Source organism: Vibrio sp. D404a (assembly GCF_030248535.1).
In the GTDB taxonomy this organism is placed as follows: domain Bacteria; phylum Pseudomonadota; class Gammaproteobacteria; order Enterobacterales; family Vibrionaceae; genus Vibrio.
On the sequence record NZ_JAHGAJ010000003.1, the window covers coordinates 1 to 57,671 of the forward strand.

Sequence of the window (57,671 nt, forward strand, 5' to 3'; positions counted from 1 at the left end):
CCCAATTCTTACGAATCCCCTCATAATTTCTATATAAAACAATGGGTAGACGCCCATCGCTCATTCTGATCTAATGAATTGGGCGTTATGCCTCTTATTGGTATGGCGCAATATGGTAAGCTCTACAGTTGTATGTTTTATAGACTTTCCTCATTTGAGATGTTTGAGGTTTGGTTTATGGAACATGACGGTTTTTCTCGTTGGAAGAAAGAAGCTGATAATTTTTATGTAGCTTATTCTTCAACATTAAATGTAATAAAGTTTGGTGTATCTAAAAACCCATCGAAGCGTATGAGTCTTTTTAACTATCGAAAACCAGGTAATACTAATGATTTTATTCTAATTGGTGAAACTTCATTAGGTTCAGCTGCTGCTGGAGAGTTTGAGACCTTGGTCTCTCGTCGGCTCAGTCATTTGAATAGGTATTATAACTACCATGATGATAGAGGCGGATTAGGAAACTAATCCCTCAAAATTACCAATCGACCCCTTGCAGAGCCTTTACACCACTCTCGAAGGCATGTTTGACATTCTTAACTTCTGAAACAGTATCTGCCATTTCAATCAAAGTACGATGCGCGCCGCGCCCGGTAATAATCACAGACTGCATTTTCGGACGATTATTCAGAGCTTCAACAACCTCGTCCAACTCAATATAGCCGTAGCTAACCATGTATGTAAGCTCATCAAACAGTAGAACATCAATCGACTCGTCAGTAAGTAATCGCTTACATTCTTGCCATACAATCTGTGCCGCTTCGGTATCAGCCGTTTTATTTTGAGTTTCCCAAGTGAAGCCAGTTGCCATAACGTGAAACTCAACGCCTAATTTCTCTAAAAGATTGCGCTCGCCATTTGCCCACGTTCCTTTAATGAACTGCGCGACGGCTGCCTTTTTTTCATGACCTACTGCGCGAGCAATGGTACCAAAGCCCGATGTAGATTTTCCTTTACCGTTACCAGTAATGATCAGCAATAAACCTTTCTCTTCCTGAGCGGCCGCTACTCTAGCATCGACTTGTTCTTTCACTTTTTGCTGACGGGCTTTATGGCGGGTTTCTTTATTGTCTTCTACTGACATTGGGGTTTCCTTGCTCAAGAGATGTAACTAGAATGTTTAAATAGTGGAAGTACTTTATATCAATTTATTCACGGGTAAAACCATAATAAAAACACTAAGAAGTACCCCACTATTCACTTGGTCGAACCCTACCCACCAATATCTTACACACCAATAATTAGACTTCGGAAGTTTGCGATTGTCGCTAGCTTTTCTGATGCTAGTGGATTTAAGAGTATGGCGAGCGCTGCGGACGCAGGCTCGCTGGAGAGAGGTATGTATTACACTCTTGAATTGAGCTTACTGCTCTGCGAGTGATTTAGCTGCAGCGCGCATTAATGCAGGACCTTTGTTTTCGCCATGACCCGAGTGATAAGGGTTAGTCGAGAACATCACACCAACAAAATCGCGATTTGGGTCAATGTAGATCAACTGGCCTAGGTTGCCACTTTTCGCCATGGCACCATCATCGAAAATATAATCGAAATGATAAGACTGGGATACCGTCATTTCGTTAAACGCAGAGACAGAGCTGGCTTGTTTTGTTGAGCCTTCATGGCTTTCAGGGTTGCCGCTTTCTTTAATAAGATTAAGCACTTCATCTGATACTACTTGTTCTGTCGCTACAGATTTCCAACTTGGAGTGAACAAAGTGCCAAAGCGTGCTTTATCTTCTAGTGTCGACAACACCAAACCTAGTGCGATAGCTTCACCTGTTGGAGTTTGGTTAAAGAACATTGGTTGACGAGCTGTCGTTTTGCTCCAGACCCTGTCTTCAAATGCGCGAGTAAATGTTGCATCTTCGATACGCTCTACCAGTTCAGTTAGAATCATAGTGTTTATTGATGCATAACGGAAACGCTCTCCAGCCTTTTCGCCATCAATTTGTTCGGCATCTTGTGCAACATCAAGCCAAGTCTCAACCTTACCCGTTGATTGACGAGGAGAGCCAAAATTAGTTGCATAAAAGCGAACCGCAGGAGAATCAGGATCTAGGATAGACTCCAGCTTTTCTTCATTGTCTAGGCCAGTAGTGTGATTGATCACATCTAATACAGAAACATCATCCCATACTGTGCCCGCAAGTTCCGGCAAGTAAGCGGTAATTGATTTGTCCGTATCAATCTTATCTTCAGCAACTAACTGAGCAATGATAAGGCCTACAGTGGTTTTGGCTGAAGACGCCCAAATATGACGATCTGTTGGGTTCATGCCCGGATAAGCTTCATAAACTACCTCACCTTTGTGAATTAGCATAAAGCCTTGCGTGCGGAATTGAGGATCAGCCAAGTAATCCTTCATCGTCATTTCGCCTTTCGTTTGAGTTTGAACTTTTAGGTTGTCCAGTTCCTTAACAATATTACGACGGAGCTCTTTGTACTCTGCGTTAGGCGAGGCAATAGCAGTTGTAAGGAACTCATTCATATTGGCGTTGTAGTAGAGAGCATGATCGCCGCCCATTTGCCAGTGCCAATTGCCAAAGCTTGCGCGGGCCGCATCTACAAACTCTGGCGTGAATGGGTCTTTAGTGGCATCTACCGTAAGGTTAATCTGTGCGCCGTCTATTTTTAACGCAGCTTCAATAGGGTTGTCGGTATGTTTGTCGCTTGCAAATACAGGTGAAGCAATCAGTGATGTTAGGAATGCAATTGTTTTTAGTTTCATTATAAATCTCGCTTTTTAACTACTTGGTACACGCAAATTATGAATTAAACTAAAAACAAATAGCGGGTCATTTCACGACACTTGTTTCGCTCCTGCGTATTTGTATACTTAACCGCAATCAAAAATCCGACACCTCGGAATGGATATGAAAGCAAACCACAATACCGGCCGAATACTTGTAACATCCAGTAGTAGTATTATGCCGTTCATAAAATACTGTGAGCGGCACAGGTTGGAGTGGCGGTCTTGCGCTGAATATTGTGGCCTGCCACTTACATTGCTTTCATCAAACCACTGGCTTCCGACCAATGATGTGATGAAGTTTTTCTACAAACTTGACTCGTTGCATGGTGATAAATTTCGAATTCAGGCAGGAAAACAAGCTGCGATATCTTTATTATCCCTTGGCTTAGAAAAGCGAGCGAAAGGAGCAAAAACATTAGCCGAAGCTGTCACCCTACTGACTGATGAGTTAGTCAGCCTTTCAAATCATGTCACGATCTGGGTTGAACGGAAGGATGACGCTTGGTGGCTATGTCATAGAAGCTCTTACCGACAAAACAACCTTGGCTTTGAGATTTCAGAGTGGCTTAGAACACTCGCGTTAGTGAATTTCTGCCAAATCCTGCTAGGTCGTGATTGGTATCCTGAGAAAGCTGATCTTGCCTCAACAAACCCATATAACCGCAAGTCACCTCTACCAAAAACAGAAATAAAGCTTGGTTGTGAGTATGGAGCGATTAGCATCCCTCTTGATGAAAGCTATTCCCCTTTTTCTATTTCTTCGGCACAACCCAATTGGTTCGAGGCGGTTGACCGATTAATTACATCTTATGCATGCCTACCTTGGTTCAACATTGATTGGTTCGCTAAACTGCTAGGTATGACCCCTCGTACCCTGCAAAGGAACTTGAAAACGAAGGGACTGATATTCAAAGAAATGAAAGAGGCTGCGAGACTTGCAAAAGCTAAAGAGCTTCTTGAAGGCTCTGAGCAATCCGTGCCAGAGATTTGCTGGCAGGTTGGCTATAGCGATAGAAGTAACTTTAATCGCGCATTCAAGAAAAGGGTGGAAATGACACCTGCAAACTATCGAAAACTCATCCGTCAATCGGACTTAACAAGGCTTACCAACCGCGAGAAAACAAGCATTTAGAGTTAGAATGGAAGTCACCATTTAAAACACAAAGCTCATTTGTGCTAATCGCTCAGCGTCCAGTCTTGTCAATTAAATGATTGCCTTGGTTGCCAAGTATGCGTAACTTTTTGCAAGAAATAGGGTAGTGGCGGTCGTCCAGTCGAACTAGGCGCCAAAGGCATCACTTGGGCCGCAACACTGCCAAATAATTGGCCGACAGGACGATTCTTCCGTGATGGTAAAGAAATCGCATTTTAGCTGCGATTTCTTCATCTTAAACTATTCGTGAGCTAACCAAGCTACCAGAACTTGAATTAGTTAAACGTCACCTTATGAAGCCCTGCCGGATTTGTACCACCAAACAGCAATCCGCCGTCGTTGGTGATGTAAAACACGCCTGCTTCCTTGTTACTCATTTGAATAGCTGTGTTGCCCTCAATACCGTGGTTAACTAACACAGATTGTTTGCCGTCGTGAGTAAACTTAATTACTTCGTGGTGGTGCGTAGTAATAAACCAATCGCCTAGATCATCAATGATGAAATCATCCGCTTGAATGCCTTTGTGCACGATGGCTAGCTCATCTGCTTTGCCGTCTTTGATCGTGATTTTGCCAAGTAATTGCTGCGCAGAGTTAGTGAAGTAAAGGTCACCTTTGTAAAGTTGGATGCCATTCACACCAGGTAATCCTGGGCGTTCTTGCATCGCTTGCAGTTTGTCATCTTCCAGCCAGATAGAGAGTTTGGATGTGTTCATATCGAAGTGGAAGATCTTTCCATTCGCAGCATCTGCAATCAGGTATTGCTGCTCACCAAGATAAGCCATACCGTTCAAGAATGCGCTTTGGTCTAACCCGATGAGGCGTGTTAGTTGACCGTCTTGCGTCACTTTATACAGCGCCATGCTTTCGAGAAAGCTCGCACCCTGCATGATTGAGGTTTCATGAACACTCAAAAGACCGATGCCGTTTTCATCAAAGCGAATGGATACTGGATGACCGTCTACCTTAGCCAGTAGTTTCGCAGCACCATCTTCGCGGTATTGATAGAGCGACATTCCCGTGTAGTCCGTGGCAACCAGTTCTTTATCATTCTTGTAAGTCAGGTTTTCAAAAAAGTGACCCGCAGGCATTGAGATTACTGGCTCTATCATAGCGTCAGTTGCAGTGTTTGACTGAGCTAAAGCAGTAAATGGCACCGAAAGCGATGCAGAAAGTAATAGGGCATTAGTAAGTTGCTTAAACATAGTGAAATCTCGTTCATCAATTGCGTTGATATAAATGTTAGATGAGATCTCTTGAACCATCTATAATACAACAATTACACTATCTTTAACTAAAAGTTTATGAAATCACTGCCGAGTCAACTCCCAATACTGATAGAGGTTGCGAAAGAGAAGAGCTTTTCCGCCGCTGCGCGAAACTTAGGTATCTCAACCCCTGCGGTCAGCAAGGCAATCAACAAGCTCGAAGATGAATGGAAGCTCAAGCTGTTTCATCGCTCGTCACACTCATTAAGCCTTACCTCGGTAGGGCGAGAGTTGGTTGAACAACTCTCTCCTGCGGTAGATTCAATTTTTTCCGCCATCTCAAGCAGTCAGAGTGTCAATAATGAGCTGTCAGGAACCATCAAGATCAACCTGCCAAGCACATCACTAGGGGTTGATACGCTATTGCCTCATCTAATGCGCTTTGCAGAAACTCACCAAAATATTGAGCTGGATTTGCACTTTAGCGATGCCAGTGTTGACCTTATCTCGCATGGTTTCGACCTTGGGATTGGTACCTATCTGAATCAAGACTCACGCTTGATCGCCAAGCGAATCATGACAGGGCGCATTGGTTTATTTGCCTCTGCGGCTTACGCTAAAGAAAAAGGCCTGCCAAGCACCATAGATGAGCTTGCTACGCACCAATGTATTCCAATTCGTTCATTAGAGAGCGGTAAGGTACGCAGCATGAGCTTGTTTGATGGTGAAACAGAGCATAGCTTTTTGCCGAAAGGGCGAATCGTGGTTGACAGCTTTAGCGCAGGTAAAGCGATGCTGTGTCAGAGCTGGGGGATCATCGGGCTTGCCGATTGGGTGCTGAGTGAAGAGCTCAAGCAAGGGAACGTCGTGCCAGTATTAGAAGCATATTGGCCGCCAGAGTTGTCGGTTTATCTCTATTTTACCTCGCGTGAGTATATGCCTCATGCGGTGAGAGCCTTGGTTGATTATCTCAGTGAGGTCGAGCTGACTTAGCCAAAGCCATATATAAATAAGCCCTGCGTGAAAGCAGGGCTATGTAATTATTGCTGTTTAGTTAAGCGTTAAGATTACACTATCAAGACCTTGCAGCGATTTCGCTGCTTCAATGCCATCGTCAATCTCACTTAGTGAGAACTGTTTTAGCGAAATTAGGCTTAAATCAACCAAACCTGACTTCACCATCGCAATCAACGCAAGGTAATCCTGTTTGGTGTACATGAAGTTGCCCTTGATTTCCCAGTTGTTGAGAAGCATTTGGTTGTAATCAATATTGAGTGGCGCCGACGTGCTGCCCATCATCACCAGTTGACCACCAAACTTCAGTGCATTGAGAGTGACTAGCGTGCTGTGTGAATCACGAGCTTGGCCAACCATACACAGTGCCTTGTGTGCGCCGTTACCAAAGGCGGCTTTTAGTGCGGCTACGTCAGCATCAAAGTCACCAGATTGCGCGACAACGCGGTAACGATTTGCGGGAGCCTTGATCGCCGATGCGATCTTCTCAAGTTTCTCTTGGCTACGTCCGGTTAAAATAACATTCGCACCCATAGAAAGCGCTAATAGTGCGGCAGCTGAACCAAAGTAACCGCTAGAGCCGTTAATGATCACCGTTTCACCTGCTTTGAGGTTCATTCTACGCAGCCCACCAAATGGCACTATGAGCTTAGCAATGGCCGCAAGCGTTGCAGAATCTGTTGCTTCGGTGTTGTCTATAGGCATGACAACCGATGCAGGGAAATCACCGTATTCACGCCATGTGCCGTTCGGGTAGTCCTCTAGCATTGGCATACTGCCTGCCGTTATACCAGTTAAGCCGATCAGCACGCGCTGCTGGTCTTCTACGCCCTCATCTTTTACCCAGTTACAGTCAACGACCACACGCTGACCCAATTGGAGACCAACCACGTCTTCACCAACTTCATACACGGTACCAATGGCATTTGTACCTGGCGTAAATGGCATTGGCGGCAGCATATACGGCAGCTTGCCTTGGAGATAATCTTGCGTGTAACTCAGTAGTGGCGTTGCATCAATCTTAACGACGACACTGCCACGCTTGGCTTGTGGAATGTCACTTTCTACTGCTTTGATTGGTTGTGTTGTATCAAATAGTTTCACGTCTAACATGAGTCTCTCCTCGGTCTGTTCTCAGCGGACGATTGAATAATAGACAGTGAATAGGTATCTTTGAAATTGAAGTTTTTGATAATAGGTATCGTAAAATCCGATGGCTAATCTGACCGATAAACTAAGACGTGTCGATTTTAATCTGCTCACCACTTTAGATGTGCTTTTAGATGAAAACAACGTCACCAATGCCGCTAAGCGACTCAACCTAAGCCAGTCGTCAGTCTCGACTCAGCTTGCAAAGTTGCGAGACATTTTCTCCGATCCACTTCTAGTGCCGTCTACAAATGGGCGAGGGATGATTGCTTCATCCAAAGCCAAAGAGTTACATGGTTCAGTTAAGCGACTGTTACGCGATCTCGATAACTTGATTAGTGATGGCAAAGCGTTTGATCCCCAAACCGACGAACGTGTGTTTAATGTTGCGATCTCGGATTACCCATTGACCGTCATTAGTCATAGGCTTGCGAGCAAAGCGTTTGCAGAGCTTGGCGGTAAGGTGCAAATCGCTTTCCACAATAAGACCAGCGATCTAAGCGAGATGATGGACAAAGGGTTGGTGGATCTTGTGATTGCATCCGAAAGGGCAATTCCTCTTGATGCCAAAGCGGTGACGCTATTTGATGAAAGCTTTGTTATGGCGCAGCGAAAATCTCACCCAAGAGGAACTAAGCCTCTAACGCTTGATGAATATTGCGAGCTTAAACACCTGCTGGTTTCCACCTCTGGCGGCAGTTTCTTTGGCTACATGGACGAGCAGTTATTGAAGCTCGGCAAGCGACGAAGCATTGCAATGTCGGTCACGCAATTTACGTCGGTGTATGAGTTGCTTAAGCGCTCGGATTATGTATGTACGCTGCCCTCAAAGCTGGTGGACTTCTACGCGAATGACCTTGATAGTTTTGATCTGCCATTTGAGGCGAATGGTTTTAAGCTCTACATGGGTTGGCACACCGCTTACGATAATGATCCTGCAATTATCTGGCTTAAAAAGTTCATGTTGGAACTTTTTGAAGTCTAGCTGGAGTATCGGATCCCTGAAGTCTGCACCTTGCGATTATTTAGGTAGATAAGGTGACAAGAGGTTTGAGTAGTCAAATGGTTGTATCTCTAAACAGTAGACACCATGATCCTAAAATTGGAATAATGATTGAATGTGCAGTTTAAAGGTAAGCCGATGAAGCGTGTTCTTGATGATCTTAATATCTTTTGTAGTGTTGTCGAAACCGGCAGTTTAAAGCAGGCGGCTGAACGGCTGTCGATCCCTCATAGTACAGTCAGCCGTCGGATGGATGCGTTGGAAGAAAGCCTTGGCTTAACCTTGCTTCATCGCACAACTCGTGAGGTTAGAGTCTCTTCTCGTGGGCAAGAACTCTATGAGGATTGTGTGGGTCAGTTGAGTGCGATTCAGCGGTCAATCGATCTTGCGGTAGATGCGGAAGTGGCATTCAGAGGAAAACTTAATGTCTCAATGCCAGTGCGAGCTGGTATCGATTTTCTCGGTGCGTGGCTGATTGATTTTGCTAGTCAGCACGCTGAACTTACACTCGATGTGTCTCTCTCAAATAGCAATAAAAACCTGATCCAAGATGATATTGATCTCGCCTTTAGGGTTGGGCCGCTCGTTGATTCTTCGGCTATTGCTCAAAAGCTTTGGGATATTCCTTATTCAATCTATGCGCATCGTTCATTTCTGACAAAGCACGCTATTGAACATACAACTATCACTACGGAAGCACTGCTAGCTTTGCCTTGTGTTGTCGCGAGACCATCCTTGTCTTGGGTGTTCCTGAACCCTAATAAAGAAGAGATTCACATAGATGTAAAGCAAGAGTTGATTGTTGATGACCTTGGGCTTGCTTACCATGCGGCGATGAATGGTCAGTACATGGCAATGTTGCCAGACTCAATGGTGAAAACGGAAGAGCTGGTTGCGCTTCACGTCGAAGGATTAACGCCTAGAACGCGAGTGATGTATGCCTATTATCTAGGTCGCCGTCATGCCCAAAGTCAGATCAAACAAGTGGTCGATTACGTTAAAGACCGAAATGAGTCATTAAATTCGTAATTAGCTACAATCCCAAAAATGCAATTGTGTTGTCCCAGATTGCTTATTTCTAGTTGCTATAGTCAGGTCTACACTCTCTTACGTACTCAATAACACATTCAAACCGCGAATTGGATCGCCGAGGAGTAAGAGATGAAAGCAATCGTATTAGAGCAAACAGGTGGCAGCGACAAACTTCAATACAAAGATATTGAGAAACCACAGCTAAAAGCCGGTCAGGTTCTGCTAAAAGTTGCGGCGGCACCAGTCAACTTTATTGATACGGTGATCCGCGAGGGCAACATGCCTCCAGGTATGATGCCAGACCTACCTTTCATTTCTGGTGTTGAGGGAAGTGGTATCGTCGTCGATGCGAATGGTACCGATTTGGCAGAAGGACAAAAAGTAGCGTTTCTTGGTCCTATTGGCGCTGCAACTTACGCAGAATATACCGCCGTTGATGCCGACAAACTGGTTTTATTGTCTGATGACGCTAATTTGCAGCAAGCGGGCGCGATGCCAGTTACCTACTTTACGGCGTATCACATGCTTCACAATGTGGTTCGAGCACAACAAGACAAGTTTGCCCTTGTTTATGCCTCAACAGGCGGCGTTGGTACCGCTCTGATCCAATTGGCGAAAATCGCAGGGCTTAAAGTGATTACCCTTGACCGCAAGGACGAGAAAGTACAACAAGCGCTAGAGCTAGGGGCGGATTACGCGCTTAACTCAACTGGCGATTGGGTTGAAGAGGTGAAAAGAATCACCGATGGTAAAGGAGTTAACTACATCTTTAATCCGGTGGCAGGCGACACCATTACTCAAGACTTAGAGGTACTCGCAACGCTAGGTCACATCGTTATCTTTGGCTTTTTGGCTGGCGTTGGAGAGACAAACCTACAAGCAGAAGCGGTGAAGCATTTCGCGAAAGCACCGACTATCTCATATTCTGAGATCTACGCGACTTACTTCAGCAATTTTGAGCTTGTAAAAGAGTCAATGAATCAGGTTTACAAATTATTGGATGAAGGCAAGGTGAAACCTATCTATTCAGCGATGCCACTTTCAGAAGCAGCCAAAGCACATGATTTGCTAGAGAGCGGTAAAGTGATGGGCAAAATGCTGCTAACACCTCATGGTGATCTCTAGTTTCATTAACTAACGGTTACCTCCACCTTAACTGAAGTCTGTCTTTTGGTTAAGGTGGCGATGATGGATAATTGATTCCTACAATTTATACAGGGTGGATAAACTATGACGATGCCAGCACTTCATCAACTGATCATTAACGGTCAATTTGATCAATTTACACAAGCGATTGAGCAAGGTGCCGATGTTAACCAACTCGATCCATTGATGGGGAATGCGCCACTCCATATCGCGGCTCAGCAAAGCTCAGAGAAATGGGTGGAGGCTTTGGTTGAGGCCGGGGCATTCATCAACTTACAAACTCCAAAACATGGTGTGACGCCACTTATGGTTGCGGTTTGGCATCGTAAGCCTCAAGTTGTGGCTAAGCTGCTGACTTATGCCGATATCAATATTGAGATCATCTCTACATTTGGATTAAGAGCGGATCAACTTACGGAGTTCGGCGCATCCAATGACGATCAGTTTGGGTTAGCGCAATCTCGCGAGCTTAAACAGTTGTTCAGTGATTACACCAATCGCCGCGACAGCGAAGTAAATGCAATGTCTGCTTACCAGGTGGTGACGGACAGCAACCTAACCGACGAACAGGCTGCTGCTGCACTAGATGAACTTGACGATGTATTTTCAACACTCAACCAAACCTCGCCAATTACGTGCTCTGGAAACGACGAGCACACCGCTGTCATGGTCGCTGCTCGCGATGGAAAAGTGAAAGCGCTAGAGAAGCTAATGATGTTAGGTGGCGATCAAACGATTGTTGATCACTACATGAAAGCCGTTCCGCTGCATAAGGCGGCTTACAATGGTCAGGCTGATGTGATTGAGTGTTTAAAGGGGTTTGCTGGATTCCGAAAAACCTTAAATGCTCAAGGACCAAATAACGGTTATACGCCACTTCATGATGCGGTGTGGCATGGTCATGTGGACGCGGCAAAAGCGCTGATTAACGCTGGTGCGCTACAAACACTGAAAGGTTTTGATGGTAAGACGCCACTGGAGCTTGCTAAAGAATACCACTACCAAGAGTTGGTTGAATTACTTAAGTAGCAAGAGTGAATGTTCGGAGTCTTGATGAGAGCAATTTATCACTACCTTTGCTGTTGAATATCAAATGTTAACTACTGTCTATAATCGTCCATTGTTTTAGATAAAAAATCCAACTAGCCACTCTTCTAAAAGATCGATACACCATATGAAATGTTTTGATTACCGGGCTATTAGATGACATTAGAGGATTGACAAGCCAAAGAGTGGTTATAAAATACCATTCCATATAACTCTAGGTATAACGAAATTGTAATTGGTTTATGGGCTTAATAGTAACATTCATGTGTAGATCTTTATTTATGGCCGTGCTTTCTTTGCTAGCCGCTCTGAGCTGCCACGCCTCACTATTAAGCCAGACAGAACTTAAATTCATAGAACAAAACCCTGTAGTGACGTTAGCTGCAGGCAACGGATTTGAGCCCTTTATCTTCCGTGATGTAGATGGTGAGCCGATAGGCATTGATCACCAGGTTACTAAACTCATTGAAGAGAAGACGGGGTTAGAAATTAGATTTGCTTTTGATGACTGGATAAACATACAAAAAAAGCTCAAAGCCGGCACTTATCGTAGTGTAACGTCGATTTCGCGTTCAATTGAGCGTGAGTCATATTTGTCATTCACAGAGCCTTATTACACCTCGACCCCCACGGTGATCGTTAATCGTACCCGCACAAACGAGATATCTAGGATAGAAGATCTAGAAGGTAAGACAGTTGCCTTAGTCAATGGCACCATTGCATACAGAGATTTTTTGAGTCAAATTGATGATGTTAAGTACATGTATCTCGATACGCCTAGTGAGTTATTAAATGCGATTGCTCAAAATCGTGCTGATTTTGCGATAGTGAATGACTCATTGTTTTACGTCATTAATCAATTAGGGCTTGGGCGCCATATAGACACTAAGTTTTTTTTGCAAGATACACTGAATCTTAGGTTTGCATTTACACACAATAACCCAGAGCTTACATCGATTTTCAACAAAGCCTTACAAGAAATCGGTGACGTGAAGCTAAATGAAATAAAGAATCAATGGTTAGGTAAAAGACGCGACAATTCAATCGGTTTGACTACTCAAGAAAAAGCCTTCCTCTCTAAGAAAAAACACATCTCTTTTTGTGTGCACCCACATTGGTATCCTTCTGAAGAGATAGAGGATAATAAGGTTGGTGGCATGACGGATGACTTTATCGGGTATTTAAAGAGAGTTTTAAGTGTTCCTTTTTATGTTCACAGAACGTCAACTTGGGAGGAATCCCTTCAACACGCGAATGAAGGCAAATGTGATATTTTACCGCTGGTTATGGAAACGCCTGAGAGATCTAAAAAACTGAGTTTCACCTCCACCTACTTGTCCTTGCCGCTTGTCTTAGCGACAAGAGATGATGAATTATTCGTGGACAGTCTGTCGGATTTAGCAGGAAAATCGATTGGTATTTTTAAAAGTACCGCCTACGTTGAGCTTCTAAACAACAGTGACTTGGATCTAAATATTGTTCAAGTCAATGATGTCGAAGAAGGTTTAAAACTCGTTAGTAAGGGAGAGCTCTATGGGGTTATCGAAGCATTACCTGTACTGAACTACTATTTACAACACTACTCTTTTGGTAATTTGAAGATTTCTGGCCGTTTTGATGAGAGGTGGGATCTTTCAATCGCTACGGCTCACAGCAATAGCGAATTAATATCTATATTAGAAAAAGCTGTCAATTCCATGAGCAACGATTTTACAAGAGAAGTACTCAATAAATATATATCGGTGAAGTACGAAAGCTATTTGGATCTTCACGTTATATATAGGGTTATTTTCGGTGCCATTTTAATCTTATTACTTTTAGTGTTCTATACAACGAAAGTAAAGAAAGATAAAGCGCAGTTAGAGATAATGTATAAAGCCTTAGAGCAAAAAGATTTAGAGCTTAAGAAGGCAAATAAAGAACTTCAGTTAATCTCATATACCGATTCACTAACGGGAATTTCAAACCGTCGTATGTTAGACCGTTCATTGGTAACAGAGCTAAACCGCTGTAAAAGGTATGGTGGTACAGTTGGATTGATTCTGTTCGATATAGACCATTTTAAACAAGTGAACGATACCTACGGGCACCAAGTGGGAGATGAATTTCTAATGGAGTTAGCTAACATAGTAAATAAATGCTTACGCAGAGTTGATATCTTTGGTCGTTGGGGCGGTGAGGAGTTCTTAGCAATATTGCCTCAAACAGATATTAAAACAAGTTGTGCAAAAGCTGAAATGATTAGATGTTTGATTGAATCTACGATATTCGAAAAGGTAGGTCACCGCACATCCAGCTTTGGCGTGTCTATACTATCCGAAAACATCACGGTATATGAAGCGTTAGAGAAGGCAGACCGGGCTCTCTACTATGCAAAAGAGCAGGGTAGAAACCAAGTCCATGGTGCAAACGAATATAACTAATCGCAAGTTTCAGGAGTGCTGCTATTAGGTAGGTTCATAACTTGTCAAATTTAAAGTAATCCGCACCCTTACAATATTTGGTATTAATCTCGCAAGATTCGATCCACGGATGTTTTAGTTCATTGTGAGCGATTGTGCCTCAGGGAAAATTGAGCGGTATTAAAAGACCGCTCAATTTAGAAGAGGTTCAGAGCTAGCTAGTGCTTACACTTCGAATGGTTAATACAGCGAGAACTTAAGCATAAAGTCTACAAAAATCTTGGACAAATACGAGCGGTCTTTTAAAGGACGATAGTGGATAAAAAACTTTAGAGGCTCGATTTGATGATCTAGCTTAACCTCTATCAATCGTCCATCATTTAGCTCACTCTTACAAAAATGTTTTGGAAGAACTGATAAGCCAGCGCCCTTAATCGTTAATGACTTGATAAAAAAAGCATTGTCACTTTTTATCTTGGGCGTTATGGGTAGTGAGATGCTTCTACCTTGGTTATCGTTGAACACCCAAACATTACCGCCTATCGCATTAACGCTTGATATACAGGGAAACGCTTTTAAATCAGCGATTGTTTTTGGTTGCCCAAACTGCATTAGGCTATTTGGAGAGGCTAATACAGCACTATCCCAGCGGCAAAGCTCTTTGGATACCCAATCTTGATCATGCAAGTCACCTCTCTCCATACTGATAATGACATCAGGATCACGTTTAATGTCATTCTCAATATAGCTAGCACTGCCATTTGTAACGTTAATCTCTGGGTAGGCTAGAACAAAATCAGAAAGCGCATTACCAATAACAGGGGTATCTGGCGTTAAGATATTTAGCTTGCCAGCAGGTGTGTTGCTCATAGCATGGACAGAATCTAAAAAGCCGCTAAGTTCAAAGTAAAGCGTTTTAACTTTAGGGTAAATTGAATCGGCTAGCGGTGTGGGAGATATCTTTCGAGTAGTTCTATAAAACAGCTTTGCTTCAAAACGGGCTTCTAATTGGTTGATATAACGGCTGATATTGGTTGTCGGTACATTGAGAGTTTCAGCTGCAACCTTGAAACTCTTCCTCTCATAAACCGTAATGAATGCTTTAAGCCAAGCATTGTCTAGTTCTTCAAGCATTAGCCAATCCCATTAATTAATTTCTTATTATCCCATTTTTTGGGCTTAACTAAACCATTTTGTCCTGTTTATCAGTTTTATTCAAGGCGCTATTATTTCCGTCAATCAAGGTGAGGAACGTATATGAATAAAGAGATACTGGTGTTTAAGCAAGTAGGTGAAATCACACTAGATTGTGACCTTTACCAGCCTAAAAAACTTGGCAATGGAAAAGTAATCATGTGGCTGCATGGAGGTGGTTTGATGGCGGGAAGTAAAAATCATATTCCGTCTTACCAACTCCAAGCCTATCTGGATGCCGGCTTTTCAGTCGCTGCTTTTGACTATCGCTTAGCTCCCGAAACTAAGTTAACTGAAATCCTTAAGGATGTTAGCGATGCGTATGAGTGGCTGAGCAAAAAATTTAAAGATATCGCTGTCGTCGGGCATTCAGCAGGTGGTTACCTATCACTTTACTTAAGTACCAAGTACTCATCGATTAAAGCCGTTGTTTCTTTTTATGGTTACGGCAGTTTGATAGATACGTGGACGCATACACCAAGTGCGCACTACTTAGAGCAAGATTTGATTTCCCGTGAAGACGCAATAACAGCGGTTGGTCACAGAGAACTAGGCGATGCAGACGGGCAGTTTCAACGCTTCAAATTTTATGCACATACTCGCCAAACTGGCGGTTGGGCTGAAGCGGTAACAGGGAAAGCACCGAATGAATCGGCTCTCGAATTTGTTCAATGTTCACCTATATTCAGCCTTCACTCGTCAATGCCAACAACACTCCTATTTCACGCGAAGGATGATTGGGATGTGCCATATGAACAATCTCATGCTTTTTACCTAAAGTCGAAAGCACTAGGAAATGATTGCCAGCTTGAGCCTCTTGAAGAGGGTGGTCACATGTTCGATATGCCTGTTGACGGTGAACCATCGGAGCGTGCGGCTTCTTCCATCGAGCAGACAGTCGCGTTCCTTAAACAACAGTTCTAATCCATCAAATAGATATAAGTAATGATGACACCATGAATAAAATTAATAATAAAAACAATGTGATAACTTGGTTTGAAATCCCAGTAAATGACCTAGACCGAGCGCAAAAGTTTTATGAGCAAATTCTTTCTATCGAGATGATTCGCCGAAAAGATGGAATAAATGATGCCGCTTTTTTCCCTTTTAATCCAAATGTTGCCCAAGCAAACTCAAATAGGGTGACAGGCGTTCTCGCTAAATCACAAAACTTGCAACCATCTGGGCAAGGTACTGTTGTTTACATCAACGCTAACCCTGATATTCAAACGGTGCTAGATAAGGTAGAAGCCACAGGGGGAAAGATTATTGTTTCTAGAAGAAAAATCGAAACTGGTAACGACAAAGTTGAAGCTGGCTTTGTTGCCGTGATTGTAGATAGCGAAGGGAATCGAGTAGGCCTTTCTGCTGCGTTTTAAAGAGGGTTATTAGCCTAATGCTTGTTAGTGTGGGGAGGATAAAGCATCATAAATGGATGCAATGTAAAAAGCCTCGACGATAAGGTCAAGGCTTTGAAGATCGTTACAGGGCAACCATAAACGAATTATCGAGTGGAAGGCGAATGTCCTTACCCATCATCTCGTATACGTTGAATTGGACTGTGTTCCAATTGTCACCAAAGTTGTATTCAAACACAGTTTCGCCTGTTTCAAGGCTTTGCGTGATTGTCCATTCAGTCGCATAGCTTGAAACGCCTTGGCCATTTCCAAAGTCTTTGTAAGGCGCTTCAGCTGGGACACGGAAAGGAACAGTTGAAAGCTTCATCATCGCATTACGATCACTGGTCGGTGCGTGCAGTTTACTTACGAAGTAGCTTGCGTGAACGAAGCGACTTGGAGAATTACCGTTGCCAATTGAGCCATAGTCAGTATCACGCGTTGCATTTTCCCAAGTGTGTTTCACTTTATTGCGCGTCTCTAGCTGCTGTTTTAATGAAGGGTCATTTGTCATTACCATCGCGTCTTCACCACGATAAGTATTGAGTCCATCTTCATCCATCTCGATAACCAAGCGATCACCGCTTTTGTCTGTTACTGACCAGTGCAGCTTCATTTCTACAGGCATGCCATCCATCATGATTGACCCGTATTTTAGAGTCGGTAGTGCTTCAACCACCTCTTCTACCGAAGCGTAGTTCGCCAATAAGTACTCAGCCAGAGTAAACTGAGTTAGGTCAGAGTCGCTTTCGACTTTATCCATGGTCATATCTGGGTAGAACAGTGTGTCGACGCGCATCCCCTCGCTGTTGACGCCGTCTGCGACCAATTCACCGTAGGCCAGCACTGCAACCATGTCATATTTTACTGTGTAAGTATCACCTAGGCCGTTGCCTTGCATCGAGCGGATGTCGCCCTTATTGATATTTCCTAGAACAGGTTTGGTCGATTCCATCCAATCCATTGTTCTTGAGGTGTAAGTACCTAAATCAGTATTCCAAGCGACAGAGGTACACGCGTTTGCAAGTCCGGTTGTCAGTGAACCAGCAAGTAGAGCAATTGTAATAGCTTTTAGTTTCATGTTTATCTCCAAATTGATTAGGGAACAAGATGGAGTTTATGGTGGATCTGAGTATTCAATAACTCTCAAATGACGGATTGAATCCTGCATTTGAAAACGTATGGATACATAATTATTAGGTAGAACGCTGAAGTGGCAATAGTTTTTCATTTCCTTCTCATGAACGGATGAATTAACATTAGTGCATTGATTTTTAAAGGATTAATTATTCATGGTGATATTCCTTAATGGTACGTCGAGTTCAGGCAAAACGACACTGAGTCATGCTCTTCAGAATGCATTGGCAGATGTCTATATGCATGTCTCAGTGGATACCTACTTGTCTCAGATCGCACCGTGCGATTTGAATAACCCGAGTTTGATGGAGGAGAGGTTCCCCAAAATTGTCGCAGGTTTTCATGAATCTGCCGCAGCGATCGCGCGCGCGGGCAACAATGTAATTGTGGATTATGTATTACAGCAGCCAGAGTGGTTGAGTGATTGTATTAGAGCATTTTCTGGCTTGCCGGTGGTGTTTGTTGGTGTGCACTGCCCACTCGAAACCTTGGAAGAGCGAGAGGCGACAAGAGGTGATCGTAAAATTGGTGCAGCACGTTTTCAGTTGAGCCGGGTGCATCAACATGGGCTCTATGACCTTGAGTTAGACACGTCCCGTTTAAGCACTGAAGCCTGTGTTGAGAAAATTCAATGGTATTTAACATCAGGCGCACAACCCAGTGCATTTGATCGACTTAGCGACGATTTGTCTTTTCCACGATGAAGTCAATGAGCAGTCGGACTTGTGATGGCAGATATGCTCGAGATGAATAATAAAGCCAGATAGGAATCGACTCCCCCCAACAATGTTCTAATACCGGAATGATATTACCCTGCTTAAGTTCTTCTTCGAACATCCAGTTTCCCAAGCAAGTGATTCCAGCACCTAAAATCGTGGCTTCTTTAGCGGCAGAAAAGTTATTCACAACCAGGTTGCCTTTTGGCTCATGAAGTAGGGCATGCTCATTGAGTCTCAAGCGCCATTTGTGCATTTTCCCGGTCGTGATTGAGCGCACAGGTATGCATTTGTGACTCTTCAAGTCGTCTAGAGAACTAGGGGTACCAAATTTCTGGATGTAATCTCTTGAAGCATAAAGCCCAATTTCTGTATGTAAAATAGGTCTTCCAACTAAGCGAGAATCTTCATTGATCGCAGCTCCAACACCAAGGTCAAACCCTTCTTCTACTAGGCTTACATTCTTATCATCGAAGCTTAAGTCGCAAACCACATCAGGGTAAAGGTTCATAAAGTCAATGATGATAGGCAGGATGATGTCTTGGCCGATCGAACTTGCAGGCAGGTTAACTTTGATCTTACCTGATATGTGGGAAGGGTCATCTGTGAGTTGGCTAATGACGTTTTGAATCGAGCTTACCGAGGGAGATAGGCTGGCGTATAGTTGTTCTCCTGCAGGAGTCAGGCTTAAAGAGTGAGAAGAGCGCAGAAAAAGTTTGGTCTGCCATTCTTGCTCTAATTTACCAATGGCTTTACTGACTGCAGGTGCTGATATGCCGAGCTCTCGAGCTGCTTTAGCAAAGCTTCCAAGTTTGGCGACTTGAATGAAAACCGGCAGCTGTGTAGGAATCGATTTCATTAACTTTTGGTTATTTATAAAGTAATTAATGTCAGGCTACAGGTTATGACAAACCTCGTCAATAATGGACCTAGTTATGCAACGGAGTCCGCTTAAACTTTCTCATAGCGGGCTCTCTAATTCATCAGTTATTGATAGGGCTCGTCATCGCTATGTTAAAACAACTTACCACACTTATTTTTAGTTTTCTGATCGCAGTATCAGCCGCTCACGCCAACAATGATCTCAATTCACTTAGCACGACATACGATGCAAAAGCACGTTATGAGATGAGCGAAAATGATGTTAAAAGTTTTGTTTATCAGTGGTTTGCTGCATTTGACCATCAGCGAGAGTCTGGTTACTTCGTTAATCGCATCGCACAGCCAGTTAACATGCAATACCCGGGAACGCCTATCAATTCTGTAGAAGCATTCTTAGCTTGGTATCAAGGTGTGACAGATAGCATCATTTGGAATAGCCATGACATCGTTAGCATGGATGTGCAAGGCGACCAGGTATCTGGTTGGACGGTTTCTTATGACGTTCGTTGGCAAGCAACATCAAAAACTAAAGAGAAGTTCGACATGATGGTTCATCAAGAGCTTGAAGTTATCCGTGTTGGCGACGCTTTAAAACTGGCTAAGTTAGAAGCGACAGTCGTCGAGTAAGGAGATTACTATGAAAAAGTTCGCGGTTCTATTTTCTGTATTTGCCGTTTCGATCGGAGCAGCATTTCAAGTGTTCTGTGCTGATACGATTCATCTTGCTGCTTACCATGGTGATGAAGCTAAAGTGATTGAGTTGTTGGAAACCAACCCAGATCCTGATGCGCGAGATTCTTACGGCGGCACAGCACTGCACGCAGCCATGTTCCAAGATAACACTCGAATCGTTGAGCTTCTGATTGATGCTGGATTTGATGTGAATGCCGTTGGTCCAAGAAACGGCTACACACCTCTGCACGATGCAGTATGGGGGAACAACCTTCCAGCATTGAAAATCTTAGTGGCGAATGGCGGTGATATTACGATTGAAGGTTTGGATGGTAATACGCCACTTGAGAAGGCCATCGACGAGAATAAATCCGATATCGTTGCTTATTTAAAAAGTATTGAGAAGTAGGTTGGTGATGATAATGGAACCATTAAACCCATAGAAATGCATTAATGCGCTCAAACTCTTTTAAAGCTATGGCATCAGCCGCTATTTCAACGGCGGCTGACTCCAAAGCATGCCACTCAATATCTTCTGCTTCATAAGGTTTAATTTCACCATCCCAGCCAGCAACGATAAAATAGTGTATGAGCTGCAGTTCTTGCGTGGGGTGGTAGAGCGAGCATAAATACTGGAAGTTGGTCGGCGTTACATCGAGCTCCTCTTTCACTTCTCTCATCAAGGCTTGAACTTGGGTCTCACCATCTTCGATATGGCCACCGGGAATAGTGATTAAGCCCGGATCGGTCTCTTTGTCCTTACTTCGTTTTTCTAACAGTATTTTGTCTCCATCTAACATAATAAAAGAGACGCATTCGTGGGTTCTCAAAGTCACAATTCCTTCTGGGTGTTTGTTTTAATCTTACGTGCGCGTTCTGCGCTTGGCTTCTTTTTGATATGAAGATTCGGAGTACAGCCAAATTCCCCAAAACGCAAAGAACATACCGACCGTATAGAAGATGTAGTTAGGCGCATTTTCAGAGAGGAACTGACTAATACTGTGAGCGTCTGAAGATGGGTAAAACAGAGCCACATTCAAGGCGGAATATACGAAGCCTGCTGTCAAAGTCGACTGTAACAACCACTTTAAGCATCCCTTCTTTCGTAACTTTCCCCAACTATCAAATTTTTTACTGTTCATTTTGAGTTCCTTTGATGGTTATTACTTCTAATATGCAAACCAAGGTGAGTTTAAATGTCATGTATATTGAATCGGTTTCAAACAGTATCTATGTGTCTAGGGAAAACAGAGCACTTTCAACTTTCGACCATTGTTCCATAAATGGGATAAAGTCGCTTTGAGGGATGAACGCTAAAGCCGCGATATTGTTTTTCAAGAACACCTCTTCTAGCGCCCAAACATGATGATCAGCATAAACGGCCCAAGCCATTGCACCATCATTAAGGTCGTATTGAGATAGTTGTTTGACAGACAGGTAACCCTTTAGAAAGGTCAATGATCTATCTGGCTCCATATTGAACATGTACATACAGGCTCTAGCTATCTCATAACTTGGAGGCATGTTTTGTACAAGGTCCCAATCAATGACATCGCTGACAGCACCGTTGGAGTCAAAAAATACGTTGAAGTGATGAAAGTCGCCGTGAATCAACTGCCTACTAGTTGATGGTGTATATGAATGAATAGCTTTTGAACTTTCCAGATAACGGCTCTGCTGCTTAACTCGCTTTAACATTAAGCCGTTCGCATCTAGTTTACTATCCGCTTTAATCGCAGTAGCTATTTCTCGCAGTCTATCTATCCAAGCATGCTTATCCCACGACAGTTCAATTGTTGGAAAGTCGTTCCCAGAAATAGAAGCGAGCTCTATATGTAAATTGGCAAGCGTTTTTCCTAACTGGTGAGCATGTAATTCTGATAACTCGCTCTTCTCAACTAACCGACCTTGAGCTTCTGGAAACAACGCGTAGATGTCACCATCGAACTGACTAAAAGTATCTCCGTCACGAGTTAAAACTGGTGCAATGATAACCTTCAGGTTATTAGTGAGCCTATCAAGTAGTTTATGCTCACGCGTTATTTGTTCAATATTGCGAGTTCGATACTTTCTGAGGTAAAAGGTCTGTGATGAGTGGACACGAAAGACAGTATTGGTCGCACCTATTGATAGTGGCTCGAGACTTGTGTTCTCGTCAATTTGGCTCCAATTTTCACGAACCTTTTGAATGAAATCAGTCATAGCTCAATCCATCACGGTTAACACCTTAGCTAAAACCTTTATCATGATTGTTCCTTCATCGTGTTGTTGCTATTAGGTTTGGTTGTATGAACCAAGATAGTACGAAGCTCTGCTATCGTATTCTGGCTAAATACCTTGATGCCATTCCGCTCTAACAACGTAGCGGTGACTCCTGAACCATCGATTTTGGTTCCGCTAAACGTACCATCGTAAATATTAGAGCTGCCACAGGATGGGCTACCTTCAGCTAACACCGCATACTTGATTTGCTGCTTTTGACATAGCTTTAAGGCGTTCTCAGCACCAGCTACAAATAGAGCGGTAACATCGATGTTATCGTCGCCGACAACGCTCGCCAAACCGTCTAGTACATCGATGCCTTTTCCTGCAATGATTTCAGCTGGTGGTCTGGGAGTCGGAAGTCCCGCTGATACTTCTGGGCAAAAAATCACAAGCTCTAGGTTTGATTTAAGCCATTCAAAATCAGCTTCAGGTATGGACAAACAACTAGCGTTGTAACGAACTTTATTCCCCATTAGACACGAACTGACTAAAACTTTTTTCACCTAGGACTCCGTTGTGTTTGATAGCAATTAACGTCGCTTCAAGTGTAAATTACATCACCATTTTACCTGAAATATAAAGGAGTAGCTTACTAACTCATTCAAATTAAGCCTCTATTAGTATTTTAAAAGAGCAACGTGTATCCATTGAGCTTGCTCATTGCTCATCAAGCCACAACGAGTACGTTACGGATTTACCAACGATCCAAAGCTTGGTTGTGTAGAGAGAGTTTCGAGAGTAATAACATCGAGTACTTCAGAGAAAGGGGAGCGCTGCATAAAATCTGCAATGTTATTGTTTTCAACCTCGTTAAAGATGGCGCTATGACGAAACTGAACGTAATCCAATGCGACGTGAAGGTATAAATTGGCGAGATTAGGTTGCAGGTAGGAATCGATACCTGGGGGATTTAACTGCTGGTTTAACCTTTTTAAGGCCAATGTTACGCCCTTTTCACCACGTGCAATTAACTCGTTCGACTCGTCGGTATAGCGCTTTAATGCAGCACTTCTAAACGCAATCTCCATCAGTGTTTTTGCAAAACCTAGCTGGCTGACCTGATCAACGTTTAGATAGTCGATAGGGATTAGATCTTCAGGCTGGCTGACTTCGATTAGATGTTGGCAAATACATAGGCTCTCGGAAAGGGTGATACCCTCTTTGGTGACTAATGTTGGGATCAAACAAAACGGGTTTGCGTCTATCAGCTCTGCAGGAGATGCCCAAGGGTCGACCCATTCGAGGGATAAAGAGGAGCTTTTCGTAAGGAGAGCGGTCGCGACTACAGCGCGCGAAAATGGGGATGTATCATTGAGATAGAGTTTCATCATTAATCCTTTAATGGCGATTTTCGATTGGGGATGGTGATTCAACTTGAGCCCGTGTAGATGTGAACGAGATACAAAGCGCAGCAATGATTAGTGCTAATGTCGACACTAAAAACAGCTGAGCGTAGGTTGCGCCTTGGCTCAAAAGATAGGCCATTAGGAAACCTACAACACCTTGTGACAGTGCAAAAGAGAGTGTCATTAACCCCCAAGCCTTAGTGTGCAGCTCATAGCCAACACACTCCAATGTATAAGTTGAAACAAGCATTACAGTGACTGGCGTAAACATTCCGACCAAAATTGACGACACAAGCAGGGCACTAGGGTGGATGCTGATTAACGGAAGTCCAACGCCAATTGCCTTGAACAAAAAAGCGATACACAGGGTGAATTTTATTCCTTGTTTGTCTGCGAACATGCCGATCAGCATAGGGCCGACAGCGGCTCCCACGCCAAACGCAGCCCAGAAAAATCCTCCCGCACCAAAGGGCATACCTATATCTCTTACGATGTAGTCGACCCAAAACAAGGTATGGGGGAGATAGCCAATGGCATCGAACGTGTAAGCGATAAAAACGAACAACACGCAATGGCGCTGAGATGTGCTTAATTGAGAGAAAGACGCCTTGATGTAGCTTGCGCTTGAAGGAGAGGGAACTGTTTCCCAAGCATTCCAACTTAATAGTGTCGCTATGAAGGTAATGAACCCCATACCGAGCCAAGTCGACGTGACACTGGCGCTAATCAGTATTGGAATCAAAGTGCCTGACAACATGGCGCCAATCCCAAGGCCAGAAAATACCACGCTACTGGTTCGACTTTTGGTTTGTGGCGAGACTTTTCTCAGGATCATTGGTGGCGCGAGAATCATCAATAGCGCACCCATTGTGCCCGCCAAGGTTCTCCATATGTAAAACCAAGTAATAGGGGCTTGTTCAAAAGCACAAGCGAAGTAGCTCATAGTACTGATGACCATCGCTGTTCGCACAAGGTGACCTGAACTAAAAAACCGGAGTAGGTAGCTCGCTAACGGTGCACCTAGAAGGTAACCAATAAGAGTGGAAACACCTAAGTAGGCGGCTTGGTCTTGATTGAACCATCCATGCTGTATTAATGCCGGCATTAAAGCGATATACGCGAATCGACCGATACCGACGCCGACCAAAGTGGCCGCCAGCCCAGCTAGGCTATTGCGATTTATGAAATGGGCATTGTCCGTCATTCTGGCTCGATACTTTGATGCATGGGATTAGATTGTGACAGTAACCCTAACACAGTGCATTTGGGCTTTAGTGGCAGTAGCGTGACGGATAGTTGGCCAGCGGCAGCTACTTTTTAGATAAGAGCGTTTGATTGTTAGTTTAATTTAGCTTTCGAGATGGGAAAGCTAAATTAAGCTGGTGTTTTAATCGGCGATTGAGTAGTGATTAATGCTATTAGACTAAAGTCTAAGGAATGAGTGCGCTCACCTGAGAGATGGCGTTCGGAGCGCACGTTTTTCTGTGGTCTAGAAAACCCCATTTGAGTTTGCGATGTCTCCGCCACTGATAAGCGAATACAGTCTCATCGAAAAATCCAATGCTTGGATTGAATCCCAGTGCTCAACAATTCTTCCATCTTCCAAGCGCCACTTATCAATAATGTTCATTCCTTTCTCGTCGTTCCCTCTGTCTTCTGCGTTTAATGTCGCGTGAGAGTGGAAAATAACGTAGTCACCATCAACGTAGATGTGTTTTACGTCATAGGTATAGTCTGGGTACTCCTCAACGAACTCTTGTAGAAAGCCAACAAGGCCCGTAATTTTGTCTGGAAGATTTCGGTTGTGTTGAATGTATGAGCTGTCGTTGTAATGAGTTAGAACATAATCAAAATCATGATTGTTCATTATGTTCTGAACAAAGTCGGTAATGATCCTCGCATTGTTGAGCTCTTGCTCAGACCAATTGGATTTTTGTAGTGAAGGTAGGTCGATAATGATTTTATCTGAAGCCTGTGCGTAAGCAGCCGTGCTTGCCAATAAAAGGATAAATGAGGTCAGTGCTTTTAACATGGTTCACTCCGTTGTTTTTTTGTTTCTAGGTATACATTGATAACTATAGTAATTAATAGTAACCTATTGTACAAGAACGCACCGAAACATGCCCTAGGCACATTTTGGTAACTTATAGAGACAAATTCACCTTACTAGAGTGGAGTAAATGATGGCGAAGCCAAAGTCAGACAGACGGACTTTTCATAACAATGAAGACTGCCCAATTCGAAACGTGGTCGCACATATCGGTGACAAATGGTCGTTGTTGATTTTGTTTGCGCTGGTAGACGGGGAAGACCGCTTCAATTCCCTTAAATCACGAATCGAAGGTATTTCGCAACGAATGCTGACCCAAACACTGAGGGATCTAGAGCGTGACGGTTATGTCAATCGTACCGTTTATCCGGAAGTGCCGGTTAAAGTTGAGTATTGTTTGACGGAGATGGGGAGAGAGATCGTCAAGCCATTATATCAATTGGTGTCTTGGGCGGGGGACAATCAAGATAGTATTGAAAGAGCGCGCAGTGAATACGATGCGAAGAACGGATAACTTTCAGAAAATTGAATTTTAGACATCAAAAAGGCCACTAGTGAGTGGCCTTTGACATTTACGCGCTGACACATTTACACGCGTGACAAATCATAGCCTGCAGCAAGGAGGAGGCCACGCTCGCGTTTGATGAGTTGAGCTCTGTCTTCGATAAGCTCATGCAGTGCTTGTTGTGGTTTAGAAGCGATCGTTTTGTATTGCTCAAAAGTCGTAGCTGCACCAATAGCTTCAAACATCTGACTAATAACATTTCGTGCTTCACACGGGTTAGTTTCTGTCTTGAAATACTCGACACCTTGAGCGGCTTCGCGCATTTCAACAAGCAGCTCAGTCGGGCTGCTTTCTTTCGCTACCGCTAGGTAATTGTCCAGTACTCGCTTAGCAAAAAGGAGCTCGGTTAATGGGATGTCGCGACCGCTTTCGATCAATGCTTGGTCTAAAATTTGTGATGAGCTCATCGTCTGTCCTTGGTTCGTTTTTACAATTTCTAAAGGCAGCCTAAATTATCAAGAGAACAAAATAAATACCCTTTTGATTAATCTTCATTTGATCAGCAAAATCGTGATGGGAAATGTCACAAATTGAGCCATTTTCGCGAGCAAATCTAATGTATATAAGGCGCTTAATCCTCCTTATGCTCACACCTTCATAAAAATCCACGTTTTGAGCTATTCTTTAATTTGAATACAAGGATCTGTATGTTGGAGAAGATGGAAATCTCATTGCCTAGTGACTTTTTTGAGTCGATTTTAAATTCACTGCTTGAACAGATTGCGATTATCGACGCAACTGGAAGCATCGTGTTTGTAAATCAAAGCTGGAAGGATTTTGGTACCGAAAATGACGGTGATAATGAGATTGAATGGCGAGGTATCAATTACTTAGATTGCTGCGGTGAAGAAACACCACGAGAAGGCGAACAAACCGTTAAACAAGGTATTCAAAGAGTGATCTCCGGAGAAACGATGAGTTTTACTTATGAGTACCCTTGTCATAGTCCAAACACTCAGCGCTGGTTTTTGATGAGAGTGACGCCACTCACTGAAAGTACCCTCCCTTTTTATGTCATCACTCATCAAAATATTACGGATAGGAAAAATGCCGAAATCTTGGTCGCTCAGGCATCAGAGCAAGACCCATTGACCGGTATTGCAAACCGAAGAAAGTTTGAAGCGTTCGCCAATGAACACTGGATGACTTATGTGAGAGAGCGTACCCCAGTCTCGATCATTATGATAGACATCGACTTTTTCAAAAAGATCAACGATAGCTGCGGCCACGCTTTCGGTGACGAATGCCTAGTTAGAGTCACAAATATTTTATCTCAAGCTTGTCGTAGAACGACAGACCTCTGTGCGAGATACGGAGGTGAAGAGTTCGTTGTCTTTTTAGGTAATACGCCGCTTTCAGGTGCTAGGAAGGTAGCAGAGTGGATTATATTTAACTTACGCAACATGAAGATATTTGAATGCGTTGACATTGATATGCCATACCTAAGTGTGAGTATCGGTATTACAACGAGCACACCAGACTGCAATACACATTTGAACGATCTGGTTCAAGAAGCGGATAACTGCCTTTATGAGGCAAAACGTAACGGCAGAGATAGAATCGAATACAGCTCAAACGTAATCTCAGAGTCGAGCCAATCGTTAAAAAGTCGAGGTAGACAGCGCAGGTAGCGTTTTAAATTGATTCCCCCGGAGCTAAAGATACTTCACTCCCATTACAGTTTTCGCACTGTTTAATTCAAACAAGCTTGAATCACTACAACAGGTAGATATCTGTTGTGTCCACCTAAAGCGTTGACCTGTGACTCAACACCGTTGCTCGCTTTCTAGGCGGTATTGTTCAATCGTGTTATATCATCTAACAACTTGATATTGATATAAAATAGAGTCGCTAGTACAAATATAGCGATTAGTTTTAACCAATTCGATAGAAAGAATGAAGGAACTCCCAATGCATTACGATGTATTCAATGGAGACGCAGACGGCATCATTGCGCTGTTACAACTGCGTTTGAGTGAACCAAAAGAAAGCGTCCTTATCACTGGCGTTAAGCGTGATATTAAGTTGCTCTCTCAAGTTGTCGCTCAAAAGGACGCTTCTTCTGTCACGGTATTGGATGTGTCGATGGAGAAAAATCAAGATGCATTGCACGCACTACTGGAAGCAAAAGTTGATGTGTTCTATTGCGACCATCATCGTACGGGTGAAATGCCAAATTCTGACAACCTAGATGCGCTAGTGGATACTGCGCCAGAGTGCTGTACTAGCTTGTTGATCAATCAAAAGCTTAATGGTGAACATGTGGCTTGGGCGATTGCGGCGGCCTTTGGTGACAACTTGAAAACTGTTGCGACTCAGCTCGCACTAGAGAATGGTTTGGATGAGTCACAAATTGCGTTCTTGGAAGAGTTGGGCACCTTAGTCAACTATAACGGATATGGGGCATCACTGAGTGATTTGCACTTCACTCCCGTAGAGCTTTACCAAACACTCTATCAATACCCAAATCCGTTTGATCTGTTGAGTGACGAAGAATCGGTGTTCTACCGTTTACGAGCCGCTTATCAAAGTGATTATCAACAGGTGTCGAGCCTCGCTCCAACTTACGAGAGCAATTCGGCGCGCGTTTATGAATTGCCGAGTGAAACTTGGGCAAGACGCATTAGCGGGGTATTTGGGAACGAGATTGTTAATCAAGACCCGAACCGTGCTCAGGCTGTACTAACAAAAAATGAAGCTGATAAATCTTACATGGTGAGCTTACGTGCACCCTTGTCGAATAGAACTGGGGCCGATGAGGTGTGTTCTAGCTTTCCTACAGGGGGCGGGCGTAAAGCCGCTGCGGGCATCAACGTTTTGCCAGAAACAGATAAGCAGCGGTTTATTCAAGTGTTAACGGATTACTATTCGAACTAGCAAGGAAAGCAACGAGTATATATCTTGTTCGTTCTTTGCTATATGGAAGAATTTCGAGCAACTCTTACTGTTTTCATTGTCACTTTCCAGGACGAAGGTACTGGTGGTTTTCACAATGTGGTCCCACTTTACCTTCTATCTTATCGATATGATTCTGGATAAGTTCTTTGACATCTTGAGCTTGTTGGATGACCTCATCCATGCGGGCTGACTGCTTGAGTAATATAGCAATCGCTTCAGAATCTGACATTTTGTTATCTAAAAACGCATTGAGCAGCGGTTTGATTTGCTTTAGAGTCAAGCCAACATGCTTAGCCTTCTCAATCAGATAAAGCCTGTTTATAGCTTGTTCGTCAAACTCCCTATACACCCGACTGCCCGCACTCACCGGTGAAGATGATATTAAACCGAGCGATTCATAATGCCTGACGAGTTCTTTTGACACACCCGCTTGCTTGCATAACTCTCCAATTCGCATCATTACCTCTTGACTGTGTGGTATACCACACAGATTAAACTCTTACTTCTTCAATATCAACGGTGAGGAATATAGGGAATGATCAATGTGTGGAAAGCGCAAGATATGCCTGATTTAAAGGGAAAAGTCTCGGTCGTGACTGGTGGGAATGCCGGGCTTGGCTTTCAAAGTGCATTAGCACTGGCACAAGCAGGTTGTAAGGTGGTTATTGGCTGCAGGACCAATGAGAAAGGTGTGTTAGCCAAAGAGAAAATACTTAAGCTTGTTCCGGACGCGGATATCGAGAACGGTTTGCTCGATCTGACTTACTTTACATCCGTTCGGCATTTTGCTGATGCGGTTATTGAGAGGCATGACCGTCTTGATATATTGCTGAACAATGCAGGTGTGGTGAACCTAAGTGAACTTCAGCATACAGAGCAGGGTCATGAAATGCACTTCGCGACAAACCACTTAGGCCACTTTTTACTCACAGGGTGCTTGCTACCGATAATCAAAACAACGCCCGGAGCAAGAGTCGTTACAGTGAGTAGCGGTGGGTATAAGTTTGGGGAAATACGCTTTGATGATCTTGATTGGAAGAAAAGGCCTTACCATCGAATAAAGTCATACGGTGATAGCAAGCTTGCGAACATGTTGTTCTTTCGTCAACTCCATAAGATGTTTAAATCGAATGGTATTGATGCACAATCGATCGCAGCCCACCCGGGTCTAACCGCGAGTGAAAGGCAACAAACACAAGGCGTAGGTGGTATGCTTTCCAAATGGCTCGCATCTCCAATGGAGGAGGGTGTTCAACCCTTGCTTATGGCGTGTTGCGCGCAAGAATACCAAAGTGGGGATTCTATCGGTCCAAGGTTTGGTATTCGCGGACGCCCTGTGAAAGAGCGACTAAAGGATACGGCACTGAGTCAGGAAGTTGCAGGTGAACTTTGGGATTATTCTTGTCAGGCCACCGAAATGTCCTATCAATTCGGTGATATTGGTTAGCTTGTTGATGTCCGTGCTTTGGCAGTTCGTATCCTTAACAACTTTTGGGACTTAACCGCAATTCTCCAAAGTCAGCAGGTGACGGTACTTATCTGAAGAGCGTAAGTATCTTGCTAAAGCGCGATCATTTTGCTCCGCGATAATGTGGTCGATGAGCCATCTCGCCATAAAAACGATGATTTCTTTCAAATCGAGTTGGCCATTGACGTAATGCGTATATTTGTTTCTTAGTTTTTTGAGCAGCATTTGGTGAACCTTTTGGTGCTGCTCGAACCCATCGTAATGGGTGATCATCATAATGTTATCTTCACTTAAAAAGTGAAACTCTGCGTAAGCAATTACTTCATCAATTAAGCGGCGCACAATCGCTTTAGATTCGTTCTGAAACATGATCAGTTTATTGATCATCGCCAATAGGTTTTTGTGTTGAAGATCGAGCTCTTCTACATCCAAGCTGTACTCTTTTTTCCATGTGTAGAGATGCATTGTGGCCCTCGATTGCTTTGGTGAAACTGCGCTATTGATAGAATGATTTGCACTTTATAGATTTGGTTGGTGAATGGATAGCTTAACCATGTTTTTTGTGAGGACAGGTAGGTTTTTTTGCAGTCTATTGTTTCTCGTTTCAATACAAGTGACGGAAAGATAGGGTATTTTTAGGTTTTGTAGCTGGAATCGACAATTGCATCTCGAACTTTCTATCAATAAATCCGGATTCGACATCATTCAGTCATAGGTTTTCTTAAGCCATCATGGTGCTGCATTCAAGCGGTAACCGATTTATTAGGAGAAAGATTATGTCAGATGCTACCCCAACAAGACCTATTGTCATTATTGGTAAAAATGCAAAAACTGGTGTTCGAGTGAACAAGCTTCTTAGTCAGCTTGGCATTGAAACGCGGCAAGTTTCTCGCAGTGCGGCTACGTATTTTGACTGGGAGGCTCGAAGCTCATGGCCGACTGCACTCAAGGGGGCTCGCTCAGCTTATGTTACCTATCAACCCGACTTGGCAGTGCCTAACGCTGAGGGAGACATTAATGCGTTCGTGGAAGTCGCTAAAGCGCAAGGTGTAGAACATATCGTATTGCTGTCTGGGCGTGGTGAAGAGGGAGCAGAAAAAGCAGAACGTATTCTGATCAACAGCGGTTTGGATTGGAATATTGTTAGAGCTTCGTGGTTCGCGCAAAACTTTAGCGAGAGCTTTATGGCTCAAGGTGTCTTAGAGGGCGAACTTGTGTTACCAGCAGGCAACACACCTGAGCCATTTATTGACACTGATGACATTGCGGAAGTCGCCGTGGCAGCCTTGGTTGATCCAAGTAAGCGCAATAGCCTTTACGAAGTTACAGGCCCTGAGTTGATGACATTCCAAGATTGTGTCGATGAGATTTCGAAACAGCTTGGTAGGAAGATTAAGTTTACCCCTGTGAGCATCGAAGCGTATTTAGAGATTCTAAAGAGTCAGAACTTGCCAGAAGATTACCAATGGTTATTGAATGAGTTGTTTACGGTGGTCTTTGATGGCCGCAATTCAAACGTTACTCATGGCGTTGAAGAAGCTATTGGAAGAAAACCGACTAAGTTTTCAGACTACGTGTCGAAGACGATGGCAGCCGGATATTGGGATTAACTGTCGGTTATTCGACTTAGCTACCTTCTATCGAGAGCAAACAGTGAAACGTAAAACAACAGCCTGGATGTCTATTCAGGCTGTTGTCGTTATTGCTTAGCCGTTTTTGGCTAAGTTATTCTTTTTGGTGGTCGATGGAGACTCACCGTATTTACTTTTGTAGGCGCGGCTGAAGGCAGCCTCTGATTGATACCCGACGTCGAGAGCAACATTAAGAACATGATCCTTTCCGTATAATAGCTTCTCTCTGGCAAGAGATAGGCGCCAATCGGTGATGTATTTCTTGGGTGTCTGTCCGACAGTTTTCTTGAAGTATTCGATGAAGCTGGTGCGGGACATGCTTGAAATATCTGCCAGTGTTTCGATATCGATATTGGCAGCGCTGTCATTGTGGATCAGCTTCATTGCCCGTGATAAACGTTTGTCGGTATGCGCCATTATCCAATTCTGATTTTCATCAGACATTTCATCTATCCACGTTCGAATACACTGTAGAATAAGCACGTCTGCCAATTTAGACACCACCAACTCAGAACCATACTCTTCACTTTTTATTTCCCTGTGAATGGCTTGAACGACACTCTTAATCGTCTCGTGAGCCTTTGATTGTGCGTCAATTAAAATGAACTCAGGCATAGACGTGATGATCGAAGTCGTGACCTCGTTTTCAAACAAAACCGTACCACATAGAGTTATGGTCGTGTCACCAATACCTTTGGTTGTTAGTCGTTCGTAGTGCTCTGTAATTTCTTCTATGTCATTCTCAAACAAATCGGTAGCAGCTGATTTGTTTGTATCGACGATATCATGGCCTGTGCCGTGTGGAAGCAAGATAAAGTCGCCGGCACCGAGCTTAACCTGTGTTCCTTCGACAACCACAATCGCTTTCCCTTCAAGAACTAAGTGAAACATTGTGCTCGATGGGATAGATGGCATTTTGATGCCCCACGGTTGTTTCATTGTCGAATGAGTATAAAACACGCTACTCATTTTCAGCTCACTCAACGGCGATCCTGCGGCGTTCTTTTTGCGCTTTTCAGTATTGAATTTAGATAATGCTAGTCGCGCTTTGTCTTCCATAAATGTATTTCCTGCAAATCTTCGACGATTTCCTGTCAATCAAATCATCGCCTAATTGGATGTAATAAACAAACTTAACAAGCATTGCTCATGGGTTAGCTTGTTTTAGTTTTGCTGAAAACATGGGAGGTTTACATGGTCAGAAAAAGAGTACTAATTGTATACGGCTCGGGCTTTGGTTCGACGGCCGATATAGCACATACCATCGCTCAAGAGTTACAAGAATTGGGTATAACAACACAAGTGTATCCTGTAGAGAGAGCAAGAGCTCCCTATGCTGATGAAGTGGTTATTATTGGTGCGCCAATCCGCTACGACAGATGGCTGACGGAAGTTAGATCATATATCCGTAAGTATCAAAATGAATTGTCATCGACATCAGTAGCGTATTTCTATACCTGTTTGGCGCTTGTAAAACAGCCATCCAGCTCATTCAATTCGGTACGGGTTTATGATCAAACGCTAATCAAGATGAATCGTAATGTTGAGCCCATCATGGTTGCAGGTTTTCCCGGTACATTGCAGCCAAAACGTATGCCTTGGTATTACCGATACCCACTTAAGCTGATTGCTATGGTTAAAGGGGTAGAGGATGGAGACTATCGCGATTGGGACATGGTTAGGTGTTGGGCTCGCCAGATTTCGAAGCTTGTATGACTGAATCTATGGGTTATTGCTACTATTGAAACACTTCGGCTAGCGGGGTCTGTTCAACTAACCGAAGTTCTTTCATTTGTGTATTAAGGCCATTGATTAGGCTTTACTTGCTTGCGTATTACTTGGCATTGGCTTTTCACTCTTCTCAGGGATGATGGCCATTAACCCAGTAATAATAAGGGCGGCGATACCCGACATAGTGACCGGAGAACCAAAGATACTTTGAACCAGTTTAGGGGCCTCTTTCAGTAAGTCAGGTACCAGCATTACGCCAAGACCCAAACCAAAAGAGATGGCGATTGTCATGATGCGGCGTCGGTCTAGCTTTTCATTGGCGATGATTTTGATGCCTGCTGCTGCAACTGTCCCGAACATCACCAGTGTTGCTCCTCCTAATACTGGTTTTGGAATCGTCATTAACACGGCACCTAAAATAGGGAAAAGCCCCATCAAGAATAGAATGCCTGCGATGAAGTAGCCTATGTATCGACTCGCAATACCAGTGAAGTGAATCACACCGTTATTCTGGCTGAATGTAGTATTTGGGAAGGTGTTGAATACAGCCGCAATAAGTGAGTTTACGCCGTCACCTAATACACCTGCTTTTAAACGTTGGATGTATTTTGGCCCCTTGATAGGCTGCCCAGAGAACATACTGTTCGCGGTGAGGTCACCAGTCGACTCAATGGCAGTGATGAGGTAGATGAAAGCAATAGGTAAGAAGGCTTGCCAGTCAAAAGCAAAGCCATATTTGAATGGTACAGGAATACTCAGTAACGGTTGAGAGGCAAAATCAGGCATAGTTGCTTTTCCCATGATAATCGCCGCTGCCCAACCCATCGCAAGTCCGATTAAGATCGATGACAACCTGACCATGACGCTTTGGCTGAGGTTTAGCACGACAATGATCCCTAGCACCAAGGCACCTAGCATTAAGTTGCTTGGTGAACCAAAGTCGTCAGCGCCAAATCCACCAGCGATATCGGTAACGCCCACCTTAATTAATGAAATACCAATGGTCGTGATAACAATGCCGGTTACTACCGGTGTGATGACGACTTTTAGCTTATCGATAAAGCGAGATAGCCCAATTTCAACAAAGGCACCAAAGAAGCAAACACCGAAAATCGTGGCTAGCATCTCTTCTGGTCCTCCGCCATTCGCTTTAACCAGAAAGCCGGCACCTAATACCGATCCCAAGAAGGCAAAACTGGTGCCTTGTACACAGATCATTCCAGCACCTACAGGTCCCACTCGTTTTGCCTGAATGAAAGTACCCACTCCTGAAACCATCAAAGCCATACTGATCAAGTAGGGGATGTGTTCCCCCAAGCCCAATACGCCTCCAATAATGAGCGTTGGAGTGATAATGCCAACAAAGCTAGCCAAAACATGTTGCAGTGCTGCATAGCTGGCAGCTTTGACCGATGGGCGATCATCCAATCCGTAGATCAGTTCACTGTTACGTTCTTGTTCCATGTGATTCCCTTAATGTATTTTTAATTGTATACAATCCTTAATCTACATAGTGAGCAATATACGTACCAATGATGAAGTGCCCATTTATTGGGGAGTCAGATATAAAACCATGATTGTGTTGCACTAAAAGTCGCCAATATTGTTCGGTGTTGGTGCAATCGTTAAGGTTTGGCCAACCTATTTTGGGGCTGCTCCTTTTGTGTTGACTGAAAAAACAAGCACACCATGACTAAAGCAATTCCCAACCATCCCATTGGCGGTATGTGTTCTTCGAGTATTAACACTGCGATGACAGCCGCAACAACAGGCTCGAATAGCGTTAGGATATTTGCTGTGCTCGCATTGATGTGCCTTAATCCCACCCCAAACATGATGTAACCGACGCCCATTGGAATGACCGCCATGTAGATGAGCACCAGGGTATTGGTTTGAGATGCGAATAAGTTGTCTCCTGATGCCAGCAGGGTGGGTAGAAGTAAACACGCGCCCAGCCCAAAGATGGCGCCCATCGCTGCCTGTGACTGAATCCCCTTATTAATAAGCTCTTTGGCCATTACGGAATATGTGGCGTAACTTAAGCCTGCGACTAGGCCGAGTAAGATGCCCCAAAGTTTGAATTGCGATTCAGAGTGACTGTGAGTGGTTTCCGCATTGACGAGAAGTACAATGCCAAAAATTCCGATCACTAAGCTGAAAAGCTTACGAATAGTTATATTCTTACTTGTGCTAAATAGACACTCGAATGCAAGAGTGAAAAGTGGGGCGGAGGCAATAGAAACCACGGTGCCAGTCGCAACTCCGGCCATTCTCATTGAAGTATAAAAAGCCATTGGATAAATCATCAATGCAAGGGCGCCAATCACTACTTCTTTTCTATGGTGCTTTAACAATGAAGCATCTTGTTTTAAGGCAGTGTTTGCTAATAAAGCTTGTATCACGCCACCTATGCCCATAGAAAAAGCGCCAACAGCTAATGGGCTTACCTCGGGAACTAACGTAGCCGCTGCCCCTGTTGTTCCCCAAAGGATCGAAGCCAGTAATATAAAAATAGATCCATGCTGATGTGGTGCTAGCTGAAAGCGTGTTGTCATCATTTCTTAATCCAAACATCCATTTGATGCTGAAAGGATAAGCGATGAAAAAAGGCAGTACTTTGCTGAAAAGACGAAATTGTATTTTAAAAAGACGCTTTTAACTGCGTGTGAATTGGCGTGGGGGTAGGCCGAAATGAAGAGAGAAGCGTCGGCTAAAAGCAGAAAGATCGTTATAGCCGACTCTTTCCGCAACAATCTGGACGGGTAAATCAGTATGAGTAAGAAGCGCTTTGGCTTTTTCCATTCTATGGTGAGTAACGTATTGTTGGACGCTCATACCGAGGTTGGTTTTGAAAAGCACTTTAAATTGAGTCGGGCTCAGACAAGCAATTTTTGATAACTCGGCAATTGAAAGAGGGTTTGCTAAATTGTCAAAAATCTCACTCTGCGCAGCACGGATCCGAGGATCAATTTTTGAAGTTATCGGTTGCTGTGTTAGTAGCATAGTAAAGACATCGAGAATTGAAGACTCTATCGCTTTGTCCACTTGGTGTTCTAGCTGTTTCTCCACAAAATAGATAAAGCTCAGTAGTGGTGTTGTCGTAGAAAATACGTGTACGTCACTCTCGAGAAGATGCTCTGGAAGCGCTGGCATGTCAGCAACAATAAATCGAGCGGCTTCGTCCGCTTGAAAACCATGGGTAGTGCCCGCAGGAATCACAACACACTCACCCACAGTTACCTTTCCAGAAAACTTATCCATCTGAATGTTGATGTTACCTTGAACTGGAAGCACAAGCTGGTGGTAATCATCATGCGAGTGACTGTTTAGCTTCTTAGTGTAGGCTCGGATACTGAGAGTTGGCTGCATTGCGATGTCCATCCATGTGACAGCAGGTGAAATGAGGTGACTTCCTTTAATTGATATAAAGGGCTTTCCATATTTTTATACGATATTAAAGCCTTCTATTGCAAACCACTCAAGGCTTCACCTAGAGGTTTAAAGTAAGCTTGTAATGCGCTGTGAATTTTCATTCGATGCTCTAAGTCAGGGTAGACTTTGATGTGTTCGGGTTTGGTTGTCCCAGACACTAAGTAGCTATTTTCAATGCCAGAGCACGACTCGACCACTGACTCAAAGGCTCTAGCCATCATCTCTGTAGGTAGGGAGAAATAATGGCTTCCCATCGCTTTGTCTGCCACAACACTTCGTGATACATAATCGTGCCGGTCTTGCTGATCATCAGTGAGCAGCGTCGCGTCAAATATCTTCAGTAATCTGTCATTCAACGGATGCGGAAAATGCTCGGCGTTTTTTAGCCAACAGTCGCTGGCAAAGATCGTTCGTCTTTGTGGTCCAGATCTGTCACCAATATCAAACGCTTTCTCTGCAATGTAATGATCAAAAGCATGCCAAAACTCATGGGCTAAAGCGCCAGCTCCGGCATTTTTCGCGAGCGCGAGTTCTCTTTGATTTGGTGCGTAGTGGGCTTGAACGCCTTTTTGTCCGCCGCTTCCAAAAGCCAGATTTAGACTACCTCTCAACCCAATGGCTTTGGGCGGTAGAGCCAATATGTAAGCAAGGTCGGCAAACGAGTCGAAGATCAGGTTGGCTGCTAAATCTTTCTCTTCTTGGTTGACCCATTTACCTACACGAATGCTGCCAATGCCAAAGGTATCTCGTATGTCGATAAACGACACTTGCTCCCCATGACGATAGTCTGGGCCTTTACGAGTTTTGTATTTAAAGCTAGTTAAACGCAAGATTCACCTGGTGCATGGATAGTTGATAGGGCTGTGGTTTCAAGCGCGTGTATTGTACAGCAATTGATGTTGGTGTGGTTGGATAATGAAGTTTGCTCAATTTCTAGATAGTTTTTGGACAAAAGTGACATAGGGTAAAGCTCTGTGATCAACATTTGATAATCATACCTTACAAATCAGCTATTAATTTCTTCGGATAAACAGAGGGCGTCCTCCAACTCCACACCCAAACATTTGATGTTGTTTTCGATCCCAGTGTGCGCAAGCAAAAGCTGTATCGCTCGGATATTCTTAGTCTTCTTCTAATCAACAATTTGCTTGTAACGGGGGCTTGCAATATGACCAATAGTGTCAAATTGGAAAAGAACATTTTTATAACTTAACTTTCATCGAAGTGCTGAACTCAGATTTAACAAAGCCTCAATCAAACTTCCTGACTACACTCTTCTCAAGTCATGAGAACAGTGTTTGTCAGCTGAAACCTCTTTATATAGAATACAAGCCTGATTGATAGTATTGATTTTACAGATTATTTTTAGGAAAGATTATGGAATTTTTAACATCGGCAATTCTATCGGGTGTTCTTTATGACGGCTTTAAAGATGGAATCACGATATCTTCAGCATTTTTAAAAGAGAAGCTACAGGGGTGGCTTGTTGATGATGTGGTTTTAGAACAGATTACAGAAAAAGTTCATGAGCTTGAGTTACAAGACTTCGGTGAACGTGCAATTACTCGTAAACTGGATGAATCATCTGAGCTTCAGGAGCTTATGAAGTCAGTCAAACCTGAACAAAATATTGGTATAGGTTCTGTTACCCAGAACCACAGCGGCTCAGGAGACAACATCGTAGGGAATAAGACCGTATATAACAAGTAGGAACACTATCTGATGGCAGACCAAGAACACTACGGTTCAGGTGATAATATTGCAGGCAATAAGTCTGTGCACATTATTCATAGCATTCAAGCTAGAGATCTTATGAGAGTGGTTGAGGGTATCATGCAAGATATCCGATTTAGGGATTTATATAAGGCTCGAGAGAATTTACAGGCTCTAAATGACATCAACTCTCTCGAAGAGGATGTTCGGCTCTTGCTCAATGCTTTAAGTCTAAAAGTAGAACTTATTGCTTGTTCTGATCTGCCATCAAAGAGTGAGATACTGTCGTTGCTCAGGCAAGGCTCTCTGCCTGAAAACATTCGAGAAGTGGTTACTTCAATACTGATTGACTTAGAGTCCAGAACTTCAGAAAGCAACGCTATATCTCGATACTTGGATTTAGATATAAAAGGCGAATTTGTTAAAGAGGTGTTCTATGAACGCTTAGCTTCTAATGAAGAACTTAATGACACCTATCATTCCACAAAGCCTTATGACTTTTCTGAGCAGGAGCTTACTGGCTTGGTTCGAGGAGCACTGAGAACAGAAGAGTTTGCTTTAGCAGTTGAAATCGCTCAATTGTTGAAAGACAGCTTTTCCTCAGATAATGCCAAGGTACTTTTACTGGTCGCAGAAACATGTTTCTTAACCTCCCTTAACCTAGGTAAGCCCGTTATATCTTTTAGTAAGACAGATAAAAATCAATTAGATGCACTTACAGAACAGCTGTTGGCTAGGATGGGAAAGCATTTTGAGGTCAGACTTTTAAGTGTTCTCATTAATTTGCTGAACCTGTACCAGTTTTCTGATGTTCGATTATTTGAGCTTGGAGAGCTATACCTTGAGCAAATCAAGGGCGTAAATCCAGAGTGTGCCAAAGTAATAGAGCAACTCTCCAAGAGTGAAAACAGTCTTGAAGTTAGCACTGAGCCTCTCTCAGGTACGTTAGACTTAGAAGCATTTTCTCGATTAGACTTTGCCGTCCAAGCTGGGAAGGTAAAAATAAGCTCGATAAGTAACTGGGTTGATCACGGTGGGGTAGTTAGAACCGATGATGAATATACTAACTCATTTGCTAATTTGTATCTCAGTGCTTTAGTTTGTTCCGATGAGGACAAGAAAAAGCTCCATGAGCTGGATAGTCTAGCTCAAAGCTTTTTTGAGGCCGACTCTCAACGATTTAAGGCCATCCCCTCCCACGCTATTCTCAGGTTGTGTGAAAGGTTCGTGGTGCTAGGCTTACCTTTGCAAGCTGTGCAATTTCTGACACCATTTTTGTCGGAGGACGCGTGGGTATCTCCTTTCTTTCAATGCTACCTAGATGCTTTATTCGCGTGTGAAAAGTTTGAACTATTGTTATCTAAGGTTGCACACTTAGCACCTAAAGATAAAACCATTACAATCTATCTAAGAGAGGCACAGACATACGAGCGTTTGAACGAGTACCAGCTCGCGATTGAATCTGCTTATTCTGCTACTAGACTTGAACCCAACTTGCCTTACCCATGGCATTTATTGTTGCATGCGACCAAGGAAAATGGTGCTGAGACAGCAGAACTGCGAAAAATTGTCTTTGAGATTCCTGATGATGTTTTCTTGGATTATGATGATTCAAAAGTGCCTCTCATCAACGAAATAGCAATTAGTGTTGATGCAAACCTTGCTGATAAAGTTCTTGTTGACTGGTTTGCTAAAGATCCTGATCGGGTAGCTTCAGCACTTACACAAATCTACTTTAATTCGATACAGAGCCGTTCCGGTCTCAAGGGTAACCCATATACTCCCAAACATTGTCTTGACGGAGTTACTTATTCAGACGGCTTTGAAACTTTTACTCGTCTTCTTGTCCAAAATGTAGTTTCAGAGCACCCTCTTTTACTAGATGTTGATTCTCCTTTAGGGCAAGCCCTTAATGAAATACCACAAGGCTCAACGATTGGCGACTACACCATGGTCGAGCGTTTGCCTCCTTATATAGCCGCACATCGACATGCTGCCAACATTAGACACCGTGGAAATGATGGTTCAGATCCATTTAAAATATACTCTTTACCCAGCAATAATGAAGATTTAATCCCCTACGTTGAGAGAATATTAAGGCGTCATTCACCGCAAGAAGATGCAGTTAACGAGACTCTTAAAAACCCTAATGTCCCTCTAATGCTCAGAGGGCATTACACGGATAGAGATCAACCTGTTCGTGGGGCGATAAAGCACCTATCGACCATAGACTCAGATTCAGCGAAATACGCCAAACTTTTTGCTCGTGGTGAAGATGAACCAAAGAAAGTTATCATCGATGTTTATACGGTAGTTTATCTATCTCTAATGGGGTTTAGTTCTGCGTTTTGTGACTTAGGTATCGAAGTTGTGTTATCCCAGCATACAGAAAGAGCTTTGGATTCTTGGGTTCAAGATGTCCTCCGTGATGACTACTTATCGATGGGACTTACTGAGCGAGGGGTTTATAGGGTTACATCTCAAGAAATACAGCGTGACTGCAAAGAGTTGATTGGTGGTATCCGAGCGATACTGAACCATGCGAACGTTGAAACCTTGAAAGTTGCTGATACGCCTGATGTCTTGATAAAAATGAGAGATATGGTGGATGAAACAGTTTACTCCACTTTGCAGTTGTCTTTTGCGAATGATATTCCATTACTTTGTGTCGATCATATTATGGCGGAGCTTGGTTGTGGCTTCGGCTGTCCAACGGTAAATATGAACAACTTCGTGGAGAAAATACTGACTTCTCTCTCATATGAGGAAAGAAAACGAAGTATTCAGATGAATCTTTTGTCAGGAACACCCTCACAGATTTTGTATCAGGATGTACTAGAGCTTAGCCGTTCATCAAAAAATGCCGATGTTTACTTAGTATATAAGTTCATAGAAAAATATTCTGAGGCGATTAAAGCGACTAACTCACCTTTGGACTTCCTTACCCAAATCGTCAGGAATGTTATCGCTGTAGCATATATTGATGGTGCGATTCTAAGGGGAGGGAGACTCAAAAATCCAACGTTTGATGGATATGCTGAATATGTTTTTAACTCATGTAGTCGACTAGCACTGGGGGTGTTAGATGGTCAAACTGCTGAAGAGAAATTTGCTACTTTGGTATTTAATGTCATTGATACTCATATCCCTGCGTATGATTTTGCAAAACTAGTTGCATCTATAGGATCTGACTTTGCTCAAGGGCACTTTCTAAATGTAGGAATATGCAATGATGCTTTAGTTGCTTGTCATAAAGCTAAGTACATGCAGTAATAATATTTAGACAGAGGCTTGTTAACTAATGGGTTGAAAATTAACAAGAAATCAACCCATCGCCGTAAGGCAGTTAACTAACTAGCTTATTTCGGGGCAAAGGTGTGTTTGCCGTGATCGGCTTCAGCACACCTCTGGACTAAAGTGAGTTACGATCTGCGGCGTACTTTGATTTTTCGGGTTATTTATAGCAATGCGATTTTGACCCATTCAATTGTGTCCTTGTACCTTTTAGAACGCTATAAACTGATTAATGATAAGCGCGTTGGCGATATCGATGAAGAACCCGCACACCAATGGTACGATAATAAACGCTTTGTGGGCTGCGCCGTATTGCTGAGTGACCGCGGTCATATTCACAATGGCCGTTGCCGTGGAACCAAGGGTAATACCGCCAAAACCAGAGCTAATGACCGCTGCTTCATAGTCTTTGCCCATAAAGCGGAACACAACGAAGAGAGTAAAAACAATAGACAGTGCAATCTGGACAAACATGACGCTACCCAAGAACACCATGGCGCTTTTCAGTTGCCACAATTGTAAGCCCATTAGCGCCATAGTCAGGAACATTCCTAAGCAGATATCCGAGATCATCGCTTGACCTAATTGAGCGTTCTTACTGGTCTCTTTTTTAAGTACTAGTGACTTGATGTTTCCGATCAAAATACCGCCTACCAAACAGGCCACAAACAGCGGCAGTTGCAGGCCAATGCTATCAAACAGAATGTTGATGAACCACCCGAGTATCAGGCTTAAGTTCAGCATTAACCAAGCATACAAGATGCCGAAGTGATCCAGTTTAGTGGTTTCGTTGTGACACACGCCAATATCTAGGTTGTGGTCGGAATTTGGCGTCAGTTTGTGCTTTTTAATGAGGAAGTTAGCGACTGGACCGCCGACTAAACAGGCTGCAATTAAACCAATTGTATTGGCTGCTAAGCCTACTTCCGCTGCACCATCGATACTCATTTCAGCGAAGGTTGGTGACCAAGCCATGGTGGTGCCTATCCCACCAATCAGCGAGATTGACCCTGCCATTAGGCCAAGTATCGGCTCTAAGCCTAGTAATGAAGCTACGCTAATACCAACTAGATTTTGCAATACGATATAAAGAACGGCTAAAAAAGTAAGAATTAGCAAAGGTTTACCGCCTGATACTAACGTTTTAAAACTGGCGCTTAGGCCTATTCCTGCAAAGAAATACAGAAGTAGTGTATCGCGCACATCGAGATCAAAAATGATCGTGGTATTAAACCCCCCAATAGACGACAGCCACGAAAAGTGCACAAATGAACCCACCAATGACGGGCTCAGGGATACTGTATTTTTGCAGCAAGCTGCAGTGCATAGTCGCTAACTTACCTACGAACAGAAGCACGATGGCTAATGTGAATGAAATAAACGGGTCTATCTCTATGTGTTGCATGTTAAGTGCCCTTTAAGCGGTTGATTTGAACAATCGATGTATACGGTTTGCGTTTGTCTAAGCTAAGCGCTGTATCAGTGAAAAAAAGAGTCCAAGGTAAGCACAAACAATAAGGATGACTGGTAAATAGCCTTTCATTTTTCACTCCAATAACTCGTTTCGATGGAAGTAGTGTGCAGTATTGTTTAGGGAAGGAAAACGAATAGGAGATATTCAGTTTTGCGCTCGCTGGAGTTGAAAGTGGGTCGGAAAATTGAGGTCAACCCATGCGCTACCTTAAAAGGTTCATATCAACTCTAACGACGATGAGCTACTACAGCAGTAGTAATGCTCAGCTAGATGACCATCTAACGCCAACTTATTTAGATCTTATATCTGAAGGGGTGATGGATGAACAAACCGAAAAGAGTGAAGAAGACATAAGTTATGCACTTAACTATTGGAGTGATAAATCACTACCTCTTAAAGTTAATGCAGAAATGAATAACTCATATTCATCGAGTCAACAGAATATTTAGATAGACTAGGCTCTAAACAAGGAGAGTATTGAGCAAGTCTGATTTAGGAAAATACAGTTAATTCATCAAATTATTATTAGTGGAGAAAGTTGTGATAAACGTAAATAGCTTAACTGTTAAAAATATGCGCCCAGCAGCAGTCGCTGTGGCGATCTCTCTTTCGATTTTACTCACAGGATGTGGTTCAGAAGAAGCAAGCATGGCCACTGAAACCGTTATTCGCCCTGTTCTCGTAGAGAAAGTTTCTAACATTGACACCGCCGACTTATCGTTTAATGGTGTTATTCAGTCTGCAAGCCGCGCAGAGCTTTCGTTTCGTACAAGTGGTCGTTTAGTTGAGCTTCTTGTCCAAGAGGGTGATTTTGTCGAAGAAGGTGCGGTGATCGCAAAGCTTGATTCTGCTGATGCTCAAATTGCTCTGACTTCCGCGAAAGTTGAGCGAGACAATGCGCGTTCAGAATACGAACGAGCAAAGAAATTATACGAAAGCCGTCAGTCGATCTCTAAAAGCCAGTTTGAAGAGCTCACGTTACGATTTGATTTAGCTCAAAACCGATTTGAAGAAGCTTCTCGCCGCCTTGATGATACTACCTTAACTGCGCCTTTTTCTGGGGTGGTGAGCCGTTCTTTTGTTGAAAATCATGTTCTTGTTCAGAGCAATGAAGTGATTGTGGCGCTGCATGATTTAGACAACCTTGAAGCGGTCATTCATGTTCCTGAAAGCTTGATGACGCGAAACAGTGAAGCGAATCAAGTATTTGCTGATGCGGGTGTTGCTCCCTACCAAACATTTGAACTTGCTCTGAAGAAGTTTGAAACAGAACCCGATCCAGTGTCGGGGACTTATGCGGTCACGTTTTCTGTGGAAACAACGCCAGAAAGCCGTTTACTACCGGGTATGAGTGTTCATGTCTATTCAGATGAAGTTCAAAGCGAACTGAAATCGATTCAAGTACCGCTAACGGCAGTCAACCCAGACAATATGGGTAATCAGTACGTTTGGGTGGTGGATGAAAATAACACACTTCAAAAGCGCAATGTTGAAACGGGGAGCTTGAATGGCGACCGAGTACACATTGAGTCTAACTTGCAATTGGGAGAGCGAGTCGTAGTTTCCGGTACACAGAGCCTAAAGGAAGGCCTTGAAGTACGTCCAGAACTAGCAGAGGTTTACTAATATGAACATCGCTCAATACACCATTGCAAAGCGCACCAGTGTTTGGGTCATGGTTGCCCTAATGCTTATTGGCGGTTACATCAGCTACCTAAAACTTGGCCGTTTTGAAGATCCTGAATTTGTGATTCGCCAGTCGGTTATCGTGACGCCATATCCAGGCGCTACCGCGCAAGAGGTAGCGGATGAAGTGACCGATGTGATCGAAGGCGCTGCGCAGTCGTTACAAGAAGTAATGGAAATTACCTCTGTCTCTAAGCAAGGCATGTCGGAAGTCACGGTCGAAATTAAACGTGAGTTTTCGAACACCGAGGCCGAGCTTCAGCAGGTTTGGGACAAGCTGAGACGCAAAGTAAGCGATGCTCAGCGCTCATTACCTCCAGGGGCAGCATCTTCGATTGTGAATGATGACTTTGCCGATGTATACGCTCAGTTTTATGCGGTGACGGGGGAAGGCTTTACCGACAAACAGCTACAAGATTATGTGGATGGACTGCGTCGCGAGCTGGTTTTGGTTCCGGGTGTTTCAAAAACAGCGACTCTGGCTGAGAAACAAGAAACAATCTTTGTTGAGATTTCAAGTGAGCGTTTGGCCCAGTTTGGTGTTTCCGCCCAACAAGTTTATCAAGTTCTCGATAAGCAAAACGTGGTGACGGTGGCTGGTGCAATGGACACCGACGGCATGCGCGTATCCGTGATGCCAAGTGCAAATATTAGCTCGTTCGAGCAGCTAAAAGCGCTACAAATCGCAGTAGGTGAGAACAATCGTGTGATGCGTTTGCAAGATATCGCGACTGTCACACGTGGCTACGAAGATCCTGCATCGGTATTGATGCGTTATAACGGCATGCGAGCGATTGGCTTAGGTATTTCGAATGTTGCTGGTGGTAACGTTGTTGAAATGGGTGATGCGGTTAAAGCAAGGCTTGCTGAACTTGAAGCGCAGCGCCCACACGGTATTGAGCTACACGAGATATCTATTCAGTCTGACTCAGTTCGTGACTCGGTGGCTGACTTCATTAACAACTTGATTGCAGCGGTTGTGATTGTATTTGTGGTGCTCCTGCTATTCATGGGCCTGCGTACAGGCATTGTTATTGGTTTCGTCTTAGTGCTAACGGTCGCAGGTACGTTGATCGTAATGCTGATTGACAATATTGCGATGCAACGTATCTCACTGGGTGCTCTCATCATTGCGCTCGGTATGCTGGTGGACAATGCGATTGTAGTGACCGATGGTGTATTGACTCGCCTTCAAAAGAACCCAAATGCCGATAAGCAGCAAGTGGTTGGCGACATTGTAAACGAAACCAAGTGGCCTTTACTTGGCGGTACGATTGTTGGTATCTGTGCATTTAGTGCGATTGGTCTGTCGCCATCGAATATGGGTGAATATGCGGGTACTCTGTTTTGGGTAATTTTGTATTCCATGTTCCTGAGCTGGGTTTTAGCTATCACCGTGACTCCGTTGCTTTGTCATGACTTCTTGAAGGTTAAGCAGCAGAAGCAAGATAAGGCACCAAGCAAAGTCTCGGTTTGGTACAAGGGCACACTGGAATGGGTTCTGAACAATCAAAAAATGTCTCTTGCCGTCGTGATTGCGCTGTTTGTATTGGGTGTGAAGATGTTTGGCTACGTGCCTCCGGGCTTCATGCCAGAATCGCAACGTGAGCAGTTTGTAGTGGATGTTTTCTTGCCTCAAGGTACAGACATCCGCACGACCGAAAGCATCATGTTGGACATTGAACAAGATGTACGTGCGAAAGCGGGCGTAACCAATACCACTAGCTTTATCGGCTCTGGTGGTCTGCGTTTCATGCTGACTTACTCTCCAGAAGCGCGAAACACGGCTTATGCTCAAATGTTGGTGGACGTGGATGACTTTAACGTTATCGAACCATTGGTAGCTGAGCTGCAAGTAGAGCTCGGTGAAAAGTACGAACAAGCATCGGTCAACGTTTGGAAGTTCATGCTTGGCCCAGGTGGTGGTAAGAAAATTGAAGCAGCATTTAGTGGCCCAGACAGCGCAGTCCTAAGACAACTGGCTGAGCAGGCAAAACAGATCATGGAAGAAACACCAGAGCTTGTCGCGGTTCAAGACAACTGGCGTCAGCAAGTCCCAGTGGTTAAGCCTGTATATGTTTCAGATAGAGCACAGCAGTTTGGACTAACAACCCAAGAGCTTAATCAGGCGTTAGAACAGTCGTTGGTAGGTAAACAAGTAGGTGTTTACCGTGAAGGCAACGATCTGATTCCAATCGTCGTACGCTCGCCAGAAAGCGAACGTGACCATGCTCGCAGCATTGAGAATACGCAGGTGTTTAGTTCAACAGCTGGCCGTTACTTGCAACTGGCTCAGTTTGTCGACCATGTTGATCTTGAGTGGCAAGATTCAATGTTACGCCGTGTAGACCGAGTGCCTACGATCATGGCGCAAGCAGACCCACGCTCAGGCGTGCTGACTGCCGATGCACTTGATGCAGTGAAAGAACGCATCGAAGCGATGCCATTACCAGTGGGTTACCAGTTCGAATGGCATGGTGAGTACAAAGCGTCAAAAGAGGCAAATGAAGGCTTAGCAATTTCGGCACCTTATGGATTTGCCGCCATGGTTCTTGCTGTTGTGTTCATGTTCAACGGCATTCGTCAGGCGCTCGTTATTTGGTGTACTGTGCCGCTTGCTGTGCTTGGCGTGGCGATTGGTCTAGTAGTATTTCAAACACCGTTTGAGTTCATGGCAACGTTAGGCTTCTTAAGCTTAATTGGTATGATGGTGAAAAATGCGATCGTCTTAGTTGACCAAGCAGAGAACGAAATCAACGATGGTAAACCGGCTTATGATGCCATTATTGAAGCAGCGATGAGCAGAGCAAGGCCAGTAATTTTGGGTGCTACTACCACCATTTTGGGTGTCGCTCCACTGCTGGTTGACCCATTCTTCAAGAGTATGGCGGTAACTATTATGTTTGGTTTACTGTTTGCAACTGCATTAACGTTGATCGTTATTCCTTTGAACTACGCGTTGTTTTTCAAGGTAAAGCCAACCAAAGCTTAACCGACCAAAGTTAACAAACAAGTAATCTGCAAAAGCCCATCACTGATGGGTTTTTTTGTGCATGTTTTGCAGAACTCAAATCATAGAATTGCCTAGCTGAATGCTATAGAAAAGATGAGTTTATGTTATGTTGTTAGAAACAGAATGGAACTCGTTAATCATGAATAATAGTCTTGATAATTTAGATTTGAACTTACTCAGACTATTGCGCGTTGTGGTGCAAACTCGCAATACTTCAGTTGCAGCAGAAAAGCTGGGCATATCTCAAACAAGTGTGAGCCGTGGAATGGCAAAGCTGAGAGAAACTTTCGGCGACCAATTATTCATTCGAAAAGCGCATGGTGTGGAGCCATCAGAACTGGCAGAAAAGTTAGCTGAGGCGGCTGATCATATGCTCACTCCGTTTTCGCAGGTGCTTGATGCTTATCAAGCTTTCAACCCTAAAGAGTTTGATGGCACTATTGTTATCGCCTGCGATTTAACCTTGTTGGATGTGTTTGGACGAGGGGTTTATCAAGCGGTAACGAACGCGTTACCTAACGCAAACTTTCGATTTGTTTATTGGCAACAGGAGTCACTTCAAGGGCTGTTAGAGCGGGAAATTGACTACATGCTCCACTATACGTTGCTTCCGCTTCCTCAAGACATCTACACGCACCATTTGTCTGATATCAAAGTGAATCTAGTTGCGAGAAAAGATCATCCAATCTTAAGCAAAACTTCAGAGTGGACTGAGGTTAAAGGTATTCCCTTGGTTAAGTACGCCTCAAGTAGCCAAGTCGGAAAATACGATTATTACGATGAGCTGTTTTTACAACAAGGTGGGGAGCCGAACGTTAAGTTGGTCAGCCAAAATGTGCCGATCATGATTGATTGTTTAGCGAGCTCTGATGCAATGGCATTTAACAGCAGTTACATTCTGCAGCATGACGATAGACTAACTTGTTATCCGTTGCCAGATATGCCTGAGCGTTTTAGAACAGTGAGTGTGTCGGGAGGGTATCTTCAATCGAAGCGAGGTTATCCTTTGAATCAATGTCTGCATCAGGCGATGCAAGATTTCTTTAACTCAATTGTTCAACCCGAAAGTTAGAGTAGAAATTATTTTTTAGCCTCCAAACGTAAAGACCCCCACCTAAACCATATGGTTCAGAGCGGGGGCTTAGGGGTAGGGTCTATCTAAGTTAGAACTTGTAGCTAACACCTACAGTGGCTAGGTATTCTTCATTCTTATAAAAGTCGATGTTTGAATCGTTGTAGTTAACACCGGCAAATGAAATGAAACTCCAATTCTCTAACCCAGCAATGTTCGCGTATTCATACGAGGCGAAAAACTTGTGTCTATTATCAGAGCGTTCTTTTTCATAGTATGAATTGTAGCCATCAAAATCACGGTATGCATAGCTGCTTGTTAGCGCAAAGGTATGAGCATCAAAGTTCGCAAAGTAGGTCATCTCTACTTTATATTGGTTGTAGGTTTCTGCGTCCCCTTCCGCATCATTGCGTAGATAGGCAGCACTGGTGATCAAGCCCATATTAGATGCAAGTTGCAGTAGGTAGCTACCCTTCATGTAATACATATCGCTTTCTCGCAAAAGCTCTTGCCTTGTGATGTGCTCTTCATCAATTTCTTGTGTTGCATATGCAATATCAAGAGAAAAACCAGAGCCAACGATATTGTTGAGTTTTAGTCGGAACGCATGCCCATCTACATCAGTAGTACGACGATTTCCTTGCAGGTATGGGTCTTGCCATACTTCACCTGATAAGACGGTTGGCAAGTAAGCTACATCTACTTGAGTACCATTAAGCATGTCGTATTGGTAGCCGATTTCAAAGGCTAGATCGCCCACCGCTAAGTCGTCTCGAGATGTACCCAGATAAATGCGCTGGGTGCGATCTTCGCCAAGATCATAGGCGATGCTACCTAATGGAAATACAACTAAATCATCGTTGTGTGAGCCTTTTTGGTTTCTATCACTAAGATGAGCGTCACTTTCGGTACTTAAGTTAGAGTTCGTTGACATGTAGCCAGTGGAAATAATTAGTTCCCCACTTACACGAGATGAATCAAAGGCAAATGCGCCAGTTGATAGAGTTGATAAAATAGTGCCTGCTAAGATACTTTTCTTGTCCATGATCGACTCTCATATTCTGGTATTTATCGTCCTTATGTTTGTGTCATTCCGTTTGGTGAGATGTATGTTAACGCCGAAATTTCAGAATCCTACGGGTAACTGTTATGCAAATTTGAGGGCTGAGAGTGGTGGAATTTGAATAGCTCTTATTCATAGGGTGAGCGCGCGCAACACGTTATTGTCCAAGGCAAGTTTTTAAAATAGGACAGGGCTATGAACCTAAGCAAAATGTTAAAAGAAGACCGATATCAGTCAACGATTTACCTCAACGATCGCCCATATGTTGTTCTGGATGTGGGTGAAGGAAAATGCAGAATCGTGATAGTTGATTGCATCAAATCTTACTTAGAACAGCACAAATGTGTGCACATGAAACAACGCTTGATTCTGGTTGATGTTTCTAAAGTGATTCATATATCAGGCTGCGATGATTCAGAACTTGATCGACTACTTGCCTCAGATCTCCACCTTTTATTCGATGTATTCTGGTTAGGGGAGATAGAGCTCGTTTCCGAACTAAGTAACATAAACATTAATTCCATTTATGATGTCGTTAGAATTAGGAATGTCCCACATTTGATTAACGGTAAATTAACAAGGTAAACCTAGCCCAAGTTGTTTTATAGCAACTTCCTTTTTTTCAACCTCCAAGGTTAATTTATCGTTCTGTTGTTTTTTAGAATTCTCTTTGGAGGCGCTAATGTTAGCTCTTATAAGGATAAATTGGTTTACTTCTATGTTCTCGTTAAAACTCACAATGGGGCATTTCTGAGCTAGAAGCACCCGCCATGAAGATTCTGGACAGAAATGAGTTTCGGATAATCAAATACTAGCAAACCATGAATAACTAGATGTATGGCAAAGTTGTTGTGAAGTGCTAGTACTGTGAGAAAAATCGCACTAGCAAAAAGGTAATATTAGTTAGGTTCGTACTAAGTGCCGTTATGTAAATGCTAACGAGCATATGAGCTTTTAAGTAATAACCTTTAGTTCATCCCAATCTTGATTCTTCATTAATGTCTTAGGGATCTCTATCGAAACCCGAACAGGGCCGTTCATATAACTTAATTTCAACCACTTCCAGTGTAAAAAACGATGAGCCTCCACATCACAAGGATGACCATCAAGAGAAACCACATCATCTACGACACTTAAATGGCGACTTCGAAGTCTAAGATAGAGAATTATATAACCAAGTAGATAAACTCCTAAAAAGGCGAGTAAGTATGCAGAGGTGAACATAAAATAAGGCGTTAAAGAAGCAAGAAACAATAACACAGGGAAAATGGAGTTATAAAGAAAGTACTTTATAAAATGAAGTTTTATATCTTTATTCATAACACTTAACTCTAAGTGAAAATTGCTAACCTTTACAATAATTAAAGGGATGATAACACGGCTTGGAGTTCATTATTTATATTATGACAAATGTGTGACTTTTCTATCACAAACAACTCTCAGACCACCTAAAATTCTCTAATCGGTTACTCTGGATACTTGTTTAATGAAATATTTGACCATAACGCTTTGAAAGTTTATGACGCTTTCTGAGTCATTTATAGCCGAATACAAAAACGCCAGCCTTCAATTCATCATCGCTGGCGTTTTACTTTGTGCTGTTAAATCGTCACGGTAAGCGGCGGTTCTGGAACTTCCAAGAAACACGCTATCACTCGGTACACTTCGCCTTCTGCAACGGTGATCTTACCGTCAGACTCAATTGCTAAACGACATGCCTTAACGAACTGGTGTCGATGAAGAGGCTTGAGTTGTAGCAACAGATCCAATGCAACGCGACTTAAGCGCCAGTTACTATTTGGCTCTTCCAATGTGGTTTCTGCAAACCCTAGCGAGGTAAGTGAAGCGTTGAATGCGCGTTGCGCACTTTCTCGTTCGGAGTGCGTTACCCAAGCCAATTCACGTAGCAACCAGTGTACGCTTTCTTCGAGTTGCTTGAAGGTTTTGTTTTGTCGAGTAGAGCCAAATGGCGAAAGAAGCTGCTTTTCCAGCAAGTTAATAACGCACCATTCACCTAGCGAGTAATGGTTATCGGTTTGAGACAACTCTCGCAGTACTTGGCAAAGTCTATTTGTCTGACCTTCACTCATTGACTTAAGTGCTGGGATCGCGAGCTCTAGAAGAGGAAGCCTCAAGTGCAACGGCAAATCGTAATCCAGCCACGGTAACAGCTTCGCGTGCGATACCATTGGAATATGACCTTTGATCATCTCACGTTGCATGTCGCTACCATCAAAAATCAGAAGCAATGCAATAAAGCGCGAACTATAGGGTTCACGTGCAATGTCTATCAAGTCCTGGGGTAATTGGCTAATAAGCTGTTTACCTGTATCACTTAGTTCTGAGGAAGTTGGCGGTGCGCTTTGTGGTTCATGATCTTGAGAACCGAAATCGGCATCTGAAGCAAATCCGCTGACTTGTTCATGACCAAATGCTGAAGCTTGGCTTTGACGTGTGCGCGAAAAACGGCCGTCCCAGTTGGGTTCGATACGACGAATTCGCTCTTCCAAAGGTGGGTGAGTAGCGAAGAAGCCGGTGAAGCCAGACAAACTGCTTTGCCCAAACATCATATGGCTCATTTGGCTGCTCGCTTGTGCATCTAAGCTCGAGCCAGATGCATGACCGCCAATCTTTTTCAAAGCACCTGAAATACCTTGGTCATTACGAGTAAACTGAACCGCGCTTGCGTCTGCTAAGAACTCCCGTTGTCGAGAGATAGCTGCTTTGATCATCGAGCCAAATAAAGTTCCAACCCAACCAAGCACCAAACATACAATCGCGATCATCATAATGACAGCGAAGCCTTTATCGGAATCGGAAGAGCTTCTTGATGCGCGGCTCGTATAGTGTGTGTTGTCGAGGACCAAGTGACCCATATGTGCGATACAAGTAATGCCGAACAAGACCCCAATCAAACGTGTATTCAATCGCATATCGCCATTTAACACATGGCTGAATTCGTGAGCAATGACGCCTTGCAGCTCATCACGGGAAAAGCTGTCTAGCGCGCCTTGTGTAACACCAATAACGGCATCATCAATGCTCATGCCTGCGGCAAACGCGTTGATACCTCGCTCTTCCTGCATTACATAAACAGGAGGAACGGGGATGCCAGAAGCAATCGCCATCTCCTCTACAACATTAAGCAATTGACGGTGTTTGGTGTCGGTTGTGTTCGAGGATATAAGCTTCCCCCCAATACTCTCAGCAACGCCGCGACCGCCATTAGAAGAAAGCTCAGACAAACGGAATATAGAACTGATTGCGACAATCAATGCTACACCTGCAAAGCACAGCAAGGTGTAGGTGATAGCGGTTCTTTGATCAAATGGCTCCCCCGTGACCTCGTAATAAATGATAATCGACAGTACGCTGACCAAACCCGTGATGATTAATACTGCTAAGGAGAACAGAAACACCAAAAGCCCGGTGCGTTGACGCGCGGTATCTTGATGGTCAAAGAAATCCATTAGAACTCAACCTTTGGTGCTTCTTGGATTGCTTCGCTGTCTGCAAATTCAAGCAGTTTACCATCTTGGAAACCAAACATATTGGCAAACAAGACTGGTGGGAAAGTCTGTTTGTAAGTGTTGTAGCTGGTAACAGCATCATTGAAAGCTTGGCGAGCAAAAGCAACTTTATTCTCGGTGCTGGTCAGTTCTTCTTGCAGTTGGGTCATGGTTTCGTTGGCTTTCAGCTCTGGGTAAGCTTCAACAACAACATTTAACTTACCTAATGCATTTTGTAGCATCCCTTCTGCTTGTGCCAGTTGGTTAATGGCCGCATCACTGTCTGGCGCATCACTTGCTGCTTTTAAGCCTGAAATTGCTTGGTTACGTGCTTGGATGACACGCTCGAACGTTACTTTTTCATGCTCCATGTAGCCTTTAGCAGTGCTAACAAGGTTTGGGATCAGGTCGTAACGACGTTTTAGTTGGACCTCAATCTGAGCAAAGCTGTTTTTAAAGCGGTTACGTAGTGTCACTAGTTTGTTGTAAATGCTGACTGCAAACACCGCGATAAGTAAAAGGATGACGATGAAAACAATAAGTGAAGTCATAGTAAGTTCCATTTTGTGAATGTATTGGGATGTTATATAGGCACTTGAGATATATAGCAAATTGGTTTTATTACAAACCTGGTTAGAGGCACAATTGACGTATGTTATTGATAAAATTGCGAATATATAGAATCGGTTAATAGGCCGTTCCAGGTTAAGCCGACAGCTGAATATGCTCGCTGGGCTTGTTTTGAACAAATACAAAAAAGCAGAGCCGATAATGGGCTCTGCTTGGTTTTGGCTGAGTCGTAAATTACTTACTGTGCGTTCTGAGCGTCAAGTTGCGCGGCTTGAGCTTTCTTCTTTCTAATGCGGGCAAAAAGGCCTCCAAGAATAACGATGCCACAAAGCGCGTAAGTCACCATGAATGACGTGTCACCAGCGACTAAGCCTAGGTCAGAGAACGTAATGTAAGCACCAAGTACCATGTACAGAATCACGGCTGAAGCTTCGAAGCGGAATTCCCAAGGCTTGATGTCCATCGCTTCGTTGACTGGAAGCACGTAGTCCGTATCACGTGGGCGTACTTTACCGATTACAAACATGATTCCGCAACATAGTACAAACAATACGGCTAGCTGGTGGAAGAAGTGCAGTTCAGCCAATGGCTTAAGTGGACCTAAGTAATCATGCATTGAAGCTGGAGTGAACTGTACGATACCGTAAGCCGCCACAAATACTGCTAATGAAACCTTCGCCGCCATCGCTGGTACACGCTTAGTTATGTAACCCATAAACACGATAGTGAAGATAGGCACACTGAATAGGCCAGCTAAACGTTGTAGCAAGTCGAACAGACCATTCGGCGCAAACATGATGAACGGCGCAATGCCCACTGATAGGATTGCAATGAACAGACCGAATGAACGACCTTTGTTAACGAGCTGCTCGTCAGAAAGCTTGTTCTCTTTGTCAAAGATTGGCTTGTAGACGTTAAGTGTAAATAGAGTCGTGGATGAATTTAATACACCGTTGAACGTCGACAGAATTGCACCGAACATTGCTGCTAGGAAGAAGCCAACAAGTGGTTTTGGCAGTACTTCGTTAACCAGACGCGTGTACATGGTATCCGCTTCGTAGCTTTGACCTGTCGCGTCTACCGTACCAAACATATGGTAAGCAATGATGCCCGGGATGATCAGGAACAGAGGCGTCACAACTTTGATTGCACCGGCAAGGATTACACCCTTTTGGCCTTCTTTTAGGTTCTTAGCACCCAATGCACGTTGGATGATCGCTTGGTCAGTACCCCAGTAGTAAAGATTAACAAGCAGTAGACCAGTGAACATGGTTGAGAATGGCACGTTAGGGTCGTCTTCTGCACCGACAGCTTGTAGTTTGTCTGTGGCATTGGTCGTTATAACGTCTACACCTTCCATGAAGCTGCCATCACCAAGCACGATAAGACCAAAAACTGGGATCATCAGGCCACCAACGATCAAACCAACACCATTTAATGTGTCTGCGATTACCACCGCTTTCAGACCACCGTAGATCGCGTAGAACAGGCCTAGGAAACCGATAATCGATGCGATGAGTAGGATCGCTTGGAAACGGCTAATGCCTAACATACCCTCAATGTCGAAAATACCACCGATTACCATCGCGCCAGCGTATAGTGTGTTTGGTAAAAGGTTGATGATGTAGCTCAATAGGAACAATACGGTTACGAACTGCTTCACCGATAGGTCATAGCGAGACTCAAGGAAATCAGGAATCGTGGTAATGCCTTGCTTTAGGTAACGAGGTACCAAAAAGAGTGCGATAATGATCAGTGTGATACCTGAGGCAACTTCATATCCCATCACCGACATATTGCCTTTAAATGATAGGGCACTCATCCCAACGAAACTGGTCGCGGAAAGGTTAGTTAGAATGAGTGAGCTTGCAATTAGGCCACCGGTTAAGCTTCTGCCTCCAAGGAAGAAGCCATCTTTGGAGTCGTTTTTCTGATTCTTCACTTGTGACCAGGTGTAAAACACCACCAAGCCTGTGAAGAAAAAGAATGACAGTAGGATTGTCATTGGCATAGTTTTGTCCTTAAATTATCGGAATTTTGAATGTAGTTATCCTGTCAGGCAGAGGCGTCATGATGATTTTCACAACCGCCTTTGCCCGATGCTTTCTTATGACTGACGACGAGTTAGAGTTTTTGTAGGTGTATTATCAGTGCTGATTCGGGGTCGAGAATCGGCAGGGTCACGCCGATCTCTTTTAGGTTATCGCCACTTAGTGTGAGTGTTTTATCTAGCCACTTAGGGCGTTGCTTCATCAGTTGGAAACTGGTTTGCGGCATCTCAACCAACTTCACGTGATACTTAGCGTTAATATCCGCACAGCTGATTCTCAATGGTGATGGCAGCGCATGATCTGGCATGGCTAACTGACATACAGTGATCAACATTTCATCGTCGCTCTCCACGCCGTAAATGTTCTGATTCTTGTCTGCCGGATCGATACGGAAACTGCGGCCGCCATGAAGTAGGTGGCGGTACTCTTTATGAAGCGCGATATAGCGAGAGAATGCCTCTTTCTCTTCTTTTGATTCTTTCACTGGATCTAGCTCAACACCCATGTGACCACCCAGAGCGGTAACACCACGCATGTTTATGCCATGACGACGATTCGTTGAGTGACACTCTGCAGGGCCGATGTGCGCCCCCATCACTTCTGGTGGGAAGAAGTAGCTCATGCCTTTTTGAATGGCTTGACGTTCTAACGCATCATTACAATCTGAAGCCCAAAAACGCTGCGTGCGTTTAAGAATTTCAAAGTCGATGCGGCCACCGCCTGAAGAGCACGATTCAATCTCCACTTCGGGATGTGCCTTGTTCAGGTCATCCACCAAACGATATAGCGCTTGAGTCTGACCATGGACAGCAGGTCGACCTTGATGGCCTGGCTGAACCAGTTCGCGGTTCATATCCCACTTCAGGTAAGTGATGTTGTAGCGTGTGAGCAGGTCATTAAGGCGCTCAAAAAGATAGTTAAAGCAATCTTCATTTTGCA

At 43.7% G+C, this 57,671-nt stretch carries 52 protein-coding genes and 2 pseudogenes (1 of these 54 running past the window's edge); 24 read left to right on the forward strand and 30 right to left on the reverse strand.

The annotated features are described in order from the left end of the window. Positions 1 to 87 precede the first annotated feature (87 nt). Complete coding sequence (locus KI655_RS01375) at positions 88 to 465, forward strand: hypothetical protein (RefSeq protein ID WP_285400993.1); 378 nt, start codon at positions 88 to 90, stop codon at positions 463 to 465. 10 nt (positions 466 to 475) lie between these two features. Here KI655_RS01375 and cobO read toward each other — a convergent pair whose 3' ends face one another. Next, entirely contained in the window at positions 476 to 1,081 is a 606-nt protein-coding gene (gene cobO, locus KI655_RS01380) for a cob(I)yrinic acid a,c-diamide adenosyltransferase (RefSeq protein WP_285400994.1), read from the reverse strand. Positions 1,082 to 1,360: 279 nt separating this feature from the next. Beyond that, complete coding sequence (locus tag KI655_RS01385; RefSeq protein WP_285400995.1) at positions 1,361 to 2,725, reverse strand: serine hydrolase; 1,365 nt, start codon at positions 2,723 to 2,725, stop codon at positions 1,361 to 1,363. A gap of 145 nt (positions 2,726 to 2,870) precedes the next feature. Between KI655_RS01385 and KI655_RS01390 the strand changes: the two genes are divergently transcribed. Next, complete coding sequence (locus KI655_RS01390; protein ID WP_285400996.1) at positions 2,871 to 3,881, forward strand: AraC family transcriptional regulator; 1,011 nt, start codon at positions 2,871 to 2,873, stop codon at positions 3,879 to 3,881. 296 nt (positions 3,882 to 4,177) lie between these two features. Here KI655_RS01390 and KI655_RS01395 read toward each other — a convergent pair whose 3' ends face one another. Further along, complete coding sequence (locus KI655_RS01395; protein WP_285400998.1) at positions 4,178 to 5,107, reverse strand: hypothetical protein; 930 nt, start codon at positions 5,105 to 5,107, stop codon at positions 4,178 to 4,180. A 99-nt stretch (positions 5,108 to 5,206) separates the two neighbouring features. Here KI655_RS01395 and KI655_RS01400 point away from each other — a divergent pair, with 99 nt between their 5' ends. Then, positions 5,207 to 6,103, forward strand: coding sequence for a LysR family transcriptional regulator (locus KI655_RS01400; RefSeq protein ID WP_285401000.1), 897 nt, complete (start codon positions 5,207 to 5,209; stop codon positions 6,101 to 6,103). A 57-nt stretch (positions 6,104 to 6,160) separates the two neighbouring features. On the opposite strand, the gene KI655_RS01405 is transcribed toward KI655_RS01400, so the two are convergent. After that, positions 6,161 to 7,237 carry a medium chain dehydrogenase/reductase family protein gene (locus KI655_RS01405; RefSeq protein ID WP_285401001.1) on the reverse strand — a complete coding sequence of 359 codons (1,077 nt, stop codon included), beginning with the start codon at positions 7,235 to 7,237 and terminating at the stop codon, positions 6,161 to 6,163. A gap of 100 nt (positions 7,238 to 7,337) precedes the next feature. Here KI655_RS01405 and KI655_RS01410 point away from each other — a divergent pair, with 100 nt between their 5' ends. The 5 genes from KI655_RS01410 to KI655_RS01430 all read left to right on the forward strand — a co-directional run bounded on the left by KI655_RS01410 (position 7,338) and on the right by KI655_RS01430 (position 13,924). Further along, entirely contained in the window at positions 7,338 to 8,258 is a 921-nt protein-coding gene (locus KI655_RS01410; protein ID WP_285401003.1) for a LysR family transcriptional regulator, read from the forward strand. Positions 8,259 to 8,393: 135 nt separating this feature from the next. Beyond that, positions 8,394 to 9,305 carry a LysR family transcriptional regulator gene (locus tag KI655_RS01415; protein WP_285401292.1) on the forward strand — a complete coding sequence of 304 codons (912 nt, stop codon included), beginning with the start codon at positions 8,394 to 8,396 and terminating at the stop codon, positions 9,303 to 9,305. A 132-nt stretch (positions 9,306 to 9,437) separates the two neighbouring features. Continuing rightward, a complete protein-coding gene (locus tag KI655_RS01420; RefSeq protein ID WP_285401005.1) occupies positions 9,438 to 10,433 on the forward strand; it encodes a zinc-binding dehydrogenase in 996 nt (331 codons plus the stop codon). Between the two features lie 105 nt (positions 10,434 to 10,538). Next, complete coding sequence (locus KI655_RS01425) at positions 10,539 to 11,483, forward strand: ankyrin repeat domain-containing protein (protein WP_285401007.1); 945 nt, start codon at positions 10,539 to 10,541, stop codon at positions 11,481 to 11,483. Positions 11,484 to 11,782: 299 nt separating this feature from the next. Beyond that, positions 11,783 to 13,924: a diguanylate cyclase gene (locus tag KI655_RS01430; RefSeq protein ID WP_285401009.1), complete on the forward strand. Its 2,142-nt coding sequence runs from the start codon at positions 11,783 to 11,785 to the stop codon at positions 13,922 to 13,924. 219 nt (positions 13,925 to 14,143) lie between these two features. On the opposite strand, the gene KI655_RS01435 is transcribed toward KI655_RS01430, so the two are convergent. Continuing rightward, positions 14,144 to 15,037, reverse strand: coding sequence for a LysR family transcriptional regulator (locus tag KI655_RS01435; protein ID WP_285401011.1), 894 nt, complete (start codon positions 15,035 to 15,037; stop codon positions 14,144 to 14,146). 123 nt (positions 15,038 to 15,160) lie between these two features. On the opposite strand from KI655_RS01435, the gene KI655_RS01440 reads away from it, so the two are divergent. Next, positions 15,161 to 16,021, forward strand: a complete 861-nt coding sequence (locus KI655_RS01440; protein WP_285401013.1) for an alpha/beta hydrolase — start codon at positions 15,161 to 15,163, stop codon at positions 16,019 to 16,021. Positions 16,022 to 16,053: 32 nt separating this feature from the next. Further along, on the forward strand, positions 16,054 to 16,476 hold the full coding sequence (locus KI655_RS01445; protein WP_285401015.1) for a VOC family protein: 423 nt from the start codon (positions 16,054 to 16,056) through the stop codon (positions 16,474 to 16,476). A gap of 103 nt (positions 16,477 to 16,579) precedes the next feature. Here KI655_RS01445 and KI655_RS01450 read toward each other — a convergent pair whose 3' ends face one another. Further along, complete coding sequence (locus KI655_RS01450) at positions 16,580 to 17,575, reverse strand: linear amide C-N hydrolase (RefSeq protein ID WP_285401017.1); 996 nt, start codon at positions 17,573 to 17,575, stop codon at positions 16,580 to 16,582. A gap of 211 nt (positions 17,576 to 17,786) precedes the next feature. On the opposite strand from KI655_RS01450, the gene KI655_RS01455 reads away from it, so the two are divergent. After that, positions 17,787 to 18,335: a chloramphenicol phosphotransferase CPT family protein gene (locus KI655_RS01455; RefSeq protein WP_285401019.1), complete on the forward strand. Its 549-nt coding sequence runs from the start codon at positions 17,787 to 17,789 to the stop codon at positions 18,333 to 18,335. Here KI655_RS01455 and KI655_RS01460 read toward each other — a convergent pair. Continuing rightward, positions 18,307 to 19,206: a LysR family transcriptional regulator gene (locus KI655_RS01460; protein WP_285401021.1), complete on the reverse strand. Its 900-nt coding sequence runs from the start codon at positions 19,204 to 19,206 to the stop codon at positions 18,307 to 18,309. The genes KI655_RS01455 and KI655_RS01460 overlap by 29 nt on opposite strands. A 152-nt stretch (positions 19,207 to 19,358) precedes the next feature. Here KI655_RS01460 and KI655_RS01465 point away from each other — a divergent pair, with 152 nt between their 5' ends. Then, positions 19,359 to 19,856, forward strand: a complete 498-nt coding sequence (locus KI655_RS01465) for a hypothetical protein (RefSeq protein ID WP_285401023.1) — start codon at positions 19,359 to 19,361, stop codon at positions 19,854 to 19,856. A 10-nt stretch (positions 19,857 to 19,866) separates the two neighbouring features. Then, positions 19,867 to 20,310 (forward strand): ankyrin repeat domain-containing protein, encoded by a 444-nt coding sequence (locus KI655_RS01470; RefSeq protein WP_285401025.1) that lies wholly within the window; start codon positions 19,867 to 19,869, stop codon positions 20,308 to 20,310. A gap of 22 nt (positions 20,311 to 20,332) precedes the next feature. Here KI655_RS01470 and KI655_RS01475 read toward each other — a convergent pair whose 3' ends face one another. From KI655_RS01475 to KI655_RS01505, 7 genes are all read right to left on the reverse strand, one after another. Then, positions 20,333 to 20,731, reverse strand: coding sequence for an NUDIX hydrolase (locus tag KI655_RS01475; protein WP_285401027.1), 399 nt, complete (start codon positions 20,729 to 20,731; stop codon positions 20,333 to 20,335). Between the two features lie 33 nt (positions 20,732 to 20,764). Then, on the reverse strand, positions 20,765 to 21,043 hold the full coding sequence (locus KI655_RS01480) for a hypothetical protein (RefSeq protein ID WP_285401029.1): 279 nt from the start codon (positions 21,041 to 21,043) through the stop codon (positions 20,765 to 20,767). An 88-nt stretch (positions 21,044 to 21,131) separates the two neighbouring features. Next, positions 21,132 to 22,103, reverse strand: coding sequence for a phosphotransferase enzyme family protein (locus KI655_RS01485; RefSeq protein WP_285401031.1), 972 nt, complete (start codon positions 22,101 to 22,103; stop codon positions 21,132 to 21,134). A gap of 41 nt (positions 22,104 to 22,144) precedes the next feature. Further along, positions 22,145 to 22,669 (reverse strand): DUF523 domain-containing protein, encoded by a 525-nt coding sequence (locus KI655_RS01490; protein WP_285401033.1) that lies wholly within the window; start codon positions 22,667 to 22,669, stop codon positions 22,145 to 22,147. A 183-nt stretch (positions 22,670 to 22,852) separates the two neighbouring features. Further along, positions 22,853 to 23,494 carry a glutathione S-transferase N-terminal domain-containing protein gene (locus KI655_RS01495; RefSeq protein ID WP_285401035.1) on the reverse strand — a complete coding sequence of 214 codons (642 nt, stop codon included), beginning with the start codon at positions 23,492 to 23,494 and terminating at the stop codon, positions 22,853 to 22,855. Between the two features lie 10 nt (positions 23,495 to 23,504). Continuing rightward, complete coding sequence (locus KI655_RS01500; protein ID WP_285401037.1) at positions 23,505 to 24,716, reverse strand: YbfB/YjiJ family MFS transporter; 1,212 nt, start codon at positions 24,714 to 24,716, stop codon at positions 23,505 to 23,507. A 285-nt stretch (positions 24,717 to 25,001) separates the two neighbouring features. Next, on the reverse strand, positions 25,002 to 25,544 hold the full coding sequence (locus KI655_RS01505; protein WP_285401039.1) for a nuclear transport factor 2 family protein: 543 nt from the start codon (positions 25,542 to 25,544) through the stop codon (positions 25,002 to 25,004). A 148-nt stretch (positions 25,545 to 25,692) separates the two neighbouring features. Here KI655_RS01505 and KI655_RS01510 point away from each other — a divergent pair, with 148 nt between their 5' ends. Further along, the gene (locus tag KI655_RS01510) at positions 25,693 to 26,076 is read left to right on the forward strand and encodes a helix-turn-helix domain-containing protein (protein WP_285401041.1); all 384 of its coding nucleotides are present in this window, start codon (positions 25,693 to 25,695) and stop codon (positions 26,074 to 26,076) included. 74 nt (positions 26,077 to 26,150) lie between these two features. Here KI655_RS01510 and KI655_RS01515 read toward each other — a convergent pair whose 3' ends face one another. Beyond that, on the reverse strand, positions 26,151 to 26,534 hold the full coding sequence (locus KI655_RS01515) for a hypothetical protein (protein ID WP_285401043.1): 384 nt from the start codon (positions 26,532 to 26,534) through the stop codon (positions 26,151 to 26,153). Between the two features lie 240 nt (positions 26,535 to 26,774). Between KI655_RS01515 and KI655_RS01520 the strand changes: the two genes are divergently transcribed. Together KI655_RS01520 and KI655_RS01525 are read left to right on the forward strand one after the other, a co-directional pair. Then, a complete protein-coding gene (locus KI655_RS01520) occupies positions 26,775 to 27,758 on the forward strand; it encodes a diguanylate cyclase (RefSeq protein ID WP_285401045.1) in 984 nt (327 codons plus the stop codon). A 280-nt stretch (positions 27,759 to 28,038) separates the two neighbouring features. Further along, on the forward strand, positions 28,039 to 29,004 hold the full coding sequence (locus KI655_RS01525) for a DHH family phosphoesterase (protein WP_285401047.1): 966 nt from the start codon (positions 28,039 to 28,041) through the stop codon (positions 29,002 to 29,004). 79 nt (positions 29,005 to 29,083) lie between these two features. Here KI655_RS01525 and KI655_RS01530 read toward each other — a convergent pair whose 3' ends face one another. Beyond that, positions 29,084 to 29,485: a MerR family transcriptional regulator gene (locus KI655_RS01530; RefSeq protein ID WP_306416432.1), complete on the reverse strand. Its 402-nt coding sequence runs from the start codon at positions 29,483 to 29,485 to the stop codon at positions 29,084 to 29,086. 75 nt (positions 29,486 to 29,560) lie between these two features. On the opposite strand from KI655_RS01530, the gene KI655_RS01535 reads away from it, so the two are divergent. Beyond that, positions 29,561 to 30,472: an SDR family NAD(P)-dependent oxidoreductase gene (locus KI655_RS01535; protein ID WP_285401051.1), complete on the forward strand. Its 912-nt coding sequence runs from the start codon at positions 29,561 to 29,563 to the stop codon at positions 30,470 to 30,472. Between the two features lie 51 nt (positions 30,473 to 30,523). Here the strand turns inward: KI655_RS01535 and KI655_RS01540 are convergent, their stop codons facing one another. Continuing rightward, positions 30,524 to 30,958 (reverse strand): bacteriohemerythrin, encoded by a 435-nt coding sequence (locus KI655_RS01540; protein ID WP_285401053.1) that lies wholly within the window; start codon positions 30,956 to 30,958, stop codon positions 30,524 to 30,526. Between the two features lie 311 nt (positions 30,959 to 31,269). Here KI655_RS01540 and KI655_RS01545 point away from each other — a divergent pair, with 311 nt between their 5' ends. Next, positions 31,270 to 32,103 carry an NmrA family NAD(P)-binding protein gene (locus tag KI655_RS01545; protein WP_285401055.1) on the forward strand — a complete coding sequence of 278 codons (834 nt, stop codon included), beginning with the start codon at positions 31,270 to 31,272 and terminating at the stop codon, positions 32,101 to 32,103. A gap of 96 nt (positions 32,104 to 32,199) precedes the next feature. On the opposite strand, the gene KI655_RS01550 is transcribed toward KI655_RS01545, so the two are convergent. After that, positions 32,200 to 33,183 carry an AraC family transcriptional regulator gene (locus KI655_RS01550; protein ID WP_285401057.1) on the reverse strand — a complete coding sequence of 328 codons (984 nt, stop codon included), beginning with the start codon at positions 33,181 to 33,183 and terminating at the stop codon, positions 32,200 to 32,202. 135 nt (positions 33,184 to 33,318) lie between these two features. Between KI655_RS01550 and KI655_RS01555 the strand changes: the two genes are divergently transcribed. Beyond that, positions 33,319 to 33,840 carry a flavodoxin domain-containing protein gene (locus tag KI655_RS01555; RefSeq protein WP_285401059.1) on the forward strand — a complete coding sequence of 174 codons (522 nt, stop codon included), beginning with the start codon at positions 33,319 to 33,321 and terminating at the stop codon, positions 33,838 to 33,840. A gap of 96 nt (positions 33,841 to 33,936) precedes the next feature. Here KI655_RS01555 and KI655_RS01560 read toward each other — a convergent pair whose 3' ends face one another. The 5 genes and pseudogenes from KI655_RS01560 to KI655_RS01580 form a co-directional block, all read right to left on the reverse strand. Further along, complete coding sequence (locus KI655_RS01560) at positions 33,937 to 35,319, reverse strand: uracil-xanthine permease family protein (RefSeq protein ID WP_285401061.1); 1,383 nt, start codon at positions 35,317 to 35,319, stop codon at positions 33,937 to 33,939. Positions 35,320 to 35,480: 161 nt separating this feature from the next. Beyond that, on the reverse strand, positions 35,481 to 36,413 hold the full coding sequence (locus KI655_RS01565) for a DMT family transporter (RefSeq protein ID WP_285401063.1): 933 nt from the start codon (positions 36,411 to 36,413) through the stop codon (positions 35,481 to 35,483). A 97-nt stretch (positions 36,414 to 36,510) separates the two neighbouring features. Beyond that, a complete protein-coding gene (locus KI655_RS01570; protein WP_285401065.1) occupies positions 36,511 to 37,224 on the reverse strand; it encodes an AraC family transcriptional regulator in 714 nt (237 codons plus the stop codon). Between the two features lie 95 nt (positions 37,225 to 37,319). Next, positions 37,320 to 38,117 (reverse strand): CLCA_X family protein, encoded by a 798-nt coding sequence (locus KI655_RS01575; protein ID WP_285401066.1) that lies wholly within the window; start codon positions 38,115 to 38,117, stop codon positions 37,320 to 37,322. 176 nt (positions 38,118 to 38,293) lie between these two features. Then, positions 38,294 to 38,416 (reverse strand): annotated as a pseudogene (locus tag KI655_RS01580) (integrase); the annotation flags it as partial. Between the two features lie 248 nt (positions 38,417 to 38,664). Between KI655_RS01580 and KI655_RS01585 the strand changes: the two are divergent. Further along, positions 38,665 to 38,997, forward strand: a complete 333-nt coding sequence (locus KI655_RS01585; protein ID WP_285401067.1) for a hypothetical protein — start codon at positions 38,665 to 38,667, stop codon at positions 38,995 to 38,997. A 12-nt stretch (positions 38,998 to 39,009) separates the two neighbouring features. Beyond that, positions 39,010 to 42,273: a hypothetical protein gene (locus tag KI655_RS01590; protein WP_285401069.1), complete on the forward strand. Its 3,264-nt coding sequence runs from the start codon at positions 39,010 to 39,012 to the stop codon at positions 42,271 to 42,273. Between the two features lie 231 nt (positions 42,274 to 42,504). Here KI655_RS01590 and gltS read toward each other — a convergent pair. Further along, positions 42,505 to 43,699 (reverse strand): annotated as a pseudogene (gene gltS / locus KI655_RS01595) (sodium/glutamate symporter). Positions 43,700 to 44,308: 609 nt separating this feature from the next. On the opposite strand from gltS, the gene KI655_RS01600 reads away from it, so the two are divergent. The 3 genes from KI655_RS01600 to KI655_RS01610 all read left to right on the forward strand — a co-directional run bounded on the left by KI655_RS01600 (position 44,309) and on the right by KI655_RS01610 (position 49,539). Further along, on the forward strand, positions 44,309 to 45,394 hold the full coding sequence (locus KI655_RS01600; RefSeq protein ID WP_285401070.1) for an efflux RND transporter periplasmic adaptor subunit: 1,086 nt from the start codon (positions 44,309 to 44,311) through the stop codon (positions 45,392 to 45,394). 1 nt (position 45,395) lies between these two features. Next, entirely contained in the window at positions 45,396 to 48,446 is a 3,051-nt protein-coding gene (locus KI655_RS01605; RefSeq protein WP_285401073.1) for an efflux RND transporter permease subunit, read from the forward strand. A 160-nt stretch (positions 48,447 to 48,606) separates the two neighbouring features. Then, the gene (locus KI655_RS01610; protein ID WP_285401075.1) at positions 48,607 to 49,539 is read left to right on the forward strand and encodes a LysR family transcriptional regulator; all 933 of its coding nucleotides are present in this window, start codon (positions 48,607 to 48,609) and stop codon (positions 49,537 to 49,539) included. A gap of 91 nt (positions 49,540 to 49,630) precedes the next feature. Here KI655_RS01610 and KI655_RS01615 read toward each other — a convergent pair whose 3' ends face one another. The 6 genes from KI655_RS01615 to KI655_RS01640 form a co-directional block, all read right to left on the reverse strand. Next, on the reverse strand, positions 49,631 to 50,584 hold the full coding sequence (locus KI655_RS01615; RefSeq protein WP_285401077.1) for a DUF2860 family protein: 954 nt from the start codon (positions 50,582 to 50,584) through the stop codon (positions 49,631 to 49,633). A gap of 972 nt (positions 50,585 to 51,556) precedes the next feature. Next, the gene (locus KI655_RS01620; protein ID WP_285401079.1) at positions 51,557 to 51,922 is read right to left on the reverse strand and encodes a hypothetical protein; all 366 of its coding nucleotides are present in this window, start codon (positions 51,920 to 51,922) and stop codon (positions 51,557 to 51,559) included. 281 nt (positions 51,923 to 52,203) lie between these two features. Further along, a complete protein-coding gene (locus KI655_RS01625; protein ID WP_285401081.1) occupies positions 52,204 to 54,072 on the reverse strand; it encodes a M48 family metallopeptidase in 1,869 nt (622 codons plus the stop codon). Further along, a complete protein-coding gene (locus KI655_RS01630) occupies positions 54,072 to 54,662 on the reverse strand; it encodes a LemA family protein (protein WP_285401083.1) in 591 nt (196 codons plus the stop codon). The genes KI655_RS01625 and KI655_RS01630 overlap by 1 nt, the downstream gene beginning before the upstream one ends. Positions 54,663 to 54,919: 257 nt before the next feature. Then, entirely contained in the window at positions 54,920 to 56,692 is a 1,773-nt protein-coding gene (locus tag KI655_RS01635; protein ID WP_285401085.1) for a solute:sodium symporter family transporter, read from the reverse strand. A 113-nt stretch (positions 56,693 to 56,805) separates the two neighbouring features. Beyond that, a protein-coding gene (locus KI655_RS01640; protein WP_285401087.1) for an alpha-galactosidase crosses the window boundary here: on the reverse strand, positions 56,806 to 57,671 show its 3' end. The gene runs 1,237 nt beyond the window's last position; only the last 866 of its 2,103 coding nucleotides appear in the window; its start codon lies off the right edge, out of view; the stop codon is at positions 56,806 to 56,808.

Coding starts and splice junctions, on each gene's coding strand:
- KI655_RS01570 (WP_285401065.1), bottom strand. CDS start 37,224: ATGCAGCCAACTCTCAGTATCCGAGCCTACACTAAGAAGCTAAACAGT.
- KI655_RS01525 (WP_285401047.1), top strand. CDS start 28,039: ATGCATTACGATGTATTCAATGGAGACGCAGACGGCATCATTGCGCTG.
- KI655_RS01430 (WP_285401009.1), top strand. CDS start 11,783: ATGGCCGTGCTTTCTTTGCTAGCCGCTCTGAGCTGCCACGCCTCACTA.
- KI655_RS01410 (WP_285401003.1), top strand. CDS start 7,338: ATGGCTAATCTGACCGATAAACTAAGACGTGTCGATTTTAATCTGCTC.
- KI655_RS01535 (WP_285401051.1), top strand. CDS start 29,561: ATGATCAATGTGTGGAAAGCGCAAGATATGCCTGATTTAAAGGGAAAA.
- KI655_RS01510 (WP_285401041.1), top strand. CDS start 25,693: ATGATGGCGAAGCCAAAGTCAGACAGACGGACTTTTCATAACAATGAA.
- KI655_RS01485 (WP_285401031.1), bottom strand. CDS start 22,103: ATGACTGATTTCATTCAAAAGGTTCGTGAAAATTGGAGCCAAATTGAC.
- KI655_RS01385 (WP_285400995.1), bottom strand. CDS start 2,725: ATGAAACTAAAAACAATTGCATTCCTAACATCACTGATTGCTTCACCT.
- KI655_RS01500 (WP_285401037.1), bottom strand. CDS start 24,716: ATGACGGACAATGCCCATTTCATAAATCGCAATAGCCTAGCTGGGCTG.
- KI655_RS01630 (WP_285401083.1), bottom strand. CDS start 54,662: ATGACTTCACTTATTGTTTTCATCGTCATCCTTTTACTTATCGCGGTG.
- KI655_RS01590 (WP_285401069.1), top strand. CDS start 39,010: ATGGCAGACCAAGAACACTACGGTTCAGGTGATAATATTGCAGGCAAT.
- KI655_RS01625 (WP_285401081.1), bottom strand. CDS start 54,072: ATGGATTTCTTTGACCATCAAGATACCGCGCGTCAACGCACCGGGCTT.
- KI655_RS01520 (WP_285401045.1), top strand. CDS start 26,775: ATGTTGGAGAAGATGGAAATCTCATTGCCTAGTGACTTTTTTGAGTCG.
- KI655_RS01555 (WP_285401059.1), top strand. CDS start 33,319: ATGGTCAGAAAAAGAGTACTAATTGTATACGGCTCGGGCTTTGGTTCG.
- KI655_RS01445 (WP_285401015.1), top strand. CDS start 16,054: ATGAATAAAATTAATAATAAAAACAATGTGATAACTTGGTTTGAAATC.
- KI655_RS01615 (WP_285401077.1), bottom strand. CDS start 50,584: ATGGACAAGAAAAGTATCTTAGCAGGCACTATTTTATCAACTCTATCA.
- KI655_RS01405 (WP_285401001.1), bottom strand. CDS start 7,237: ATGTTAGACGTGAAACTATTTGATACAACACAACCAATCAAAGCAGTA.
- KI655_RS01390 (WP_285400996.1), top strand. CDS start 2,871: ATGAAAGCAAACCACAATACCGGCCGAATACTTGTAACATCCAGTAGT.
- KI655_RS01610 (WP_285401075.1), top strand. CDS start 48,607: ATGAATAATAGTCTTGATAATTTAGATTTGAACTTACTCAGACTATTG.
- KI655_RS01560 (WP_285401061.1), bottom strand. CDS start 35,319: ATGGAACAAGAACGTAACAGTGAACTGATCTACGGATTGGATGATCGC.
- KI655_RS01495 (WP_285401035.1), bottom strand. CDS start 23,494: ATGAAACTCTATCTCAATGATACATCCCCATTTTCGCGCGCTGTAGTC.
- KI655_RS01455 (WP_285401019.1), top strand. CDS start 17,787: ATGGTGATATTCCTTAATGGTACGTCGAGTTCAGGCAAAACGACACTG.
- KI655_RS01400 (WP_285401000.1), top strand. CDS start 5,207: ATGAAATCACTGCCGAGTCAACTCCCAATACTGATAGAGGTTGCGAAA.
- KI655_RS01635 (WP_285401085.1), bottom strand. CDS start 56,692: ATGCCAATGACAATCCTACTGTCATTCTTTTTCTTCACAGGCTTGGTG.
- KI655_RS01465 (WP_285401023.1), top strand. CDS start 19,359: ATGTTAAAACAACTTACCACACTTATTTTTAGTTTTCTGATCGCAGTA.
- KI655_RS01530 (WP_306416432.1), bottom strand. CDS start 29,485: ATGATGCGAATTGGAGAGTTATGCAAGCAAGCGGGTGTGTCAAAAGAA.
- KI655_RS01435 (WP_285401011.1), bottom strand. CDS start 15,037: ATGCTTGAAGAACTAGACAATGCTTGGCTTAAAGCATTCATTACGGTT.
- KI655_RS01565 (WP_285401063.1), bottom strand. CDS start 36,413: ATGATGACAACACGCTTTCAGCTAGCACCACATCAGCATGGATCTATT.
- KI655_RS01450 (WP_285401017.1), bottom strand. CDS start 17,575: ATGAAACTAAAAGCTATTACAATTGCTCTACTTGCTGGTTCACTGACA.
- KI655_RS01395 (WP_285400998.1), bottom strand. CDS start 5,107: ATGTTTAAGCAACTTACTAATGCCCTATTACTTTCTGCATCGCTTTCG.
- KI655_RS01505 (WP_285401039.1), bottom strand. CDS start 25,544: ATGTTAAAAGCACTGACCTCATTTATCCTTTTATTGGCAAGCACGGCT.
- KI655_RS01540 (WP_285401053.1), bottom strand. CDS start 30,958: ATGCATCTCTACACATGGAAAAAAGAGTACAGCTTGGATGTAGAAGAG.
- KI655_RS01550 (WP_285401057.1), bottom strand. CDS start 33,183: ATGGAAGACAAAGCGCGACTAGCATTATCTAAATTCAATACTGAAAAG.
- KI655_RS01460 (WP_285401021.1), bottom strand. CDS start 19,206: ATGAAATCGATTCCTACACAGCTGCCGGTTTTCATTCAAGTCGCCAAA.
- KI655_RS01585 (WP_285401067.1), top strand. CDS start 38,665: ATGGAATTTTTAACATCGGCAATTCTATCGGGTGTTCTTTATGACGGC.
- KI655_RS01420 (WP_285401005.1), top strand. CDS start 9,438: ATGAAAGCAATCGTATTAGAGCAAACAGGTGGCAGCGACAAACTTCAA.
- KI655_RS01375 (WP_285400993.1), top strand. CDS start 88: ATGCCTCTTATTGGTATGGCGCAATATGGTAAGCTCTACAGTTGTATG.
- KI655_RS01605 (WP_285401073.1), top strand. CDS start 45,396: ATGAACATCGCTCAATACACCATTGCAAAGCGCACCAGTGTTTGGGTC.
- cobO (WP_285400994.1), bottom strand. CDS start 1,081: ATGTCAGTAGAAGACAATAAAGAAACCCGCCATAAAGCCCGTCAGCAA.
- KI655_RS01440 (WP_285401013.1), top strand. CDS start 15,161: ATGAATAAAGAGATACTGGTGTTTAAGCAAGTAGGTGAAATCACACTA.
- KI655_RS01515 (WP_285401043.1), bottom strand. CDS start 26,534: ATGAGCTCATCACAAATTTTAGACCAAGCATTGATCGAAAGCGGTCGC.
- KI655_RS01545 (WP_285401055.1), top strand. CDS start 31,270: ATGTCAGATGCTACCCCAACAAGACCTATTGTCATTATTGGTAAAAAT.
- KI655_RS01470 (WP_285401025.1), top strand. CDS start 19,867: ATGAAAAAGTTCGCGGTTCTATTTTCTGTATTTGCCGTTTCGATCGGA.
- KI655_RS01480 (WP_285401029.1), bottom strand. CDS start 21,043: ATGAACAGTAAAAAATTTGATAGTTGGGGAAAGTTACGAAAGAAGGGA.
- KI655_RS01620 (WP_285401079.1), bottom strand. CDS start 51,922: ATGAATAAAGATATAAAACTTCATTTTATAAAGTACTTTCTTTATAAC.
- KI655_RS01425 (WP_285401007.1), top strand. CDS start 10,539: ATGACGATGCCAGCACTTCATCAACTGATCATTAACGGTCAATTTGAT.